Source organism: Kineosporia babensis (assembly GCF_021129305.1).
GTDB classification, from domain to species: Bacteria; Actinomycetota; Actinomycetes; order Actinomycetales; family Kineosporiaceae; genus Kineosporia; species Kineosporia babensis.
In genome coordinates, this window is the sequence record NZ_JAJOMB010000039.1 from 1 (window position 1) to 42160 (window position 42160).

At 67.8% G+C, this 42160-nt stretch carries 35 protein-coding genes; 7 read left to right on the top strand and 28 right to left on the bottom strand.

Features of this window, described 5'->3' with window-relative positions:
* The 3 genes from kdpB to kdpF form a co-directional block, all read right to left on the bottom strand.
* Nucleotides 1-1916, bottom strand: a 1916-nt coding sequence (kdpB, locus tag LR394_RS39545) for a potassium-transporting ATPase subunit KdpB (RefSeq protein WP_231449860.1), incomplete at its 3' end; no start/stop codon positions are given.
* Between the two features lie 14 nt (nucleotides 1917-1930).
* The gene (kdpA, locus tag LR394_RS39550) at nucleotides 1931-3595 is read right to left on the bottom strand and encodes a potassium-transporting ATPase subunit KdpA (protein ID WP_231449861.1); all 1665 of its coding nucleotides are present in this window, start codon (nucleotides 3593-3595) and stop codon (nucleotides 1931-1933) included.
* A complete protein-coding gene (kdpF, locus tag LR394_RS39555; RefSeq protein ID WP_231449862.1) occupies nucleotides 3595-3684 on the bottom strand; it encodes a K(+)-transporting ATPase subunit F in 90 nt (29 codons plus the stop codon). Before kdpF ends, kdpA begins: the two co-directional genes overlap by 1 nt.
* Before the next feature lie 187 nt (nucleotides 3685-3871).
* Here kdpF and LR394_RS39560 point away from each other — a divergent pair, with 187 nt between their 5' ends.
* The gene (locus LR394_RS39560; protein WP_231449863.1) at nucleotides 3872-4750 is read left to right on the top strand and encodes a DUF389 domain-containing protein; all 879 of its coding nucleotides are present in this window, start codon (nucleotides 3872-3874) and stop codon (nucleotides 4748-4750) included.
* Between the two features lie 3 nt (nucleotides 4751-4753).
* On the opposite strand, the gene LR394_RS39565 is transcribed toward LR394_RS39560, so the two are convergent.
* The 14 genes from LR394_RS39565 to LR394_RS39630 all read right to left on the bottom strand — a co-directional run bounded on the left by LR394_RS39565 (nucleotide 4754) and on the right by LR394_RS39630 (nucleotide 21058).
* Nucleotides 4754-5161: an aspartate/glutamate racemase family protein gene (locus LR394_RS39565; protein ID WP_231449864.1), complete on the bottom strand. Its 408-nt coding sequence runs from the start codon at nucleotides 5159-5161 to the stop codon at nucleotides 4754-4756.
* Nucleotides 5162-5530: 369 nt separating this feature from the next.
* On the bottom strand, nucleotides 5531-6868 hold the full coding sequence (gene nhaA / locus LR394_RS39570) for a Na+/H+ antiporter NhaA (RefSeq protein WP_407937210.1): 1338 nt from the start codon (nucleotides 6866-6868) through the stop codon (nucleotides 5531-5533).
* Nucleotides 6869-6996: 128 nt separating this feature from the next.
* A complete protein-coding gene (locus LR394_RS39575; RefSeq protein WP_231449866.1) occupies nucleotides 6997-7395 on the bottom strand; it encodes a hypothetical protein in 399 nt (132 codons plus the stop codon).
* Nucleotides 7396-7789: 394 nt separating this feature from the next.
* Complete coding sequence (locus tag LR394_RS39580; protein WP_231449867.1) at nucleotides 7790-8416, bottom strand: LysE family translocator; 627 nt, start codon at nucleotides 8414-8416, stop codon at nucleotides 7790-7792.
* Between the two features lie 341 nt (nucleotides 8417-8757).
* On the bottom strand, nucleotides 8758-9309 hold the full coding sequence (locus LR394_RS39585) for a chloramphenicol phosphotransferase CPT family protein (protein WP_231449868.1): 552 nt from the start codon (nucleotides 9307-9309) through the stop codon (nucleotides 8758-8760).
* Nucleotides 9310-9312: 3 nt separating this feature from the next.
* Nucleotides 9313-9957: a histidine phosphatase family protein gene (locus tag LR394_RS39590; RefSeq protein ID WP_231449869.1), complete on the bottom strand. Its 645-nt coding sequence runs from the start codon at nucleotides 9955-9957 to the stop codon at nucleotides 9313-9315.
* Complete coding sequence (locus LR394_RS39595; protein WP_231449870.1) at nucleotides 9944-11134, bottom strand: ATP-grasp domain-containing protein; 1191 nt, start codon at nucleotides 11132-11134, stop codon at nucleotides 9944-9946. Before LR394_RS39595 ends, LR394_RS39590 begins: the two co-directional genes overlap by 14 nt.
* Nucleotides 11135-11235: 101 nt before the next feature.
* Nucleotides 11236-12090 (bottom strand): TauD/TfdA dioxygenase family protein, encoded by an 855-nt coding sequence (locus LR394_RS39600; RefSeq protein ID WP_231449871.1) that lies wholly within the window; start codon nucleotides 12088-12090, stop codon nucleotides 11236-11238.
* 9 nt (nucleotides 12091-12099) lie between these two features.
* A complete protein-coding gene (locus LR394_RS39605; RefSeq protein ID WP_231449872.1) occupies nucleotides 12100-13416 on the bottom strand; it encodes an ATP-grasp domain-containing protein in 1317 nt (438 codons plus the stop codon).
* The gene (locus tag LR394_RS39610; protein WP_231449873.1) at nucleotides 13413-15008 is read right to left on the bottom strand and encodes an MBL fold metallo-hydrolase; all 1596 of its coding nucleotides are present in this window, start codon (nucleotides 15006-15008) and stop codon (nucleotides 13413-13415) included. The genes LR394_RS39605 and LR394_RS39610 overlap by 4 nt, the downstream gene beginning before the upstream one ends.
* Nucleotides 15005-16012, bottom strand: a complete 1008-nt coding sequence (locus tag LR394_RS39615) for a class I SAM-dependent methyltransferase (protein ID WP_231449874.1) — start codon at nucleotides 16010-16012, stop codon at nucleotides 15005-15007. Before LR394_RS39615 ends, LR394_RS39610 begins: the two co-directional genes overlap by 4 nt.
* Nucleotides 16009-18753, bottom strand: a complete 2745-nt coding sequence (locus LR394_RS39620) for an AMP-binding protein (RefSeq protein WP_231449875.1) — start codon at nucleotides 18751-18753, stop codon at nucleotides 16009-16011. The genes LR394_RS39615 and LR394_RS39620 overlap by 4 nt, the downstream gene beginning before the upstream one ends.
* The gene (locus tag LR394_RS39625; RefSeq protein ID WP_231449876.1) at nucleotides 18750-19823 is read right to left on the bottom strand and encodes a hypothetical protein; all 1074 of its coding nucleotides are present in this window, start codon (nucleotides 19821-19823) and stop codon (nucleotides 18750-18752) included. The genes LR394_RS39620 and LR394_RS39625 overlap by 4 nt, the downstream gene beginning before the upstream one ends.
* 38 nt (nucleotides 19824-19861) lie before the next feature.
* On the bottom strand, nucleotides 19862-21058 hold the full coding sequence (locus tag LR394_RS39630; RefSeq protein WP_231449877.1) for an MFS transporter: 1197 nt from the start codon (nucleotides 21056-21058) through the stop codon (nucleotides 19862-19864).
* A gap of 784 nt (nucleotides 21059-21842) precedes the next feature.
* Here LR394_RS39630 and LR394_RS39635 point away from each other — a divergent pair.
* A complete protein-coding gene (locus LR394_RS39635) occupies nucleotides 21843-22730 on the top strand; it encodes an aldo/keto reductase (protein WP_269330533.1) in 888 nt (295 codons plus the stop codon).
* A 365-nt stretch (nucleotides 22731-23095) separates the two neighbouring features.
* Here LR394_RS39635 and LR394_RS39640 read toward each other — a convergent pair whose 3' ends face one another.
* Nucleotides 23096-23971: an amidohydrolase family protein gene (locus LR394_RS39640; protein ID WP_231449879.1), complete on the bottom strand. Its 876-nt coding sequence runs from the start codon at nucleotides 23969-23971 to the stop codon at nucleotides 23096-23098.
* Nucleotides 23972-24097: 126 nt separating this feature from the next.
* Between LR394_RS39640 and LR394_RS39645 the strand changes: the two genes are divergently transcribed.
* Nucleotides 24098-24991: a LysR family transcriptional regulator gene (locus tag LR394_RS39645; RefSeq protein ID WP_231449880.1), complete on the top strand. Its 894-nt coding sequence runs from the start codon at nucleotides 24098-24100 to the stop codon at nucleotides 24989-24991.
* Nucleotides 24992-25022: 31 nt separating this feature from the next.
* Here LR394_RS39645 and LR394_RS39650 read toward each other — a convergent pair whose 3' ends face one another.
* Nucleotides 25023-25922 (bottom strand): LysR family transcriptional regulator, encoded by a 900-nt coding sequence (locus tag LR394_RS39650; RefSeq protein WP_231449881.1) that lies wholly within the window; start codon nucleotides 25920-25922, stop codon nucleotides 25023-25025.
* A 129-nt stretch (nucleotides 25923-26051) separates the two neighbouring features.
* Here LR394_RS39650 and LR394_RS39655 point away from each other — a divergent pair, with 129 nt between their 5' ends.
* Nucleotides 26052-27047: an NADP-dependent oxidoreductase gene (locus tag LR394_RS39655; RefSeq protein WP_231449882.1), complete on the top strand. Its 996-nt coding sequence runs from the start codon at nucleotides 26052-26054 to the stop codon at nucleotides 27045-27047.
* 45 nt (nucleotides 27048-27092) lie between these two features.
* Here the strand turns inward: LR394_RS39655 and LR394_RS39660 are convergent, their stop codons facing one another.
* The 9 genes from LR394_RS39660 to LR394_RS39700 form a co-directional block, all read right to left on the bottom strand.
* The gene (locus tag LR394_RS39660) at nucleotides 27093-27944 is read right to left on the bottom strand and encodes an RICIN domain-containing protein (protein WP_231449883.1); all 852 of its coding nucleotides are present in this window, start codon (nucleotides 27942-27944) and stop codon (nucleotides 27093-27095) included.
* 160 nt (nucleotides 27945-28104) lie between these two features.
* Complete coding sequence (locus LR394_RS39665) at nucleotides 28105-28932, bottom strand: alpha/beta fold hydrolase (protein WP_231449884.1); 828 nt, start codon at nucleotides 28930-28932, stop codon at nucleotides 28105-28107.
* A 79-nt stretch (nucleotides 28933-29011) separates the two neighbouring features.
* A complete protein-coding gene (locus LR394_RS39670) occupies nucleotides 29012-31675 on the bottom strand; it encodes an ATP-binding protein (RefSeq protein ID WP_231449894.1) in 2664 nt (887 codons plus the stop codon).
* 150 nt (nucleotides 31676-31825) lie between these two features.
* Nucleotides 31826-33343, bottom strand: coding sequence for a GGDEF domain-containing protein (locus LR394_RS39675; RefSeq protein WP_231449885.1), 1518 nt, complete (start codon nucleotides 33341-33343; stop codon nucleotides 31826-31828).
* A 141-nt stretch (nucleotides 33344-33484) separates the two neighbouring features.
* Entirely contained in the window at nucleotides 33485-34675 is a 1191-nt protein-coding gene (locus LR394_RS39680; RefSeq protein ID WP_231449886.1) for a substrate-binding domain-containing protein, read from the bottom strand.
* Between the two features lie 106 nt (nucleotides 34676-34781).
* Nucleotides 34782-35636 carry an ABC transporter permease gene (locus LR394_RS39685; protein WP_231449887.1) on the bottom strand — a complete coding sequence of 285 codons (855 nt, stop codon included), beginning with the start codon at nucleotides 35634-35636 and terminating at the stop codon, nucleotides 34782-34784.
* A gap of 2 nt (nucleotides 35637-35638) precedes the next feature.
* Nucleotides 35639-36400, bottom strand: a complete 762-nt coding sequence (locus LR394_RS39690; RefSeq protein ID WP_231449888.1) for an ABC transporter ATP-binding protein — start codon at nucleotides 36398-36400, stop codon at nucleotides 35639-35641.
* 51 nt (nucleotides 36401-36451) lie between these two features.
* The gene (locus LR394_RS39695; protein ID WP_231449889.1) at nucleotides 36452-37207 is read right to left on the bottom strand and encodes a BMP family ABC transporter substrate-binding protein; all 756 of its coding nucleotides are present in this window, start codon (nucleotides 37205-37207) and stop codon (nucleotides 36452-36454) included.
* Complete coding sequence (locus LR394_RS39700; RefSeq protein ID WP_231449890.1) at nucleotides 37204-37899, bottom strand: GntR family transcriptional regulator; 696 nt, start codon at nucleotides 37897-37899, stop codon at nucleotides 37204-37206. Before LR394_RS39700 ends, LR394_RS39695 begins: the two co-directional genes overlap by 4 nt.
* 277 nt (nucleotides 37900-38176) lie before the next feature.
* Between LR394_RS39700 and LR394_RS39705 the strand changes: the two genes are divergently transcribed.
* Genes LR394_RS39705 through LR394_RS39715 form a run of 3 tightly spaced genes read left to right on the top strand, consistent with a single transcriptional unit; the run spans nucleotide 38177 to nucleotide 41721 of the window.
* Entirely contained in the window at nucleotides 38177-39502 is a 1326-nt protein-coding gene (locus tag LR394_RS39705; protein WP_231449891.1) for an amidohydrolase family protein, read from the top strand.
* A 39-nt stretch (nucleotides 39503-39541) separates the two neighbouring features.
* Nucleotides 39542-40678 carry a methylenetetrahydrofolate reductase C-terminal domain-containing protein gene (locus LR394_RS39710; protein ID WP_231449892.1) on the top strand — a complete coding sequence of 379 codons (1137 nt, stop codon included), beginning with the start codon at nucleotides 39542-39544 and terminating at the stop codon, nucleotides 40676-40678.
* Nucleotides 40675-41721 carry a phosphotriesterase family protein gene (locus LR394_RS39715; protein WP_231449893.1) on the top strand — a complete coding sequence of 349 codons (1047 nt, stop codon included), beginning with the start codon at nucleotides 40675-40677 and terminating at the stop codon, nucleotides 41719-41721. The genes LR394_RS39710 and LR394_RS39715 overlap by 4 nt, the downstream gene beginning before the upstream one ends.
* Nucleotides 41722-42160 lie beyond the last annotated feature (439 nt).

Consider the following 42160-nt stretch of genomic DNA (forward strand, 5'->3'; position numbering starts at 1 on the left):
GGGCTGTCCAGCCGCATGATGTTCAGGGTGTCCAGGCCCGGGTAGACCGCGGCGAAGATGGCCGGGATGATCGCGAAGTACTTGGCGATGTCGTTGGCGATCGAGAACGTGGTCAGCGCGCCGCGGGTGATCAGGAGCTGCTTGCCGATCTCGACGATCTCGATGAGCTTGGTCGGGTCGGAGTCCAGGTCCACCATGTTCCCGGCCTCTTTCGCGGCCGAGGTTCCGGTGTTCATCGCCACGCCCACATCGGCCTGGGCCAGAGCAGGGGCGTCGTTGGTGCCGTCGCCGGTCATCGCGACCAGCTTGCCGCCGTCCTGCTCCTTCTTGATCAGGGCGAGCTTGTCCTCGGGGGTGGCCTCGGCGAGGAAGTCGTCGACACCGGCCTCCTTGGCGATCGCCTCGGCGGTGCGCGGGTTGTCGCCGGTGATCATCACCGTGCGGATGCCCATCCGGCGCATCTCGTCGAAACGCTCACGCATCCCGTTCTTCACCACGTCCTTGAGGTGGATCACCCCGAGGATGCGGTGTTCCTCGGCCACCACCAGCGGCGTTCCGCCAGCCGAGGAGACCTCGTCCACGATGCCCTTGAGGTCGTCCGGGATCCGGCCGCCGTTGCCCCGCACCCACTCGATCACCGCAGAGGCGGCGCCCTTGCGCAGGGCCCGGCCGTCCACGTCCACACCCGACATCCGGGTCTGGGCGGTGAACTCGATCCAGGTGGCGTCGTGGATCTCACGCTCGCGCAGGCCATGTGCCGACTTGGCGTGGACCACGATCGAGCGGCCCTCAGGTGTCTCGTCGGCCAGGCTCGAAAGCTGGGCCGCATCGGCCAGCTCGTCCACTGAGACACCGTGCACCGGAACGAATTCACTGGCCTGGCGGTTGCCCAGGGTGATCGTGCCGGTCTTGTCCAGCAGCAGCACGTTCACGTCGCCCGCAGCCTCGACCGCGCGGCCGGACATGGCCAGCACGTTGCGCTGGACCAGCCGGTCCATCCCGGCGATGCCGATGGCCGACAGCAGCGCGCCGATCGTCGTCGGGATCAGGCAGACCAGGAGCGAGACCAGCACGATGCCGGTGACCCCGCCGGCCCCGATCACCTCGTTGTCAGTACCGAAGCCCTGCTCCCCCACCGCGTAGATGGCCAGCGGCTGCAGCGTGGCCACCGCCATCAGGAAAATGATGGTCAGCGACGCGAGCAGGATGTTCAGCGCGATCTCGTTCGGCGTCTTCTGCCGGTTCGCGCCCTCGACCAGGGCGATCATCCGGTCCACGAAGCTCTCGCCGGGCTTCTGGGTGATCCGCACGACGATCCGGTCGGACAGCACCCGGGTGCCGCCGGTGACCGCCGAACGGTCGCCGCCGGACTCCCGGATCACCGGCGCGGACTCACCGGTGATGGCCGACTCGTCGACGCTGGCGATGCCCTGGACTACCTCGCCGTCGCCGGGGATGACCTCGCCGGCATCGACGACCACGAAGTCACCGAGCCGCAGTTCCGGGGCCCCGACCACGGTCTCGTCCAGGACGTGGGTCCCGGGGCTCCAGTTGTTCAGCCGGCGCCCGGTGGTGTCCTGCTTGGCCTTGCGCAGGGTGTCGGCCTGGGCCTTGCCCCGGCCCTCGGCCACGGCCTCGGCCAGGTTGGCGAAGAGCACGGTCAGCCAGAGCCAGACCGTGATCACCCAGGCGAAGACCGACGGGTCGGTGATCGCCAGGACCGTGGTGAACACCGAGCCGATCTCGACGATCAGCATCACCGGGTTGCGCCACATGATCCGGGGGTCGAGCTTGCGGATCGCATCAGGCAGCGAGATCCACAGCTGTTTGGGGTCCAGCAGCCCGCCGCCGACCTTGCGGGGCGGCTGGGACGGGTCCGGCTGGGCCGCTGGGCGTTCCGTAGTGGTAGCAGTCATGTCAGAGTCCTTACTCAGCTCAGGCCTTCGGCGATCGGCCCCAGGGCCAGCGCCGGCAGGAAGGTCAGGGCGACGACGATCACCATCACGCCGACGAGCATCCCGACGAAGAGCGGCTGGTACGTCTTGAGCGTGCCGGCCGACTCGGGAGTGGGCTGCTGCTGCGCCAGGGAACCGGCCAGAGCCAGCACGAAGATGATCGGCAGCAACCGGCCGAACAGCATGGCCAGGCCGAGAGTCGTGTTGTACCAGCCGGTGTCGACACCGATGCCGGCGAAGGCCGACCCGTTGTTGTTACCGGCCGAGGTGTAGGCGTAGAGCACCTCGGAGAAGCCGTGCGCGCCGATGTTGTTCATCGTCTCGCGCGGGCCTTCCTGGGCCATCGCCACGGCTGTGCCGACCAGCACGATGGCCGGGGTGGTGAGCAGGTACAGGGAGGCGAACTTCATCTCCCGCGCACCGATCTTCTTACCCAGGTACTCCGGGGTCCGCCCGACCATCAGGCCGGCGACGAACACCGTGATCACCGCGATCACCAGCATCCCGTACAGGCCGGAACCCACACCACCGGGCGCGATCTCACCGAGCATCATGTTGAACATCGTGATCCCGCCACCGAACGAGGTGTACGAGTCGTGGAACGAGTTCACCGATCCGGTCGAGGTCAGCGTGGTCGCGGCCGCGAAGGTGGCCGAGTTGAGCACGCCGAAGCGGGTCTCGGTGCCCTCGGTCGCCGCCCCGGCCGAGGCCGGCACGACGTCGCCGCCGCCCAGTCCCTGGGACAGGTTCATCAGGCTGACGCTCAGGATCGCGATCACGCCCATCGCGGCGACGATGGCGTAGCCCTGCTTGTTGCTGCCGACCATCCGGCCGAAGGCCCGCGGCAGGCTGATCGGGATCAGCAGGATCAGGAAGATCTCGATGAAGTTGGTCCAGGTGGTGGGGTTCTCGAACGGGTGCGCGGAGTTGACGTTGTAGAAACCGCCACCGTTCGTTCCCAGTTCCTTGATCACTTCCTGGCTGGCCACCGCGCCACCGGTGATGGTCTGCGAGTTGCCGGCCAGGGTGGTGATCTCGGTGCCCGCGGAGAAGTTCTGCACCATGCCGGCCGCGACGAAGACGATCGCGAAGGCCACCGAGATCGGCAGCAGTAGGCGCAGCACGACGCGGGTCAGGTCCACCCAGAAGTTACCCAGCTGGGTGGTCCGGCTCCGGGCGAAGCCCCGGATCACGGCCGTGGCCACGGCGATCCCGACCGCGGCGGAGACGAAGTTCTGGACCGCCAGGCCGGCCATCTGGACCAGGTGGCCCATCGCCGACTCACCGGAGTAGGCCTGCCAGTTCGTGTTGGTGGTGAAGCTGACCGCGGTGTTCCAGGCCAGGTCCGGGTCCAGCCCGCCCAGGCCGTTGTTCATCAGCAGATGGCCCTGCAGCCGCAGGAACCCGAAGAGGAACAGGATCGAGACCACGGAGAAGGCCAGCACGCTGCGTGCGTACACGCCCCAGGGCTGCTCGCCGTCCGGGTCGACCCCGATCGCCCGGTAGATGCCGCGCTCGACGCGAGAGTGCTTGGCCGGGGTCATGACCCCGTAGATGTAGTCGCCGACCGGGCGGTAGGCAGCCGCCAGGAGGACGACGAGCGTCACGACGAAGATGACGCCCGCGACAGTGGAGTCCATCAGAATTTCTCCGGGTAGAGCAGGGCAGCCAGCAGGAAGACGGTCAGGCCGAGAGCGATCACCAGTCCGGCCACGTTCACGACGGTCACAGCCGCTCCACCCCCTTGACGATCAGCGCCAGGCCGCCGAACAGCGCCAGCGTCAACAGCACGAACACCAGGTCAAGCACCGCTATCCCTCACAGTTCAGATCGAAGGCCCGACATCGTGCCGGGCCGGGACACAGCACACCGCCTGCCGTTCGGCCTCGACAGAGGGCTTGACTGCTTCTTGACAGGTGCCGCTGCGATTCCGACGGATTCTTGACACCCCCGAGCTGTGCGACGTCGCCCGGGAGGCCGCCTCCGACGTGGCCGCCGCGCTGAGGCAGCTGGGTGTCAGCGAGAACGCCACCATGGCGATGGAGGACATCGATGCGATCCGGTCCAAGGCGGCCGACGCCGCCGAACGGGCCGCGCCCGGCTCCCCCGACGACGGCATCGTCTGGGAGCGGGTCGTCGGTCAGGCCCGGTCGGATTCGCGTGGGTCCTGGGCCTTCCACACGTTCCTGGTCCTGGCCACCCTGATCGCGGGCGTCGCCGTCCTGACCGACTCGGCCATTCTTGTGGTCGGTGCCATGGTGGTCGGCCCGGAGTTCGGCCCGATCTCCGCGATCGCGGTGGGCCTGGTGCTGGGCATGCGCAGCATCGTTCTGGGAGCGATCAAGCTTCTGGGGGTGGGATTCCTGCTCGCCGTAGCGGTGACTGCGCTGGTGGCCCTGGTCGGGCGGGCCGCCGGCTGGGTCACCGCCGAGGCTGTGGCCGCCGATCGCCCACTGACGGCCTTCATCTGGACCCCGGACCGGTGGTCCTTCGTCGTGGCGCTGCTGGCCGGGGCGGCCGGGGTGCTGTCGCTGACCGCCAGCCGTTCCAATGCCCTGGTGGGCGTGTTCATCTCGGTGACCACGGTGCCGGCCGCCGGGAACCTCGCCCTGGCTCTCGCGGTCTGGGTTCCTCACGAGATCGGTGGGGCGGTGGCCCAGCTGGCGGTGAACCTGCTGGGCATGGTGATCGCCGGTTGTCTGGTTCTGGCCATCCAGCGCGTCTATTCGCGTCTCAACGGCGCCGCCTGGTCACCAGGACGACAACGATCGCGACCGTCAGCAGAAGGAGCATGAGCCTCACCCCTGGCTCAGCACAGCAGGTTTCACCCGCCGCTGCGCCGCTTGGGCAAGAGACTGCGCCTGTCGCAGGGCCCCCGTCACGTCCTCCACCGAGGCGGCCTCACGCAGGCAGACCATCGGGACCTCCACGGCTCGCATCAGCCGGTCGCACACCTGTGGGTGCAGGCTGCCGCACAGCACGATGACAGCTGCCTCGGCTTGCTGCATGGCCTCGGCCCGCTCCTGCAGCAGCAGGCAGGCGGCATCCCAGTCGACCGTCACCTGCAGGAACTCGAACTCGTGATCGTCCACCCATTCCACCAGCAGACGCGTGCCGTCACCCTGGCGGTTCAGGTAGCCCTTCGCCAGGCGGTAGTACCGCAGGGTTTCCGACCAGTTGGTACCGCCCAGCAGGCCGATTCTCACCACTGTTGCTCTCTTTCGCCACCGGTTGCGGGTATTCAGCCGAATGCCCCTCGTACCAGTAACGTCTCGTGCGATCGTCGCGAACCGTCTCTTGACGGGACCCTGACGAGGAGCAGGTGGTTCCTGACAGCTCCTTGATCGCGCTCCGCCCTCAGTCGGCTTCAGCGAAACGCTCCACCTTGTGGGTCGGACCGACCACGAGAATGGTTTCCCGTAGGCAAGAACCGTTCGGCCGTGGTATGGGTGAAGCCCAGGCGTGCTGCTTGTTGATCGCCGTGACCCAGATGCTGCTGACCCTCAGGTCAGCCAGCAGCGAGGTGGTCAGGATGCTGGCCTGGATGTGGCTCTCAACGGGTGTCTCTCACGGTCTCAGCGCTGCTCACCGTTGCTCGCCCGGTCGTGCTCATAGACGTCCGGGATGCCGTCCTCGTCCTCGTCCACCTGCTCGGCGGCGTACGTCTGGGCGTAGAAACGGTTACGGGCGCGCAGCACCACCGAGGCCAGGACCGCCGCTGTCAGCGAGCCGGCGAGGACGGCGACCTTGACGTGGTCGTCCTGCTCGGTGCCCGGGCCGAAGGCCAGTTCCCCGATCAGCAGCGAGACGGTGAAGCCGATCCCGGCCAGCAGGGCCAGCCCGAACTGGTCGATCCAGGTGAAGCCCTGATCCATCTTGCCGCCGCTGAGCCGGCTCACCAGCCAGACCGCGCCGAGGATGCCCAGCGGCTTGCCCAGGACCAGGCCGGCGACGATCCCGATCGAGACCGGATCGCTGAGCGCCGAACCCAGCCCGGAGAGCCCGCCGACGGCCACCCCGGCCGACATGAAAGCGAAGATCGGCACGGCAACCCCGGCCGACAGCGGCCGGAAACGGTGCTCGAAGTGCTCGGCCAGCCCTTCGCCCTTCTCGTCCGGTCGGGTCAGCACCGGAACGGCGAACCCGAGCAGCACACCGGCCACCGTCGCGTGCACCCCGGAGGCGTGGACCAGGGTCCAGGTCGCGAAGGCCAGCGGCAGCAGGAGCCACCACGAGCGCACCCGCCGCTGCACCAGCACGGTGAACAGGGCCAGCGGGACCAGAGCGCCGAGCAGCGGCAGGATTGCCAGGTCCGAGGTGTAGAACAGGGCGATGATGGTGATCGCAATCAGGTCGTCGACCACCGCCAGGGTGAGCAGGAAGGTGCGCATCGCGGCCGGCAGGTGCTGCCCGACCACGGCCAGGACGGCCAGGGCGAACGCGATGTCGGTAGCGGTCGGGATCGCCCAGCCCTGCCCGCTGCCGGAGCTGACGGCGACCACGGTGTAGATGATCGCCGGTACCAGGACGCCGCCGGCCGCCGCCGCGACCGGGACCACCGCCCGCCGGGGAGCACGCAGGTCACCCGCGACGAACTCGCGCTTCAGCTCGAGTCCCGCGACGAAGAAGAAGATCGCGAGCAGGCCGTCCGCCGCCCAGGTGGCGACCGACAGGTCCAGATGCAGCGCGGCCGGGCCGAACTCGAACGCCCGGATGTCCTCGTACAGATCGTTCCAGGGCGAGTTCGCCCAGATCAGGGCCAGAACTGCGCCGACCATGAGCAGCATCCCGCCGATGGTCTCTTTGCGGAGGATGTCTCCGATGCGGCGGGTCTCGGGCCAGGAGCCACGACGGAACAGGCCGGCAGGGGAGGTCGACACACAAACTCCTGTTTTTGGGGTCAGGAAGGACATCGCCGACCAGACTTCCCGGCACACCTGTTAAGAACCCTAGCCCAGACCTCCGCGCCGGTCCTCCTGGACCCCTTCAGACCCACCCCAACGGATCAGACGCCGTGACCGACCCGCCCACCAAACGCGTTTCAGGGGATCGGACCGGCCGCAATCAGGCGACCTGCACCCCACCCCGTCAGGGCGGCGACGCTCAGCGCGGCCAGGCACCACACCAGCGTGTCCGGCCCGGTGACCAGGAATCCGCTGACCAGCATCCAGGCGAGCGGGACCAGGAACAGCCCTGCCAGAGGATTACGGCTGCATCCGGCCAGCACCGTCACGGCGAAGGCCACAACCAGACATCGAGCCTCGCTCGCGGAGGTCGGCAGACGGTCGGCGAGCAAGGCCGCGGTCATGATGACCAGGCTTCCGGCGGCGACCTCGACCCCCCACCGCGAGCGGCCGTACGCCTGCGCGGAACTACCCGTCCCAGGAACCGGGGGCCGTCGCTGGGCACCCGGATCGAAGTCGTCCTGCCTCGACGACATCGCCGCGCCCACATCCATTCGCTGTTGTGTTGTCTGTGCTGTCGTTGCTCGGCCGACCCCAGAAGGCCGAGCGGTTTCAGCAGTGAACCTCCCATCCGCCGTCGAATCACCCGTCTTGACAGTTTTCTGACACAGAGCCCGGCGATCCTGACAACACCGTTACCGAATTCGTGCGGCGAGCGCCCTTCACGCCGGACCGTCCACCGGGCGTGTCCTGACAGACCGTTCAGCCCGCCAGATCACAACGCCGGTAGCAGCTCAGTCCAGCAAGCATCAGCAGCAGCGACACCGTGATCATCACCAGACCGCCGACCCAGTTCGTCGTTTCCCCGGGGGTACCGCAGCCAGGCGAAGGAGAGCTGCCCGAATTGCTGCGGCGCTCTTCCGGGCCGGCTTAGCGAGCGGTCAGGGCCACACGGAGGCCGAGCGCGATGAGTACTCCACCGGTGACCCGCTCGATCGTGACCCGGACGCGCTCGCGGGACAGCACGCGTCCCAAATTTCCGACTGCCAGCGAGAAGATCCGCCACCACAGCACGGCCAGGAGCAGGAAGGCGACGGCCAGAGTGCCGGTGGTGGGCAGCGCTGCTTCGCCGGGTGAGACGAACTGGGGAATGAGAGTCAGGAAGATCAGCGCGATCTTGGGGTTGAGCAGGTTGCTGAGCAGGCCCTGCCGGAACGCCTGCCCCGGCCCCACCGCGGCCGCCGCAGCCGGTTCGACGTGCTGGTCCGGCTTCGTGCGGGCGTGCCACAACGCCGTCACGCCCAGGTAGATCAGGTAGGCGGCGCCGAGCAGCTTGATGATCAGGAACGCGGTGGCCGACGCAGCCAGGATCGCGGCCAGCCCGATCGCCGAGGCGGCGGCGTACCCGGCGATGCCGGCGCAGCAACCCAGGCCCGTCCACCAGGCCACACGGGAACCGCCGCGGACACCGTTGCGCAGAACCAGAGCCATGTCGGGCCCGGGGGTCAGCGTCAGGACCAGGGCTACAGCGAGAAAGGGCACAAGCTGTTGCGGCACCCGTGAATCATACGTGGGCGCCAGGACGTCAGACATATGCCAGGCAGGGAAGACGAGTGTGGTGGCATCCGTTCCCCGGGAAGGAAAAACCTGTGCCTGACGAGCGGACTCCAGGCTGGATCCGGGGAGATCCACGAGTTCCATCCCTCGCCTCATCGAAGCCTGGCCGCTGAGCTGCGTGGCTCCGGTGCGCGGGTTGTGCTGGCCCACCCCGGTGCGACCGCCAACGCCTTCTTCGACGAAAGCAACCGCGTCCATCCACGCGAGAGCCAGCCGTCCGGAACGGGGCACGAGGTCAGACGCCTCCCGCATTGGCGGACGGCGCCCAGACCACGTGTCGGTCAGCCGAAGAAGTGGGCCTGAATCCGGCCCGCCGCCTCGGCGGACGACTGCGTACCGGTGTCGACCTCCAGGTCGTACGCGATGCCCTCATGCACTGCGTCCGCCTGCTTGGCCGCCATCCCGGTCACCCGATCGCCGCGGACCTGCTCGCGCGCCGCTGCGATCGACGGGGCGCACCGCACCCCGACCCATCCCACCGGTGCCTCAGCCAAGACGGCCTGCCATCGCTGCTGGCCACCTGGACCGGAGACGAAGTTGTCCTCGATCAGCACCCGCGCCCCGGTCTGGACCATCCGGGCCACGCCGGCCATCCACCAGTCCTCGACCTGCTGGAAACCCGCGCCCACCACCACTTCGCCGTCTGCCGCGAAGCTCAGGGAATCCTCACTGAAGAACGAGGCCGGCAACGCGTCGATCAAAGTGTCCACGCCCAGACGCAGCCAGACCCCGTCCAGCGTCTCCTGCAGTTCCCTGGCCACCGACGTCTTACCTGAACTGGATCCACCGTTCAGGACCAGTACCCGGGGCCGGGATCGTTCGTGGTGCGGCACCTTCTACACCACCGCTTTCGGTCGGGGTGCTTCCCATTGTGTACAAATAAGCTCGTTGTTCACGTGAGTAGCCTGCACCAGACCGGTGTTGCTGATCCACCGGTCATGAACGTTGCGCGTCGGGATGTTGACGCACAAGCAGGTCAGTGCCAGTTGCAGCAAGGTCCCGTGGCTCACGACCAGGATCCGCTGGCCCGGTCGCGCAGCCGCCGTGGCCCGTACGAAGTCCTGGAACCGCTCAACCGCGTCCCGCCCGCTCTCGGAGTGCTCAGCCGGACGGTGCCCAAGGTCGTCCTGGTCGAGCCAGCGGGACCAGGCGCTCCACAGTTGCCGGCGGGCCGCGTCGTCCGTGCGTCCTTCGAGCTCCCCCACCTCGAACTCGCGCAGCCGGTCATCGGCGAGGATCGCCAGTTCGCGGATTCGATCGGGGCCTGCGCCCCGCACGTGCTCAGCGGTCTCTCGCGCCCGCCGAAGCGGGCTGGATAAGATCACGGACAGCCGTCCGAGCGCGCTCTTGCGGCCGGCGAGCCCGGCCTGCTGCACGCCCTCCAGACTGAGACCGGTACCGGGCCGGGCCGATGTCACCGTTCCGAGCAGGTTGCTCTGCGACTCGGCGTGCCGCATGAACACGAATTCAGTCTCGGCCATCAGACCCTTCCTCCAGCCGGCGGTATGACACCTTCACCTGTTGGGCCAGGCGGTGGACGGCCGCCGCGACGACTTCGGTGTCACCACCGGGAGCCGCCAGGACGAAGGCGGCGGCCGCATCCACTCCGACTCCCTGCCGGGCCAGGACCCGACCAGGTTCGAACACGTCTGCGGTAAGGACGAACTCGCCGGTGTCCGGAGGGGACTGCGCGTCGGTCACTACACAGGGCTCGTCCTCGGCCCGCGGGACGAGCAGCCATCCTGAGGATCCCGGCACGCGGTCGCACGCGAGCACTGGACCGTCGAGACGGCTCGGCTCCTGGCATTGCGCCAGGAACGCCTCAGCGGTCAGGTCCACTTCGAAGACCCTGCGCAGATGCGGCTGGATGTTGATCCCGCCGACGCGTACCGCTGCCTCGAGCATCCGGAAACCGGTCCCCTCGAAGAACGCCTCGATGTGAAAGGCGCTGTCCTCGACGCCCAGGCCGGTCAGGACCCGGCTGGCGAAGTCGAGGCCCATCCGGTGCGCGTCCCGGTCCATGACGGCCGATCCCATCGGGATCCGGTCGCGGTGGTACAGCAGGTTGTCGCCGACGAACCGGCTGACGCTGAGGAACGTGACAACGCCGTCCCGGATCAGGCCGTCGAGATGGCAGATCGGCTTCTCGATGAACGGCTGAACTTCGAGTTCCTCGGTGAAACCGGCGGCGACCCCGGATCGGAACGCATCGACGGACGCAAACTCAACGACCCCCAGGCTGGCCGCCCCGTCGCGCGGCTTGAGAATCACCCGACCCGCCCCGCACTCGTGCAACCAGTTCACCACTGCACCGGCATCGGTGCTCTCGTCGACCGGGAAGGTGCTCACCACCGGCGCGTGCGACTCGACCGCCCGGACCATGGCGACCTTGTCCCGGCACCGTTCAACCTGCTCGGGGCTCATCCCCGCCAGGCCGAGACCCGAACGCAGTCGGGCGGCCGTGCGCAGGGTGTGCTCGTACAGCGCGACGACCTGCAGATCCTGCTGGTCGCAGTCGATCTCCCGGATCCAGGAGAGAATCTCGGGCAGATGGGCCTCGTACTCGTCCAGCGAAGCCCCGGCCAGGTCCAGTTCCAGGATCGACCCCAGCCCGGCCCTCTCCTCCGTCGACAGGCGCTGCCCACTGCGCGTGCTCATCACGACATGACATTCGAACTCGTCCAGCGGCAGGTACCAGCGATCCTCCGATCGCCACCCCACCAGGACCACCGGCCGTCGGCGCCGCGCCCCCGAGGACATCAGTCCCACAGCCTCTCGCTGGACACGGTGACCCGCTCCATGCGGCGCTCATGCGGGGCGTAGTCCGACACCGCGTAGTGCTGAACGGCAAGGTTGTCCCACATCGTCACATCGCCCGCCTCCCAGGAGAACCGGCACTGGACCTCGGGGAGAGAGGCGCGCCGGTGGACCAGATCCATCAGTTCCAGAGACCTTTCGTCGGTCGTTCCGACGAAACGGCGTCCGGAGACCCGGTTCGAGAACAGCACCGGTGCCTTGGACACCGGGTGGGTCAGGACCAGCGGGTGATACTGGGCAGGGTACTTCTCACGCAGGGTGGCCAGCAGCTCCGGGTTCGAGGCGAACGACTTGCGGTAGATGTTCATCCAGTCGTGCTCGACCTTGAGGCCCTGCAACTCCTCCCGGATCTCAGCCGGAAGGGTCAGGAAGGCCGCTGACATGTCGGCGAAGACGGTGTCACCGCCCACCGGCGGGATCTTCCGGGCGATCAGGACGGAGGCGTAGGTCGGGTACTGACGCCAGTTCAGGTCGCTGTGCCAGGCGTTCAGGTTCCCGGTGTGTTCGGCGGTGTGGTAGATACCGGAGACCTCGGGCTGTTCCCGATAGGGCTGGAACGGCGTGATTCCCTGCACCACTGGGTCCTTCTCCGAACCGAAGGGGTGGATCTCCGGAGTGGCGATGGTGGCGGCCACCGCGACGTGATCGGCGGGTGAGAGGAACTGCCGCTTGAACTTGACCACCTTGTGGGCGGTGAGGAGCTGCCGCAGCACCTTGCCCAGGTCCGGATCCCCGGGGTCGAGGGTGAAGTCCTCCACCATCGCACCGAGGTAAGTACCGACGCGCGTGATCTTCATAGTGATCCTCTATCCGATCTCTTCTGCGAGCGGGACGCTCGTGGCTGGTACTGACTGCAGGTCGACCCGGTAGGTCGCCAGGACCTGGTGGATGTCGCGGCGCACGGTCTCCTCGTCGGCGCCGGCGAGAATGAAGACTCCGAGGTGGGGAAAGGGTCGAAACTCGTCGGTGACAACGTCCCCCGCTTCAGGCAGCCGTGCGCTAACGATTCCTGGTACGTCCTCGGGCGGGTGCACCGCGGTCACGGTGAACTGGCCAGAGGCTTTCATCGGGGCGAGCAGCCAGGCTGAGCAGGCATGCTCGGGACGCAACGGAGTCTGCTCCCGGGCCGGCGGTACGAGGCTGGGGTCGAGAACGTTCGCCCGATAGGATTCGTCAAGGAGGTCCACCCCGAAGATCTCCTGCAGGTGCGGTACCACCGCGGCGCCGCCGTGACGGCAGGCGATCTCCAGGAAGATCCACTCACCTGCGCTGCGGAACAGCTCCAGATGGATGACCGCGTCGGCTATCCCCAGCGCGCTCACGCACCGGTCGGCCACCTCGCGCGCACCGGCGACGAGTTCGCCGTCTGTGACCGTGATCGACGCCAGCGGCAGGCGGTGCACAGAGCTGTCGTGGCAGGAGTTCAGGTATCGGGAGAGGGAGTGGAAGGAGATGGTTGCGTCGCGGACGACGGCATCCAGATGGAAGATCTCGCCCTCGACGAATTCCTCGACTTCGTAACGGTTCAGCTCGGCCGCGGGAATCCGGGAGATTGCCGCCAGGCCGGCTGTCGGGTTGTCCACGATCTGCACCCCGACGGCACCGCCCTCACTCTTGGGCTTGATCACCCACCGGCCCGGTCGGCTGTTGAGCCACGACCGGATCCGCTCCCCGGTGGCACCGGCCAGATCCAGCCACTGCGGGACCGCGACGCCCGCCTGCGCGACCAGGTGCTTCATCCGCACCTTGTCGCGGCAGTTGAGCGCGGTGTCGACGCTCGTCCCGGGCAGGTTGAAGCGTTCGCGCAGCCGGGCCGCCGGAACCACGGTGTGTTCGTAAAGTCCCACCACAGCCTGAGGAGCACCGAGTTGCTCGGCAATCTTCTCGGCGCCCGCCTGGAACTCGGGATAGAAGTCGTCGTAGTCGTTGTTGTTCAGGCGGTGAGGCACGTCGACCGGCTGCAGACGAGCCAGGCGGAGGCTGATGCCGGGTGCCGTCTCGTCGGCGGCCCGCTGGTGCAGCAGAACGCTCAGGAGATCTCTGGACACGTCGACGTGATCGAGGATCTCCGGGAAGAACCCCACGTGCATCACGTGCCGGGTGCCTTCCCCGGGACCGGTCATCGTTCGCCCAGGATCTCTTCGTACCGGAAGAGCCGCTTACTGCGAATTCCTCTCTGCTGCGCGTAGGCGACCAGCTTGTCGCTCTCCACCATCGCCGGATGGCTCTCGTCGTACTCGACGCACATCACCGCACCCAGCCACGGCTCCTGGCCCATGGCGTAGACAAAGACCTCGTCGGCCCCGACCGCCTCGACGATCTCGCGGGCCTGGTCGAAGTTGGAACCGCGCAGGCGCCGGCTCTGGTCGAAGGCGCGTTCCAGCCTCGTCGGGAAGAACGGCCCGTACAGCCAGCTCACCGGGGCGCCGACGCATTCCATCCCGATGAACACGGTGTCGATCCGGCCGATGATCCGTGCGATCCGGTCGTACATCCCCGGGTTGATGTTCGTGGCATCGGCGGCGAAGGCCATCGACCGGTCACCGGCCTGCAGATGGAAACAGGACTTGGTCTGGATTCTCAGGTCGCCGTGCTCACCCACGAAGGGCAGCGCGGTCACCCGCATGCTGCCGACCTGGTGGGACTGCAGGTCTCGCAGACCTCGTACGCGAAAGCCCAGACGCTCCAGAATCAACGGGAGATTCGGATCGATGGTGGAGCCGTTGCTCGATTCGGAGACCACTACTTCCTTCACCTTGTGGCGGATCCGCAGCAGGGTCTCCAGGAGCATGTGGTCCTGGTGGTTGTGCGAGATCAGCAGGCAGTCAATGGTGGCCGGCAGCTTCTCGAACGTCACCCGCTCGTCATCCACCTCGTCGTAGCCGGAGTAGCTCAGCACGGGATCGACCAAGATGGTGGTGCCCTGATGCTCGACCAGCACGCAGGCGTGCCCGGCGTACTGCACGCGGGTCGTCGCCGACGCGGGCCGGGCTCGCACCTCCCCCTGGTCCGGGGTGAAATACGATCTCCAGCGTTTCTGATGTTCCGCGGTGAGACCGAACCCAACCGCCAGTGCGTTGAGTTCCTCCTCGGACAGTCGCCCGGCGAACATGGTGTCCAGCAGCGGGGACGAAAGGTCCGTGTCCACCACCAGTTGGGTGTCGTCGAACTCCAGCAGCGGTGTGGTCAGGGCGAAGTCGCGAGCGTCCTGCTCGACGAACGAGAACCGGACGTGCTGGCGGATCGCGTCACCGAACTCGCTGGCGTAGACCAGGGGCTCGATGAAACGGTAGTCCGCGGTGTGGTTGTCCCGTGCGTAGAACAATTCGACCAGGCCCCGCAGATTCGCGGGCAACTGCTTGTAGGCCTCGACCAGGCTGCCACCGGTGAAACGGGGCAGGATGTTGGTCTCAAGCTCGGTGACGGACTCTGCCATCCGGTCGAGAGGGCCGGCGCCGCCCGCATCGGCCCACCACTTGGCGATGACCTCGTAACGGGATCCCAGTCCGTTGACGAACGGCCCGCCCTGCATGCGCGGGTTGCGCAGCGCCGTCGCGTGTGTTTCGGGAGAGGCCAGGTAGCCCTCGACGATTGAGCGATAGTGGTTGCGCCGCAACATCGCCGCACTGTGCGGGGCCATCAGGTACGACCAGGCGTACCATCCGTCGATCCCGGGTTCCACGATCACATCCGGGCGGAGCGAGTAGGTCGTCACTGGGACTCCTTGGTTGCGATGTAGTACTGGAAGACGTCAGTGCCCCGCCGTCCGATGGTCTGGTTCATGACTAGCCCGTGCGCGCCCAGGTCCTCCTGATCGATCAGCACGGGAGTGTGGCCGAAAGCCACGAAGAGACCACCCGGTTTCAGTGTCCGGGCCAGCGGCCCGGCGATCAGGCGCGCCTCTTCGCTGGTGACGACCTCACTGTTGAGGAAACGAGCAAAGACGACGTCGACCGTCCCGGGTTCGCAGACCGGTGAGCGCGCGTCGCCGCAGTGCACGGAGTCCAGCCGTGGTTTCGCGTAGGAGACCATCTGAGCGCTGAGGTCCTGGCCGACCGTGGTCACCGCGCACTGGGCCGCGGAGGCGAACTCGGCGAGGAACTGCCCTGTCGAGCAGGCGGGGTCAAAAGCGACGATACGCTGGTCTTTCGGCCAGTGTCCAGCGAATCGTTCCGCCGTGTAGGCCCGCAGGTGCAGTTCCCCGGTGCTGAGGAAGTCGGCGCGGTCCTCGTTGACGAACCAGCCCTCGGGCGGGCTACCGGTCTCCCGCCCGGCGCCGTCCATCTTGGGATAGGGATGAACGATCTCGTCGAGATGCGACAGTCCCTCGAACGCCGCCTCACGTTCGGCCCGTGACGCCATCCGCGCACGCACTCTCACGCCTTGCTCCGACACCCGCAGGCTCTCCAGCCGGCCGAGAAGGTTGTGCCAGCGCACCCTGCTGCAGAACACGCCGGGGATGCCGTCGCTCAGCACATAGTCGGAGACGGTCTTCAGTCCCAGCCAAGTCTCACCACCGACTCGAACATGGAAGATCCGCTCGGGATGGGCGTTCCAGGGTTCCACCCACTCCATGCTCGCGCCGACGTCCCAGGGACCCGAGACGCTCTCCAGCCGCCGGCGCAGGGCCTGCTCCGGGATCAGGTCGTCCTCGGTCACGGAAACGCCGCGATCCCAGCAGTCCTCACGCCGGAACGGCTCGAAATCCACCTGAGTCATCGTGCTGCTCCGATCGTCCGCAACGCGGCCGAGATCAGGGCGACGCCGTCGGGCTCGCCGTCTTCTGGTTGTCCGATCATGGGGATTACCTGCCGGACGCGGGTCAGCATCTCCGGTGCCATCACGCCTGCCGCCTCGACCCGGGCCAGCCAGGCGGCCGCCAGCAAGGTCACCAGCCGGCCGGGGGCCAGGCCCGCCAGCGATTGGGCCGTGACGACCGCTTCGCTGACAAAGCGTTCTGTGCCGGGGCTCTCGAGGGCTTCCAGGACCGCGTCGGTCACCGTGTCGACATGACACAGCGGGAAAGCTCCCGTTGTTTCGGGCAGAGCGCCTACTGCCAGGGCGGCCCGGACGACGCCCAAGAAGACGTTGTTCTCCAGGAATGCCTGGTCGGCAGGCCGATGCCCGTAGACCAGTGGGAGCCGCAGGACGGTGACGTCCAGCCCGAACCGGCGCGCCCGGTGCAGTCCTTCCTCGCAGATCAGCTTGGCCTGGGAGTACGGATCCTGGCAGGCATCCCATGCCTCCCGGCCCCACTTCCGGAAACTGGGGCCGCTGGATGTGGCCGACAGGAAGACGAACCGCCGGGCGCCCTGCTCGCAAGCGGCCCGGATCAGGTCCAGGGTCGGGATGATGTTTCGAGTGTGCTGGGCCGACAATGGAAGTGAATGGTTCACGGTGTAACCGCTGTGGATGACATCACGGCCCGCCAGCAGGTCGCCACCGGCCACGTCGGTCATGGCCACGGCCGGGACCTGCCCGGGTCCGCCGAATCGGCGCGTGTGCTCGACGGGCAACGAGGCCGGGTCGGACGAAGTGAGTGCCACGACGTCGCGCTCAGCGCTCAGCAGGCGGTTCAGCAGGTGCCCGCCGATGAAGCCTCGGGCCCCGGTGAGCACCACCCCGGTGGCCGACGCCGTTGTGCTGGGCCGGGTGGCCGTGGTGAGACCCGCCTCGAATTCCTCGAGCAGCCGGGTGGACAGAAGGAAGCTGTCTTCGGCCTCGTCCTGCGCCGACGGCGCTGGTGGGCCAGGAATCGCGCGGCTGTCGGGGGCCTGAGTCAGCTCGTGCAGTGTGTGGACGAAATCGTTGCTCACGAAGTCGAAATCCAGTTTGGTGAAGATGCTCTCGACGAGTTCGTCGCCGTACACCTTGCCCAGCTCCACCTGCAGGGTGACGAAGGTGAAGGAGTCCGCACCCTGGTCGAAGATCGTCCGGTCGGCCTCAGGAGTGAAGCCCAGCACGCCCTTGGCAATCAGCTCGACCTGCGCGACCAAGGTCTGCGCGGGGGGCGGCTCGTCTGCCGGAGCGGCTTCGAGCAGCTGCTCGATGGCCTCACGGTCCAGTTTTCCGCTGGCCTGGAGCGGCACCTGGGCCAGCTGCCGGACATCGTTCGGCACTTCCCACGGCGCCAGGACCCGGCGCAGCTTCTCCAGGAGATCCGAGGCGAGGGTGTCCTGCTCGCAGACCAGCACCACCTCCTCGTCACGCCGCACGCACCAGGCGGCCCGGCCCAGTACGGTGCTCCACCGGTTCTCCAGCTCCGAGCGGGATATCCGGTGCCCGAGCCGCTTGAACTGGTCGTCCTGACGGCCGTGGAAGACGACCGCCCCGTCCTCGCCCAGGGTGACGACGTCCCCCGTGCGGTAGGTGCGCAGGCCGGTGTGTTCACCGAACGCCTCACGGGCGCGACCGTGATAGCCGAGGGCGACGCCAGGGCCGCACAGCACCAGTTCGCCGGTACCCTGTTCGCTCAACCCGCCGCCCGGAGCTGTCTCATCGAGGACGTACAGGCTGAAGCCGGGCAGCGGATACCCCACCGAACGGGAGAACTTCTTCAGTTCGCCGATCGTGGCGCAGACAGTGGCCTCGGTCGGCCCGTAGGCGTTGAGAACCCGACCGTGCGACTGTGCGAGCAGGAATTCGTTCTCCTCCAGTGCCTCGCCGACGAAGACCATCGTGCGGATGTTGCGCTGGGCCGAGGCTCCGAGCAGCCGGTACACGGTCGGCGGCAGGGTGGCGAAGTCCACGGGGTTCTTGCGCAGGAAGGCGGTGACGCTTGCCAGCCAGCCGCCGTCGGTGACGGGAGGCAAGCACAAGGTGGCGCCCGCGTGCAGGGCGACCATAATTTCGGCGATCGAGGCGTCGAAGGCGAGCGACGCGAACTGCAGCAGGCGGTCACCGGGACCGATCTCGAGCGCCTCGCTCTGTCCCCGGCACAGGTGCAGCAGGCCTTCGTGGCCGACCTCGACCGGCTTCGGTTCGCCGGTGGAGCCCGAGGTCAGGATCGAGTAGGCGACGGCGAGACCGGGGTCGGGCAGCAGTCCGGCCGCCGCATCGGCTGCGGTCTCGGCCAGCTCGACGGCCCCCAGGCGACGCCATTCGGTCCGGGCCGGGACCTCGCCCCGATCCTGCCAGCGCTCGTCGCAGGCCAGCACGAGCCCGCCGCCCAGTTCCTCGATGATCGAGTCGATTCGGGCGCCGGGTAGCTCGGGATTGAGCGGCGTGTACGTCAGGCCTGATCGCAGCACCGCCAGCGCCGCAGTCGTGGCCTCGATGCTGTGGTGTCCCAGGACGTACACCCGCCCGTTGCCGGGGGCAGCCTGCTGGAGCCGGGAAGCCAGGCGGATCGTCGCCCGGTCGAGTTCCGCGTAACTGATGCCGGGTCCTTCACCGCTGAACAGGGCGGTGCGATCGGGCCAGGCCGCGAAGGCCGCGGCCAGGATTTCTGGGGCTCTCACGCGATGAACCTTTCTATCCGGTGCGTCAGATCCCCTGCCTCGTGAGCATTCAGGAATCTGCGCTTGTACTGGACGCGGAGCTCGCCGTCGGCGGCCGGAGACCGGTCCCACAGGAACCGGATGTCGTCCAGGCTGCGACGGCTGTAGGTGGGCAGGTACTCGAAGGGAGAATCCGGAACGCGGTAGAACGAGGTGTCGCTCAGGACGAGGCGAGGGCTTCGGGACTGGGCGAGTCTGCGCGCGAGGGCCGGAAAATCGCCCTCGGAGTAGCGGCCCAGGGACTCGGCCCGGGTTCGCGCTGCGCTGACCGTGGCGCCCAGATCGCCGACGGACGTCGGGATCCGGATGCTCTTGATCTCGGCGAAATATCCTCGCCGGTCGCGAAAACGCCTTCTGGTGTATGGATAGGTCCAGATCTGATCAGGGCCGACGATTGGCTCCACCGCGCGGGCGAGCGCCGCCAGCAGGGTGTCGAACCGGTGCTCCGCGCCCACCTGCGCAACGGCCGTGGCGACTTCGCCCAAGCCGCCCAGGCCTGGGCGCACGGGATCGGGGACTTCGCCCAGCATCGCGCCCACCGCAGCTTCATCAGCCCCCGGGACGGCGTACAGCTCGAGCGCGGAGGCCGACTCGAAGGTGTACATCCCTAGGGCCGCCCCGTCACCGGCGAGAAACCGCGTCGCCGCTACGAACAGGTCCCTCGCATCCACGGCGTCGGCGATCAGATGGCTGACCTTAAGAGTCAGTACTCCGTCTCCGTTCGCGGCATCCACATAGTGCGCGCGGAACACGGTGCTCAGATCGAGTGGGACGCTTCCCCGGGATGCTTGGGCCGTCGCTGCCGGAGAGACCAGGTGATCGGCGGCTTCGATGGTGATGTCGACCCCGATGTCTGACTGTTCGCAGTCCAACACCCAGGCCAGGGCCCGGTCCACCGCGGCGGCCCGGAGCCAGGCCTCGATGCGGGCCAGCTGGGTCCTGAGCGTCTCCCGGGGTCCAGCCGGGACCCGCCAGGAGACCGAGGGGGTGGTGTCGCTGTCCAGCCCTAACCGGGTGACAAGGTCAGCCACACGTCGTAAGTACGGCAACTCGGCCCTTACCCGATTCATCATGCGGCCCCGAGCATCTGGCCACGGCGCAGCGACACCAGCGTCGTGACGACCATGCCGAGGCACACCACACTGACCGCGGCGACCGCCAGCTGCGCAGGCACCCGATCGCCCACCAGGCCCAGGTAGGCGCCGGCGACCGGGTAGGCGGCAGTAGTCCCGGTCATGATCACCGATGCCTGCAGCGAAAAGTGCCGAGGATCGAGCAGCTGGTTGCGGACAACGCGGGACCAGATGGTGAAAGCGACCATGGGACCTATGGATACGGCGAACACCACCACCGCCAGAACCGGGGTGTTCGTCGTGGCCAGGGCAAGGGGCGCGCCGGCAGTGGTGAGAGCCGCGGCTATGCCGAGCTTGGCGACCAGATGATGGCGGTGCAGCCAGGCCGCTGATCGGAAGTAGAGCAGAGAGATCAGCGCCGCCGAGCCGTATCCCAACGGCAACAGCACATCCGCGTGCCCACCTGCTGAGGTCAGAGCCGGAAGTGCCGTGTAGAGGACCCCATAGGTGAGATTGACCGCGAACAGCAGCACGATGACCGTTCTGGCCAGAGGATTGCGGGCAAGCTGGACCGCGGCCCGGAGACGGTCGGGCCAGCTCGGCTCTGCCTCGCCCGGTTCGCTCGCGGCCGGCAGCTGCATCGACGGGCCCAGCAAGGCCGCTACCGCGTAGACCGCTGCGCACAGAGCGAACAGCCAGGGAAGTCCGTGCCCGGACAGTGCCAGGCCGCCCACAACGGGCATCGCCAGGAGCATGGTGTACTGCAGCGTCTGGAAATACGAGTACGCCGTCGCCACGCCTTCGCCGGAGAATCCGGAGACGTAGCGCTCGAAAATGATGTAGGCGAAGATGTTTGCGACACCCAGCACCGACCCCGCCAGAACCAGCGGTACAACCCCGAGACCAAGCGTGGTCGAGAGTCCCACCAGGGCACACACCACAGCCCGGCAGATGTTCGTGACCCTCAGCAAGCGTGGCCCGGACGACCGATCGACGACGGCCCCGACCAAGGGCAGCAACACAATGACCGGGAGCCATTCGGCAACATAGGCCAGCCCGCTGCTGCTCAGGCTTCCGGTCTGCCGGTAGACCGCTACCGGAACGACGAAGAGCAGCAGCCGCTCGATCGCGGTCTGAACCCCGAGATAGAAGGCAGTACCCCGCGGCAGACGTTCACCGGAGACAGAATCCACTGAATCGGGTTCCACATCATGTTTTTCCCCGGTCCCGGAATCGACATACTTCACTGGCTGGCCCTCACATGACTGAAATCGCGAGCGTGAAATCAACGAGTGAGATCACCTGAGCAACCGTCCGGAGACAGCACGCAATTCATGCGCTCCGCGAACGCAATAAAGATCTTTCACAGGAAAGGCACAGTCAGAATTCGGCCCCCCGGCGGGCGAGGGAACATGGACCGGAACTCTGAAATCTCGTTCGGGCCGTTCCGGTACCCGACCGGCGACCCCGAACCGGGCAAGTCCCGGCCCTAGCGCCACCGGTCAGCCACGACCGACCCTACACACCGCAAACGCGCAGACCAGCGGGCAAGCAGGCAAGCAAGGCCTGGATCGGTCCATCGCCACGGCAGAGCGCTTCTCACAGATCCCCCTAATATCATTGACCCAGGTCCAGCACCAGAGAATGGGCAATGCCCGCATTCCCGGCTTAGAGATTCCCACCCCGGCCTCGGCCTCGATCCCGGAAAAGATTTACATCCGCTTGTACCCGTGTCAACCAGTTCTGTAACCCGTGTGACATGAAGCACGCACCGTTCATTGACGCAATGTAATCACGCCGGATGGCTCTACGCATCGAGAGCCCGTCGGCAGTTGCTCGCGGTAACTAGGCTGCCCCTAAGGGCGCTATCAGGTGCACCCGCGGGGCAGTGGGGCAGCGCCACGGCGGCCGGTCGAGGCAAATGCAGCAGGGGTGCCAACTCTTCCTTACCCGGCCCCCTGCTTCTAAGTTCCTCCCATGCACTGGATCACGCTCAACAACGGCGTCAGGCTGCCAAGTCTTGGCCTCGGGGTCTACCAGAGTTCACCCGGGCAGACGTCCACCGCCGTCGCCACCGCCCTGAGGGCCGGCTACCGGCACGTGGACACCGCTGCCCAGTACGGCAACGAGCGTCAGGTCGGGGAGGGCATCCGCCGGTCTGGTGTGCAACGGTCCATGATCGTCGTCGAGACAAAGCTCTGGATCAGCGATTTCGGATACGATCAAACTCTGAGCGGCTTCGACAAGAGCGCCCGCAAGCTCGGGCTTGAGCAGATCGACCTGCTGATCCTTCATCATCCGGCCCCGCAGCGCTTCGACCAGACGCTGCAGGCCTACCGCGCCTTGGAGAAGCTCCTCGCGGATCAGCGAGTAAGAGCCATCGGGGTCAGCAACTTCACGGCCGAGCATCTGCGGCGACTGATCGCGCGCACGGCGATCGTGCCGGCCGTCAATCAGGTGGAACTCCACCCCTACTTCTCCCAGCCCGGTCTGCGAGAGGTACACGCTCAGCACGGGATCATCACCCAGGCCTGGTCCCCGATCGGCGGGATCACGTTCTATCCAGGCTGGGGCGCGGACCGTCGCAACGTGATGCGGGACCCGGTGATCGCACGGATAGCCCATGTCCACGGCCGGTCTCCGGCCCAGATCATGCTGCGCTGGCACATTCAGCAGGGACGCTCGGCCATCCCCAAGTCCGTTGATCCGCAGCGTATTGCAGAGAACCTCAACATCTTCGATTTCGCCCTGTCCGAAAAGGAGTTGGCCGATATCGATGACCTCGACACCGGTCGGCGGACCGGTCCGGACCCCGATGCGCAGATACCGGAAGATGTCCTCGAACTGTCCATACCTGATGATTGACAGATGTTTTCATCCTGTCAGAGCCCTGAGATCGGCGGACCCCCTGACTTGTCCGCCGTAGACTTCGTCGACGTCATCGGGACGCTCACCGATCCGTGCAACCACGGCGGTGATGCCGCAGAAGCCTCCCACTTGCTTATTCTTTCGCTGCCGGGATTCGGGGTCTCGCCCCGCTGGCCCTACCGGGGATGAACGCCGGCCGAGTCGCGAGGATCCACCGCTCTGGTCACCTTCCCGGTCGGTCATGGTCGTCACCTGTCTTCAGGCTTGACTCGGCTTCCCGGCCACCTGGCCTTGCCGTTCAGCATCACGGTGGTGGGGGTGTTACCCAGAATCGCAGACAGAACTCAGGCTGCGTTGAAGACTTAGGACCGGTTGAGGATCCGGCGGGTCGTCCCGCCCAGAAGAGCAGCCTTCTCGTCGATGGTGAGCTGGTCGTTGTCGAGTAGGTAGTGCAGGCCCTGTGCGTAGGAGTGGTAGCCCGGGTACTTGGGTAGCGGGTCCATGCCGGGGAATCGCCCAAGGATGCGGTGGTGGTCGGTGCCCCACATGACCCGATCGACGCCGAAAGACTCCAGTACCCGGTTCAGGTGCGGCCAGATGTCGGGGTATGGGTAACCGGTCGTCGAGAGAGTCGGCGCTCCAGAGAGTTTCACGGCAACGTTGGGCAGGGCGGCCAGCGACAGGAGGTCGTCCAGGCCGTGCCATGGCGAGGTGTCCACCGGGGCGAAAGGCGGCTGAGCGAGCCCTAAGTGGTCGATCGTCAGCGACAGGTCGGGATGAGTGCGGGCCACGTCGGCGACATCGGTGAGGTTTCCTGCGGCCAGGACGCAGACCGGTACGCCGTGCGTCTCGGCGGCGCTGAGCAGGTTCTCGTACGCGCCAGCGCGCAACCGCTCGGCGTTGGCGGGCGGAAAGATGGTGTTGATGCGGGCTCCCACGACGCCGGGCCGGTGACGGATGTCGGCGATCTGCTCCGCGATGTCGAGGGCGCTCTCGTCGTACTCCAGCACTGTCGCGAACCGGTCGGGGTAGGCGGTCGCAGCCTGGATGCACACCTCGGCCGGGAACAGGTGGGGAGTGTGGACGAGCACTGCGGAGTCGACGCCGGCGGCATCCAGCTGGGCCAGAAGGATCTCGATCTGCAGGTCAGGCAGTGACTCATCGCCGTGCTGCCACGGTCGGGCCGGGGTGGGCAGGTGGAGTTGTGCGTCGACGATGTCCATCAGGTGTTTCTCCATGCATCGAAAAGCTGGGTGGTGGGCGGGCGCCGGGCCAGGCTGCCTCGCCGCCGTCCGCCCTGGCCAATGAAACATCCGCAGCGCACGATACGAGGAACGTATCGCCGCAGGTTAAAGTGGCTGACCGTGGCCGAGACCCGAGCGCTGGTGGACCTGGACCTGCGGCTGGTTCACTGCTTCAGCGTGCTGGCGCAGTACCAGCACTTCGGCCGCGCCGCCGTGGCCTTGCACACCACCCAGCCGTCGCTGACCCGTCAGATCCGCCGCCTGGAAAATCAAGTGGGAACGCGACTGCTCGAACGCTCGCCACGAGGCACGTCGCTCACCCCGGCCGGCGAGGCGTTCCTGCCTCTCGCAGACGAGTTGCTCACCGTGGCGGGCCGAGCGCTGGCCCAGACGCACGCCGTCGGCGTTTCTCGCGCGATCACCATCGGCTACACCATGAACCTCATCGTCACCCGGGCGGCACAGGAGCTGAGCCGTCTGCATCCGACAGCCGAGGTCCGGACCCGTCATCTGTCCTGGGACCAGCCCCGCACCGCTCTGCTCGAGCACCAGGTCGACGCCGTGCTCACCCGATCGCCGCTGAACACCCAGGGACTGGAGACCATCGTCCTGCGTGAGGAACCCCGGGTTCTCCTGCTCTCCACCGGTCACCGACTGGCCGAGCGCACGTCCCTCACTCTCGACGACATCGCCGACGAACCGATGCCCCGCACCAGCGATCCGGGCTGGAACGCGTTCTGGCGCATCGATCCCCGGCCCGACGGCAGGCCTGCTCCCACCGGCCCTCTGCTGGAAGACCTCGAGGACAAGTCCGAGGCCGTCGCCTCCGGGCGCGCCGTCGCCATCGTTCCTGCGGGCGAATACATCCAGCGCCTGCGCCCCGATCTGACCACCGTTCCAGTCGCGGGTCTGGCCCCCAGCGAGGTCCTCATGGCCACTCGCCGCGACGACCACCGCCCACTCACCCGCGCCCTCCAGGAGATCGCCAAACAAGTTCTGAGCGCTGAGGATTAGCGCGTACAGCGCTATCTCGCCGCAGCGACCATCACCGCGCGGCCGGTACCGGTCTCGTTCTGCAGCGGTCAACAATGATGTCGGAGAAGTCCTGGACCAGGGGGTTGACTTCGCCGATCCGCCCAGCCACCACGACATCGCTGGGCGGAGCGCCGTCCAGGACGACGGTGGTGACGCCCGGGTGCAGGAGGGTGCGCCGGTCTCCGGCGGGCTGGATGCCGATCGCCCGGCCGCTGGCGATCAGTTCCAGCTTGTCCTCGTAGGCCTCGACCGGGCGGGTCTGCTGCGGTTCCTCGCCCAGAAGCCGGTGGACCATCCAGCCGTCCACCGTGGGAGCGGTGCAGGGATAGGGCTTCTCATCGGCGACTTCGTTGACGTGCACCGAAGCCTGGCCGGCGAGGGGGTGGCTTGTCGCTACGACGAGGACCCGGGCTTCTTCGTACAGCGTCTTGGTCCAGAGGTTGCCGGCCGGGAAGGTGAACGGGGTGCGGCCGATGAGAACGTCGATCTGGCCGTCCTCGAACGAGAGCAGGGTCTGGCAGGTCAGATGCCGGGTCTCGATGGTGGCCTGGGGATGCCGGACCCGTAGTTCACTCACGGCCGGGGTGATGATCAGGTCGTCGAGATAGCCGATGACCAGGTGGCCCTCCGCAGCGTGGGCGCGAGCCACGTGAGCGGCCCGGTTCGCAGCGCGCAGCAGGTCCTGGGCCTCGGGCAGGAAGGCCCTGCCTGCGGCCGTGAGGTGATTACCCTGCGGTGTGCGTTCCAGGAGACGAGCACCGAGTCGTTGTTCCAGGCGCCCGATCTGCCGGCTCAGTGAGGGCTGGGCCAGGTGCAGTTCCTCGGCCGCGCGGGAGAAGTTCAGGTGCTTGGCCACCACGGTGAAGTAGCGCACCAGCCGTAGCTCGAGATCCAGGCCCAGGTCGTTCACCGCTTCACCCTACTGGCGGGCATTCCTTTTCGGCATGGGCCCCTGCCAACCAGGTCTTGGACGGTTGTGCAGGCCGGCGGCTTGACTCGGGGCATCGCAGTTGAACGCCGCAACCAGGAGTCGTGAACCATGAAGGCTGTCCAGATCCACGAGCACGGCGAGCCTTCCGTGCTCCGCTACGAAGAAGTACCGGTGCCCGCACTGCAGGCCGGCGAGGTGCTGGTCCAGGTGCACGCCGTGGGCCTCAATCCCCCGGACTGGTATCTGCGCGAGGGCATGAGCATGCTCCCGCCGGACATGCGCCCCCAGCTGCCGTTCCCGTACATCCTCGGCACTGACATCTCCGGTGTGGTCGTCGAGGTCGCCGAAGGTGTGACCGAGCACGCGGTCGGTGACGAGGTCTTCGGCATGCTGCGTTTTCCTCACCCAGGAACCAGCGCGTACGCCGAATACGTGGCCGCCCCCGCCGCCGAACTGGCCCGCAAGCCGGCCGGTGTGAGCCATGCCGAAGCCGCCGCCGTGGCCATGTCCGGCCTGACCGCCTGGCAGTTCCTGATCGAGCTCGGGCACGATCACCCGAACCCGCTTCAGCCGGGCAAGCACGTCCCGGTGCCTCTCGAGGCCGGGATGACGGTGCTGGTGAACGGGGCTGCCGGGGGCGTCGGTCACCTCGCCTTGCAGTTGGCTCGGTGGAAGGGCGCACGGACGATCGCCGTGGCTTCCGCACGCCACGAGGAGTTTCTGAGGAAGTTGGGTGCCGACGAGTACCTCGACTACGCCCGGGTCAAGCCCGAAGACGTTGTCCGGGACGTCGATCTGGTCGTGGACAACGTCGGTGGTCCCACCAGCGGACGCTTCCTGCCCACGCTGAAGCGCGGCGGTGCCCTGTTCCCGATCTTCCTGGCCCAGGTCGACCCCGCCGACGTAGCGAAGTACGGAGTTACCGTTTCCTCTACCCAGGTGCGCCCCAACGCCGCCCAGCTCGACCAAATCGGACGTCTGCTCGCCTCCGGCGACCTGCGTGTGGCGATCGACAGCACCTTCCCGTTGCCGGAGGCGGCCGCTGCCCACGAACGCGCCGAGAACGGCCATCTGCAAGGCAAGATCGTCCTGCAGGTGATCTGAATCCCCGGCCTCGCTCCGGCCGGGTTCCGCTCAGCAGTCAGCCGGTCAGAGCGAGGTCCAGACGTGATCGTCGGCCGGGTCGCAGGGGTAGAGGGTGAGGCTCTGCCCGGCCACGGTGTTGCCCTTGCCGTGGTTCGACACGTCCAGGCAGTGCCCGCTCTTGACGTGGACCAGGTAGAAGCCGTTCGGGCGCGGCTCCTTGCGGAACATCATGTTCTCCTGGTCGCCCGCCACACACGGGTCGACGGCCACCCGGGTCCGGGCCTTGACGTCTCCGGTCCCCAGAAAATTGAAGCAGAGCTTGGCTTTGACGCTGCGGATCGCAAATTGCCCGTCGATCCGCAGCAACTCGAACATCTGGTTGTCGGCAACCCCGGAGCGGCACTGCCCCTGCGACACCAGGGCGCCGGCCTTGACCGAACCGGCTCCGGGCAGATCCGCGCAGAAGCCGGTTTCGGCGTTCTTGAACTGCACCGGGCCCTGAACTGTCACCGGATCCGGATCCGGTGCAGGCTCTGCCGATTCGGGAGTTCCCGAGGGCTCCACCCCATCGACGCCCTCCACCGAATCAGGGACGGCGTAGGTCCCCTTCACCGGTGCCTCGCCCAACTCCACCGAGGCCTCACCCCTCACCGGAGCGGGTCCTTCATCGGCGTTGGCCTCCACTAGCTTCTCCGTCGCCACGTCGGAGGACGAGGACGGCGAAGGAGACGGTGCATCAACGGGCGCGGCATCACCGGCAACCGGCTCGACCTCGGCTTCGGCCTCCACGCTGGGCAGAGAACCGGTGACCACCCCGGCGCCCAGCCCCAGCACGGCCACGCCCGCGATCACCGCACATCTGCGTGCCAGGGTGGTGCGGCCGGGCCGGTCGTCGGTCTGATCGTCAGGCCTCAAGTCCACGCTCCCCGGAACATCAGCCCAGCTTGCGCTGATTTACGTCTTTTACGACGTGGACAACGTAGCCGGGCTGAGCACAACCGCAAGCCGACGCCACCGCAGCGATCAAAAGGAGACGTCGGTGGCCAGGCGCGCACCGACGTCTCCCATTCGAGGATCAGGCCGGGTATTCCTTCAGGAAGGTGAGCAGGTCGTCACCGAGCTGGACCTTGTGGGTCTCGGTGATGCCGTGCGGGGCGTCGGGGTACACGATCAGGCGGGCCTCCTTGACCAGGGCGGCCGAGGCCTGGCCGCCGACCTCGAGCGGCACCACCTGGTCGGCGTCCCCGTGCACGACCAGTGTGGGGATGTCGAACTTGGCCAGGTCGTCGCGGAAGTCGGTGGCCGAGAACGCGGCGATGGACTCGTACGCGTTGCGGTGGCCGGCCGCCATCCCCTGCGCCCAGAACGCGTCCCGGGCACCCGCGGAAACAGGCTTACGCGGGTGATTGAAGAACGGGCCGTCGGCCAGGTCCCGGTACAGCTGCGAGCGGTCGGCCAGCGAACCGGCCCGCAGGCCGTCGAACACCTCGATCGGCAGGCCGCCCGGGTTGTCGTCGCGGCGCAGCATCAGCGGCGGGACGGCCGACACCAGGACGGCCTGGGCCACGCGGGCGGTGCCGTGCCGGCCGATGTACCGGGTGATCTCGCCGCCGCCGGTGGAGAAGCCGACCAGGGTGACGTCCTGCAGGTCCAGGTGCTCGATCACGGCGGCCAGGTCGTCGGCGTAGGTGTTCATCTCGTTGCCGTGCCAGGTCTGGGTGGATCGGCCGTGTCCGCGCCGGTCGTGGGCGATGACCCGGTAGCCGTTCTCGGCCAGGAACAGCTGCTGGGCCTCCCAGCTGTCGGAGTTCAGCGGCCATCCGTGGGCGAGAACGACAGGACGGCCGGTGCCCCAGTCCTTGTAGAAGATCTGGGCGCCGTCGGTGGTGGTCACGTAACTCATTGCGTCTGCTTTCCTCATGGGGTGGAGCCGGGGTGCCCTTGACGCTAGGGACCGGCGTGGGGAGATCGCGTACGTCAAACTACGTATTCGGGATGAACCGGCTCAGCTGTGAGCGTGAGCGGATCCCGAGCTTGCGGTAGATCCGCGAGAGGTGAGTGGAGACGGTTCGGGGTGACAGGGACAGGCGCTCGGCGATTTCGCGGGTGCTGAGGCCCTCCGCGGCCAGCCGGGCGATCTGGCGCTCCTGCGGAGTCAGCTCTTCTGCGGAGCTGTTGCGGCGCAGTGATTCTCCAGAAGCCCGCAGTTCGTTGCGGGAGCGTTCGGCCCAGGCCAGGGCGCCGAGGGAGTCGAAGGTGGCGGCGGCCGCGCGCAGCAACGGGCGGGATTCGGCGGGCTGACGGTGACGGCGCAGCCAGGCACCGTAGGCGTGCCGGCGTCGGGCCAGTTCGAACGGCCGGCCGGTCAGGTCCTCGCCGACTGCCTTCTCGTAGGCCTCGGCGGTGTCGCTCAGCACAGCTTCGGCGTAGCCCAGCCCGGTCAGCAGAGCGGGCGATCGGCTGGTCTCGGCGACCGGAGCGAGTTCGGCGACGAGCCGCCGTAGCTGGGCGGTGCCGCCGCATCCGGCTGCTGCTTCAGCGAGGAATCCCAGCAGGTGGTGGCCGGTGGAGGGGTGGAAGCCGGGGTCGGCGACCTCGAAGATGCGGTGCAACTGGGAGAAGGCCTCCTCGAAGCGTCCATCGGCCAGTGCGGCCAGCCCTCGGACCTGGTGCACTCCGGCCAGCAGCGGGTTGCGACCGTAGGCCAGGAGCATCGATTCGGCGGCAGCTGCTTGCTCTTCGGCCTCGTCGAGCTCACCGCGCAACGCGTGGGCGGCCCCGGCTGCGACGCAGGCGGTCGGGATCCAGTTCGGCGCCCGGACCTCCCGGGCCAGCTCCTCGACCTCCGGCATCAGCGCCATGGCCGTGCGCGCGTCCCCCAGATAAGTGGCACCGATCGCCTGGCTGATCCGGGCCGTGTAGAGCATGCCCAGACGTCCCTGCTCCCGCAGCCCGACCTGGGCCATCGCCTGCAGAGCGAACCCGGTGGGGGTGTCACCGACGGCTGCGGCCGCCAGCCCCAGCAGGTGGGTGCTGTACGGATCGACGCCCCCGCGGGCCAGCAGGTCCCGGATCCGTGGACGGCAGTACCGGCCACGGGTCAGCGGCGCGATCAGCCCCAGCCCACCGAGGAGCTGCGGGTCGTCCGACACCGACATCGCCCGCTCGATCGCCGCGACCAAGCGCTCCACCGTGACCGGATCGGGTTCGGAGTAGTTGGCGCGCAACGCGATCCGGTCCACCAGCCGAACCAATCGGGCCACGTCACCGGATCGCTCCAGCGCCTCGATCGCGTCAGCCACCCGGATCAGATGCTCACCACCGGACCAGTGCGTGGCATGCACTGTTTCGACGTCGAGTTCGTAGACGGCCCGCTCCCCCACCGGAAGGTCCTGCGGGCGAATCTCGGCCAGCAGCCGCGCGGTTTCAGTGAAATTCCCCTGTTCCGAGGCCATGTCGGCCGCAGCCAGCAGACGCTGGGCGCGAGCGGTCGGATCCTCGCTCAGCCGGGCCGCCCGTTCAAAGGCGGTCTGCGCGATCCCCGGAGCCTGACGGTGCCGGGCCCGGACCGCAGCATCGTCCAGCGCAGAGGCCAGCACCTCGTCCGGACGATCCGCTGCCGCTGCTCGGTGCCAGAGAACCCGTTCCGGATCGGCGCCCAGCACGTCCGCCAGCGCGGTGTGCGCCTGCCGGCGCCGAGCGGGGCCGGCGGTACCCTGCAGCGCCGAGCGCAGCAGTGGATGCCGAAACCGCAGGCGCATCTGGTCATTCACCTGGACCAGACGCGCCTGCAGGGCCGGCTCGAGGTCCTCGGGACCGGCCGGGTCGTTGACCAGGGCGGCGCCGGCCCGGACGATCTCGTCAACGTCGTCGCCGTCGTCCAGAGCCGCCACCAGCAACAACGCCCTGGTCGGGGCCGGCAGCTCAGCGACCAGCCCGGAAAACGTCCGCTCCAGCCGCTCGCTCAGCGCAATCGAGCCGGGCAGCGTGGCCAAGCTGCCGGACTTCGCCCCGGCGACACCCAGTTCGATCAACCCCAGAGGGTTACCGGCAGCGGCGTCCAGAACCTGCGCCCGCAGCACCCCGGACAGTTGCGGAGCTACCTCGCTCAGCAAAGTCTGCGCATCAGGCTCCGGCAAGGTCTCGAGCCGTCGTTCTGGTAGGCCCGCCTCGTTCAGGCGCCGCTCGACCGCACCGCCGTCGCGCGCGGTCAGCACCATGGCGGCGCTTTCGGTGTTGAGCCTGCGGGCCACGAAGGCCAGTGCGGCCCAGCTGCTCTCGTCCACCCACTGCAGGTCGTCCACCGCGATCAGGACCGCAGGCCCGATTTCGGCAATCGCGGTCAGCAGCATCGTCGCGGCCCGGAAAGGCACCATGTCCGGCGCCGCCAGAACCGCTTCGCGAACCCCCGGCACCGCGTGCAGCAGCCGATGCACCGCCGCGTACGGAATGTGCACCTCAGCCTGCACTCCCGCGGTACTCAACAGCCGCAGCCCAGCCCGCTCGGCCTCTTCACCGGCCCACTCCAGCAGGGCCGACTTACCGACCCCGGCCTCGCCTCGCAGCACCAGAGCGCCACCCCGGCCCACCGCTGCACCCTCCACCAACGCGGACAACACCGCCAGCTCCGCGTCTCGCCCAACCATCACCGGGCGATCCTAAATGCCGACAACGCCCCAGAAGGCGATCGTCACGAGTGAGCGCCGAGGGCAGCGCGCTGGGGAACGATGACCCGGCGGGCAATGCGCCACCCACGCCACCCGCGCCGCCGGGGCGCAGACCCCGGTCACTAGGGCTCAGACCGCGGGTTCCGACGGCGAGCGGGTCTTCTCGCGCTGTCGGGGCACCACGCCGGCGCCCGGCAAACCGGCCACCACCGAGCGGTCACGGCCGCCGCTCTTGGCCCGGTAGAGAGCTTCATCGGCCCGTTTCAGCAAATCGCCTGCCGATTCGGTGCCGTCCCAACGAGCGATTCCGATTGAACACGTCTGCCCGTGCGGGACCACCAGGCGCAGGCCGTCCAGCTCAGCGGCTCCCTCGGAGACCGTGGTGCAGAACAGGAGTGCGGCAAACTCCTCGCCACCCCAGCGGGCCAGCCGTCCCTCTGATCCCAGAGTGCCCTGCCAGGCCGCACCCGCCTCGCGCAGCAGATCGTCGCCGGCCTGATGCCCGTGGCTGTCGTTGTACTTCTTGAAGAAGTCCAGGTCGAGCAGCCCGACCAGAAGGATGCCGCCGCCCTCCGGCACCCGGGCGAAGGCTCGTTCCAGTTCGAAGTCCCAGGAGCGGCGGTTGGCCAGACCGGTGAGCGGGTCGGTGCGCGCCACCAGGGCGAGCTGCTCGGCCTGGCGGCGCAGCACGGCCAGGAGATCCCAGATCCGCAGCGCCACCAGGATCAGCAGGAGCAGCGCACCGGCCCCCAGCGCGGTGACGTGGTTGGCGCGCACCAGCTGGTCCAGCACGATGAGCAGAAGGGCCGGGACGGCGGCGGCCAGGATCAGCACGAGCAGACGCACCCGGGTCAGGCCACTGCCGTCGGGCCGCGGGGGCGGGGGCGGCACCGAGCGCTGGGCTTCGCACGCACCGAAGCCCACGCACAGGTAGTACCCCTGCCAGAGCACGAACATGATCCACGGGTAGTCACTGTTCTGCTGCACGACGGCGTACACGTTCTGGAAGGTGTCGGCGGCGAGGGTGCAGACCATCCCGGCGACGAGCCACCACACCGCCCGGGTGCGGCGCGTCCTGGTCACCGGGTCCCGGCGGCCGGCCGAGGCCCCGATCAGGATGCGGACCACCAGGAAGATGGTGAGGACGTCCATGATCGGGTACAGCGAACTGACCACCCGGGCCGCTGTGGACTGCTCTTCGTCGCTGGCCACCGGGAGGATCAGGAAGACCAGGACCGGAACGCCCAGACCGGCCGTCACGATGAGCGAGTCCAGCACGGTGCCGGTCGGTGGCGAACGGATCTCCTGCCGGTCCAGCAGCAGGATCCCGGCCATGAAGACCAGACTCGAGGAGATGTAGAGGATGTCGGAGGGGGTCGGGTAGGAGAAGTCGCCGTGGATCACCCCGATCCGGTAGCGCACCGTGGCCACCAGGCAGAGCGTCACCATCAGCAGGAAGAGGAGCCAAGGACCCCGGCGGGCCCGGGGCACCCCGCTCACGGCCACCGCCAGGAACAGCGTCTGCAGGGCGATCGCGGCCGGGTACAGCAGGAGCGCCGCCGTGCCCTCGGCCCAGGGCAGCACGGACACCGGCACCGCCAGCACCGCCAGTGCCCCGAGCAGCCGGGTGAGCGCGGTCCTGGTCATGATCGGGAGATCGGCGCCCCACCGGCCTCGGTTCTTCCCGGTGAGGAGTTCGGACCCGAACAGCGCAATCACCGCTGCGCTGCGTGAACGCCGAAGTGGGCCGCCACCAGAATCTGGTGACGGCCCACTTCTCCGGAAGACCTACAGCCCGATGCTCTCGTCGACGAACTCGTTGGTGGCGATGTCCTCGGCCTTCAGGTCGGCCGGCACGTCCACGCCCTTCTTCTCCAGGATCGGCTGCATCTCGTCGATCAGCTTCTGCACCCGCTCCATGTCCATGTTGCCCAGGGTGGAGTCCGGGCCGTTGGAGACGATCCCGAGGTCCTTCTGGGTCTGGACCGAGTACTCGGCCACCCCGGCCGAGTACTGCCAGCCGGTGTCGTACTCCTCGACCAGCTTCACGATCAGCTCGTTGGCCGCGGCCGGGTCCTCGAGGAAGTCGATCTGCGCGGCCTGGATGATCGGCACCAGCTTGGCCAGGCAGTCGGAGTTCTCCGCGACCTTGGCGCTGGGCATCGACAGGGCCTGCACGTAGATCTGGTAGCCGGTGTTGGCGACCAGGTCGAAGGCGAGCTCCTTGCCCCACTGGCTGATCTCGTTCTGGTACAGGTACGGCTCGGCGGTGGCGTAGCCCTGCTGGCCGGACTTGCCGGCGTCGGCCACGAAGTTGCCCGGGGAGCCGTCGTAGGAGCCGTCGACCTGGTCGGCGCTGAGCTTGCCGGTCTCGGTCAGGTAGTCCATGTAGGCCAGGCCGTTGGTGTAGCGGACCTTGATCCCGGCCGCCTTCACGTCCGCGATCGTCTTCACGTCGGGGTAGGTCTGCGGGTCCCACATGATCGAGGTGGGGCTGATCTCGGTGGGCGCGACCACGGCGGTGACCGGCTGCTTGGTGCCCGCGGCGATCATCGCGTCATCGGTGCTGACGTAGCCCATCAGGATGTCCGGGTCGGTGTACATCTGGTTGGTGACGCTGTCGTAGCCGATCGCCGGCCCGCCGGCCCGGATCTCGAGCTTGACCCCGGTGTCGTTGCCCTCGGTGTCGACCAGGGTGCCGGTGACCCGCTTCTTGTCGGTGTCGATCTTCACGTCGCCGCCGAGCATCTGGTACAGCGCGCCGTGCTCGGACTCGGGGTTCCAGTCGGCCTGCATGACCACGGTGGCCGGGCAGGCGTCGGCCAGGAAGCTGGCCGAGTCGGCGGCCGCGGAGGCAGCGACCTCGACGCCCTGGCCGTCAGCACCTTCGTCGGAACTGCCGCCCCCGCAGGCGGCCAGAGAGACCAGGACAGAGGTCATCACGACGCCGGTGAGGGCGCGGTTGCGGTACTTGGGCATGCTGGATCCCATCGATCGGTGGGGTGGGGTTCTGGCTCCCAGGGCAGCGGGAGCCAGAAGTCTGAAAAGGGCTTACGAGCAACGGACGTTCGTGGGCGCGGAACGCCTACAGGCGTCCGCTGGCGTGCCAGTGGCCGACCAGGCGACGGCTCAGCCAGGTGAAGAAGGCGAAGACCACGATGCCGAGCAGGGAAGAGGCGATGATCGCGCCGAAGAGCTGCTCGGACTGCAGGCGGGAACGGAACAGGTCGATCAGGATGCCGATGCCGGGATCACCCTGGCGGAAGTAGGTGTCGCCGACGATCGCGCCGATCACCGAGGCGCCGGCCGAGATCCGCAGGCCGGTGAAGACGCTGGGCAGGGCGGCCGGGATCAGCAGCTTGGTGAGCACGGTACCGGGCTTGGCGCCGCGCAGCCGGAACAGGTCGCGGTGGCCGGGCTCGACCGACTGCAGGCCGAACAGGGTGTTGGCGATGATCGGGAAGATCGAGCAGATCACGCAAACGATCACCCGGGCGGTGAAGCCGAAGCCGAACCAGAAGCCCATCAGCGGGACCAGGGCCAGGATCGGGATGGCCTGCAGGACGACCGCGTACGGGAAGAGCGAGCGCTCCAGCCAGCGGGCCGAGGCCATCACCACCGCGAAGACGGTGCCGAGCAGGACCGAGATGGCCAGGCCGACCATGGCGATCACGGTGGTGCGCCACAGCGCCTCGAGGATCTGGTTACGGTTGTCGGCGTCCAGGAACGACACCTGGATCACCTCGTGCAGCGGCGGCAGCAGGAAGCGCCGGTCCTCGGCCAGCACCACGTAGGTGACGAAGTAGGCGAAGCCGATGATCAGGGCCAGCACGAGCAGCGGCAGGCCGAAGTCGGCCAGATAGCTGCCTTTACGGTTCTTCCTGGTGGTCTTGCCGGCGGGACGGGCGAGGGCGCTCGCGCCCACGGTCTCGGTGCTCACGATCAGTGCTCCTTGCCGGCGAGCGAGGTGGAGATGCGGGCGCACAGGTGCGCGAACTCCTCGGAGTAACGGATCTGCGGATCGCGCGGGTAGGCGAACGGGATCGGGACCCGGTCCAGGATCTTGCCGGGCCGCCCGGACATCACCACCACCTCGGTGGACAGGTACACGGCCTCGGCGATGGAGTGGGTGACGAACAGCGCCGCGAACTTCCGGTCGTGGAAGAGGGCCTGCAGATCGTCGTTCAGCTTCTGCCGGCTGATCTCGTCGAGCGCGCCGAACGGCTCGTCGAACAGGAAGACGCCCGGGTCGACGGTCAGGCAGCGGGCCACGCTGACCCGCATCCGCATCCCGCCGGAGAGCTGGTGCGGGAAGTGGTCCTCGAAGCCGGTCAGGCCGACCAGGTCGATCGCCTCCTGGACCCGGCGGGCGGTGTCGGCCTTGCCGTCGCCGCGCAGTTCGCAGAACAGCCCGACGTTCTTCCTCACGCTGCGCCAGGGCAGCAGGGTGGCGTCCTGGAACACGTAGGCCAGGGCGCTCGGGTCGACCGCCACTTCGCCGGCGGTGTGTTCCTCCAGCCGGGAGGCCAGCCGCAGCAGGGTGCTCTTGCCACAGCCGGACGGGCCGACCACCGAGATGAACTGCCCGGGTTCGACCGTCAGGTCCACCCCGCTCAGGGCGACGGTTCCGTCCGGGTACTCCATGGCGGTCTCGGTGAACCGCAGACCGACTCCGGTCGCGGTGGTGGGGGTGGCGACAGACACGTCCTTCTCCTCAGTTTCGGCTCGACCCAGTTGGTGCTGATCGTGCTGGGACTACCAGGTCGGTTCGGTTACCAGGGCCAGATGCCCTGTTCTGAGTCCGCATTCGTAGACTTCGGGCAGCGCTGCCCCGGTCGCGAGGGCCGTGAGCAGATGCTCCAGGACCCCGCTGATGTCGCTGTGCACCGTGGCCAGGTGCTCGCCCAGCGGCTCGACGAAGCCGATGGTGCGGGCGTTGCGGCTGCGGGCGGCGGTGCAGGCCACCTCGCCCGCGGAGTCGGCCGCGTGTGCGATCACCGCGCAGTTCAGCTCGCCGACCAGGACTTCCCCGGCACGGCAGCCGTTCTCGGTGTCGTCGAAGGCCTTCAGGTGCACGACGTTGATGGCGCCGGTGTGGCCGTTCTCGTAGGCGCCCTCGGTGAAGGCCTGGGCGAAGCGGCGCTGGGTGAGCACGGCCGGGCCCGCCACCAGGCCGATCGGGGCGCCCTCGGCCTGCTCCGAAGCGAATCTTCCGGCTTCGTAGGCTGCTTCGTGCCAGGCCCAGTCCACCAGAGTCACGCCGGCCAGCCCGGACGTGTCGGTGGGCCTGTCGGTCAGAACCGCCGGCCGGCACCGATGTCCGGCCAGCCAGTTCCGGTACTGCACCCCGTGACACAGCACAGCCTGCCAGGTCTCGTCGGGTTCGCCGGTGTAGCCGTGCCGCACGTCCAGATCGAAACCCTGCTTCTGGACGTTGTGCGCGGCGGTGCGGGCCCCTTCGGCGAAGCCGCCGGTCACCTCGAGCGGGGGCAGGAGCACTCCCACCTTCATCGCGAGCTCCTGACCATGTGGTACGGAATGATGTCGTCGCGGTGCACTTCCTGCGCCACGTACAGCACCTCGCCGCTGCGCGAGACGCCGGTGATGTCCAGCTGGATCAGCGGTTTGGCGGCCCCGGTGTGCAGCATGTCCTGGTCCTGGGCGGTGGCCGAGCGAGCCCGCAGCCGGGCCGACTCCCACTCCACCGTCTCCCCGCGCAGGTCGCGGACCAGCTGGAAGATGGAAGTGCGGGCGTCGGGCAGGGCCACTGATTCGCGGGTCATCGGGATGTGGTCCACCGCGTACATCACCGGCGTGCCGCTGGCGCACCAGCGCTTGGTCATCTCGAACGCCACCGTACCCTCGGGCAGCGAATGCCGCTGGGCCAGTTCGGTGTTCATCCGGATCCAGCCGGAGCTGATCAGCTGGATCGACGGCTCGAACCCGGCCTCGGAGATCCCGGCCGAGAACTCGAAGCTCTCGTCGATGCGCAGGCCCAGGTCGAGTGCGACCACGTTGGGAAAGGTGCCCCGGTGGGCGTCGCGCCGGATCAGCCCCTGAGCTTCCATCCGGGCCAGGGCTTCTCGCAAGGTCGGCCGGCTGACCCCGAGCTGGGCGGCCAGGTCCTTCTCCGGCGGCAGCGGCATCCGGGAACGCGCGGCGTCGGCCCAGACGGCCCGCAGCCTGCTCGTCACCTCGCTCATGCCGGTCCTTCCGTCGGATGTCCTGTCTTGTGCCGCCGCCGAAGAGGACGTTGGTCCCTGGCGGTGGCATCAAGGTAAGACCAGCAAGTAACGCAGACGCTCGCCGGATGTGTCCCCCAGGTAAAGCCCCGGTTCGGCCAAATCGGACATCCCGTGGATTACGAGGCACGATCACGGAAAGTCGTTTAACGCCGACGGCTTCCTGGGAAATCTTCCAGTTACAAACTGGTCTTACCTTGGCGGAGAAGCGAATCGCACACCGGCTGGAAGGAATCCGATGCGCGACGTCCTGGTCGTCAACGCCCACCTGATCCGCGACCGCAGCACGCTGGTCACGAACGGGTGGATGCACGTGTCTGACGGAAAGATCGCGGCCCTGGGCTCCGGCCCGGCCCCGCAGGTCGAGGGCACCGAGATCATCGACGTGCAGGGTGCCTTCGTGGCCCCCGGTTTTGTCTCGACGCACAGCCACCTGTTCACCAGTGCCTCGCGGGGCCTGGGCGCGAGCGAGTACCTGTACGGCTGGGCCACCGCGATGTACGCGCCCACCGCAAGGTGCACGCCGGAGCAGATGTACTGGCACACCCTGCACGGCGCCCTCGACGTGCTGGCCAACGGCGTCACCACACTGTTCGACTTCAACGACCCGCGCCGGCCGTGGGCCCCGATGGTGCAGGGCCGCCGGCAGGAGCTCCCGCCGCTGCGGCCGTTCGAGTTCGGCACCGCCCAGCTCGACGCCAAGGTCGCCAGTGGGCTGCGCACCATCTCGGCGATCCAGCTGGAGTCCGAGAACGACGACCCGGAAAAGGCCTTCGAGGACTGGGCCGCGACCGTGGAGTACCTGCGCGGGCAGGACCGCTCGCTGGCCCTGGACGCCGCGGTGTACGGCGCCGTGCAGTGGGCCCCGAACCCGGCCGTCGCCGAACTGGAGGTTCGGGCGATGGGCGAGTACAGCGTCCTCAATCAGGCGCATTTTCTGGAGACGCCGGAGCACGTCGAACTGCAGCAGTCCAAGTTCGCCTGGTACGCCGACGCCGGGGCGCTCGGGCCGCAGATGATTTTCGGGCACTTCGTGCAGACCACCCCGGCCATCGTCGAGGCCGTCGCCGACTCGGGCGCGGCGGTGTCGTGGCAACCAGTGGCCAACGGACGTCTGGGGTCGGGTTTCGCCGATGTCGTCGGGTTGCGCAAAGCGGGCGTGCGGGTCGGGATCGGCATCGACGACCAGGCCTGCACCGACCTGTCCGACCCCTGGCAGGCCATGCGTTTCGGGTTGTTCGGCACCCGGGCGCACCAGCAGGACCCGACCGTACTGACCCCGGCCGACGTGTTCGCGATGGCCACGCAAGACGCCGCCGACGTTCTCGGGGTCGGTGACCGGGTGGGCAGCCTCGACGTGGGCAAGTTCGCCGACTTCGTCGTCGTCGACCCCCGCGACCCCGACATCGGTCCGGTACGAGACCCACTCGCGTCCTACGTCCTGGCCATGAGCCTGCGCAACCTGCGCTCGGTCTACGTCGGCGGCCGGCCCGTCGCCCACGGCTCTCGTTCCACACATCCCCTGGCCGACGAATGCCGTCGCCGCATCCACGCCCTGGCCTGAGGCCCTCCCCTTTTCCGAACCAGCACCGGAGACTTTCCCATGACCGACATCGCCCTGCCCGTGGCCGTCTGCCCCAAGAACATGAATGTGGGGCCGTGCGGCGGCGTCACCGAGGACCATCGCTGCGAGATCGACGACTCGATGATCTGCGCCCTGCTCACCGAGCCGGTCCGGCAGCAGGTGATCGCCAGCGAACGCGACCTGCTGGCCCGGATCTCCGCTCCCCTGGTGCCGGAACGGCCGATCAGCCGACTGCACGAGTCGCTGCTGTCGGGCAGGTTCACGGTGATCGCGGAGATCAACGGCGCCGACTCGGCCGACGCCTCCGGGACGGTCTCCGCGGCGCAGGACATCGCCGCGGTGGCGGACGTGGTCTCGGTGACCGACCATTCCGGCGCCAACGTGCACATGGGCAACGTGGCGGTCTCGGCGCATCTGGCGATGGCCGGGATCGAGGTGATGACCACCTTCGGCTGCCGCGACCGGAACCGGATGGCGTTGCAGGGCGATCTGCTCGGAGTTTCCAGCCTGGGCGTACGTAACGTGCTGTGCGTGACCGGAAATCACGTTCAGGTCGGCGACAGCCACGAGGCCAAGCCGGTGTTCGATCTGGATTCGCCCCGGCTTCTCTCGATCGCCGAGAAGCTGCGGTCCGAGGGCAAGTACGACAACGGCCGTTCGCTGGACGTGAAGCCGGAGTACCTGCTGGGAGCCACAGCGGCGCCCTTCGCCCCGCCGTACGAGGAACGGCCCTGGCATGTCCTGCGCAAGGTCCGGCTCGGCGCGGACTTCGTTATCAGCCAGCACATTTTCGACGTGGAACGCTGGAACAGCTTCCTGGCCGGGGTGAACGCATTGCGGGCCGACGAGAAGCCTTTCTGGCTGCTGGGTGGAGTCGCGGTGCTGCCCAACGAGCAGGTGGCGCGGGCGGTGAACGCCGGTCTGCGGGGCTTCTCGATCCCGGAGTCGCTGCTCAAGCGGCTGAAGCAGGCCAAGGACCCGCAGCAGGAGGGCATCCTGATCGCGGCTGAGCTGGTGGTCGCGCTGAACGAGGCCGAAGGAGTGGCCGGGTGCCTGATCGCGCCGGTCACCGGGCGGCAGAACGCGCTGGCCGCCTCGAGCGAGCAGCGTGACCTGATCGCCGAGGTCCGCAAGGTGGCGGGGGTGCCGGCGTGAACGTGACCACCGTCCTCGGTGAGATTCCCGCCGAGCAGCTGGGAGTCGTCCTCCCGCACGAGCATCTGATCGCGAATGCCAACGCCCAGTGGATCGTCCCGGCCGCTGACGAGGATCTGGCCGAGTACACCCAGCCGTTCTCGGCCCAGCTGAAGGGAAAGGTGCAGACCCAGCCGTTCTCGTACCGCTCAGCCATGCAGCAGCTGGACTTCGACGTTGCCCTGGAAGAAGTTTCCCGGTTCCAGGCCGCCGGCGGGGCAACGGTCGTCGACCTGGGCATTCCGGGCTTCGGCCGGGATCACGTGGCGCTGGCCGTGCTGTCCCGGATGACCGGGGTGAACATCGTGATGGGCTGCGGCGAGTACGTCGAGCCCGCCCACTCCCCCTACGTGCGCTACGCCTCCCCCGAGATGATCCGCGACGTGCTCCTGGACGAGCTACGCGTGGGCGTGGGCAAGACCGGGATCCGCGCCGGCATCATCGGCGAGATCGGCAGCGGCAACCCGATCACCGCCGAAGAACGCAAGGTGCTACGCGGAGCCGCACTGGCTCAGCTCGAGACCGGCGTCGCGATCAACGTGCACCGCACCATCTTTCCCGACGAGATGGCCGGGCTGGAGGCCGTGGACCTCCTCCTGGAGTGCGGCGTCGACCCGGGCAAGATCATCGTCAGCCACTGCGACGAACGCCCGGAGTCCGGCTTCGCCCTGGAAGTGGCCCGCCGCGGCGCCTGGGTCGAACTGGACACGTTCGGCATGGAGCAGTGGGCCGTCAGCGCCCGCCGCCCCGACGGTTCCTACCCCCGCCGGGCCTTCGACCACCACCGCATCGACATGCTGCTCGAGCTGGCCGCGGCCGGTTTCCTCGGGCAGACCCTGATCAGTCACGACATCGCGATGAAGCCCCAGTTCACCCGCCACGGCGGCTGGGGACTGACGCACATCGGCGAGACCATCGTCCCTCAGTTGCTGGCTCTGGGGATGACCGACGCCGACATCACGACACTGCGGGTCGACAACCCCCGAAAGGCCCTGGCGAGTTGAGATCCCGGGGGTAGAGGCCAGAATCTGACCTCTACCCCCGGCATGGTTTGAGCACGGCACGACGCCGCTCAGACCACCGGAAGGCTCACCATGCTCGACTTCGCGATCAACCCGAACTTCCCGCACCCGTTCCGCTACACCGCGCTCAACGCGCCGTACTTCATCGTCTGCAGTGTGCTCACCAGCCTGATCGTCACGCTGTTCGCCTGAACTGCCAGGTGCCCGTTGGCGCAGTTCGCCCGACCCCCACCTACTCGCCAGTTATGCTCGGGAGCGGAGGGGATCGAATGGACATCATTGTTGCGGTATTTGTCTGGATCGCGCCGTTGGCGCTGGTCCTGGCGTTGATTGGCTTCGTTCTGAGGAAGGTTCTGGGGAGCCTTCCCCAGTGGCTCTTCGGGGTGGCGCTGGTGCTCTGCCTGGGGATCGTGGCGTGGTG

What these genes read in the sequence shown, in the direction of transcription:
- LR394_RS39700 (WP_231449890.1), bottom strand. Translation starts at nt 37,899, where the DNA reads ATGAGCGAGGTGACGAGCAGGCTGCGGGCCGTCTGGGCCGACGCCGCG.
- LR394_RS39590 (WP_231449869.1), bottom strand. Translation starts at nt 9,957, where the DNA reads ATGGCCGAGACTGAATTCGTGTTCATGCGGCACGCCGAGTCGCAGAGC.
- LR394_RS39665 (WP_231449884.1), bottom strand. Translation starts at nt 28,932, where the DNA reads ATGAGTTACGTGACCACCACCGACGGCGCCCAGATCTTCTACAAGGAC.
- LR394_RS39710 (WP_231449892.1), top strand. Translation starts at nt 39,542, where the DNA reads ATGACCGACATCGCCCTGCCCGTGGCCGTCTGCCCCAAGAACATGAAT.
- nhaA (WP_407937210.1), bottom strand. Translation starts at nt 6,868, where the DNA reads ATGTCCTTCCTGACCCCAAAAACAGGAGTTTGTGTGTCGACCTCCCCT.
- LR394_RS39575 (WP_231449866.1), bottom strand. Translation starts at nt 7,395, where the DNA reads ATGTCGTCGAGGCAGGACGACTTCGATCCGGGTGCCCAGCGACGGCCC.
- kdpA (WP_231449861.1), bottom strand. Translation starts at nt 3,595, where the DNA reads ATGGACTCCACTGTCGCGGGCGTCATCTTCGTCGTGACGCTCGTCGTC.
- LR394_RS39705 (WP_231449891.1), top strand. Translation starts at nt 38,177, where the DNA reads ATGCGCGACGTCCTGGTCGTCAACGCCCACCTGATCCGCGACCGCAGC.
- LR394_RS39605 (WP_231449872.1), bottom strand. Translation starts at nt 13,416, where the DNA reads ATGACCGGTCCCGGGGAAGGCACCCGGCACGTGATGCACGTGGGGTTC.
- LR394_RS39600 (WP_231449871.1), bottom strand. Translation starts at nt 12,090, where the DNA reads ATGAAGATCACGCGCGTCGGTACTTACCTCGGTGCGATGGTGGAGGAC.
- LR394_RS39680 (WP_231449886.1), bottom strand. Translation starts at nt 34,675, where the DNA reads ATGCCCAAGTACCGCAACCGCGCCCTCACCGGCGTCGTGATGACCTCT.
- LR394_RS39670 (WP_231449894.1), bottom strand. Translation starts at nt 31,675, where the DNA reads ATGGTTGGGCGAGACGCGGAGCTGGCGGTGTTGTCCGCGTTGGTGGAG.
- LR394_RS39615 (WP_231449874.1), bottom strand. Translation starts at nt 16,012, where the DNA reads ATGACTCAGGTGGATTTCGAGCCGTTCCGGCGTGAGGACTGCTGGGAT.
- LR394_RS39640 (WP_231449879.1), bottom strand. Translation starts at nt 23,971, where the DNA reads ATGGAGAAACACCTGATGGACATCGTCGACGCACAACTCCACCTGCCC.
- LR394_RS39595 (WP_231449870.1), bottom strand. Translation starts at nt 11,134, where the DNA reads ATGAGCACGCGCAGTGGGCAGCGCCTGTCGACGGAGGAGAGGGCCGGG.
- LR394_RS39695 (WP_231449889.1), bottom strand. Translation starts at nt 37,207, where the DNA reads ATGAAGGTGGGAGTGCTCCTGCCCCCGCTCGAGGTGACCGGCGGCTTC.
- LR394_RS39655 (WP_231449882.1), top strand. Translation starts at nt 26,052, where the DNA reads ATGAAGGCTGTCCAGATCCACGAGCACGGCGAGCCTTCCGTGCTCCGC.
- LR394_RS39675 (WP_231449885.1), bottom strand. Translation starts at nt 33,343, where the DNA reads ATGACCAGGACCGCGCTCACCCGGCTGCTCGGGGCACTGGCGGTGCTG.
- LR394_RS39635 (WP_269330533.1), top strand. Translation starts at nt 21,843, where the DNA reads ATGCACTGGATCACGCTCAACAACGGCGTCAGGCTGCCAAGTCTTGGC.